Below are 56,582 nucleotides of genomic sequence, written 5' to 3'. Positions count from 1 at the left end.
GAAGCGGTTCTGCAGCCGGGGCGACTGCGGGGCGCCGGTGGGCCGCGCCCGTGGCGACCGGCCGGGCCGCACCGAGGGCTTCTGCACCAAGTGCGGTCACCCCTACTCGTTCGTGCCGAAGCTCGGTCCCGGCGACATCGTGCACGGGCAGTACGAGGTGGCGGGCTGTCTGGCGCACGGCGGGCTCGGCTGGATCTATCTGGCCATCGACCGCGCGGTGTCGGACCGCTGGGTGGTGCTCAAGGGCCTGCTGGACACCGGCGACGAGGAGGCGCTGGCGGCCGCCGTCTCCGAGCGCCGCTTCCTCGCCGAGATCGAGCACTCCAACATCGTCCGGATCTACAACTTCGTCGAGCACCTGGACCAGAGCACGGGCAGTCTCGACGGCTACATCGTCATGGAGTACGTCGGCGGCAAGTCCCTCAAGGACATCGCCAACGAGCGGCGTGCCCCGGACGGCAGGCGCGATCCGCTGCCGGTCGAGCAGGCGTGCGCGTACGGGATCGAGGCGCTGGAGGCCCTGGGGCATCTGCACAGCCGCAATCTGCTCTACTGCGACTTCAAGGTCGACAACGCCATACAGCAGCAGGACCAGCTCAAGCTCATCGACATGGGCGCGGTGCGGCGGCTGGACGACGTGGACAGCGCCATCTACGGCACGGTCGGCTACCAGGCCCCGGAGGTCGCGGAGCAGGGCCCCTCGGTCGCCTCCGACCTGTACACGGTGGCGCGCACGCTCGCGGTGCTCACCTTCGACTTCCAGGGCTATACGAACGTCTTCGTGGACAGCCTCCCGGACCCCGAGCACATCGAGGTCTTCCGGCGGTACGAGTCCTTCTACCGGCTGCTGGTGCGGGCCACCGACCCCGACCCGGGGCGCCGGTTCTCCTCCGCGCAGGAGATGGCCGACCAGCTGACCGGTGTGCTGCGGGAGGCCGTGGCGCTGCAGACCGGGCGGCCCCGGCCCGCGCTGTCGACTCTCTTCGGGCCGGAGACCCGCGTGGTGGACACGGTGTTGTTCGCCGAGCAGGGCCAGGACCCGTCCCTGCTGGGCGGGCGGGCGGCGGGCCGGGGCGCGCCGCCGAGCGGCCCCGTACCGGCGCAGGGCCCACCGGTCCTGGCGCTGCCCGCGATCGCGCCGCTGGACACCCGGGCGACCGCGCTCGCCCTGCCCGTGCCGCTGGTGGATCCGTCCGATCCCAACGCCGGGTTCCTGGCCGGGCTGCTGTCCGCCCCGCCCGCCGAGGTCGGCGCGGCGCTGCACACCGCGCCCGTCGACTCGCCCGAGCTGCGGCTGCGCCGGGTGCGCGCCCTGCTGGAGCTGGGGCAGGCGCATGAGGCGGGCGTCGCCCTGACCGGCCTTGAGGCCGCGTACCGCGACGACTGGCGGATCGTCTGGTACCGGGGGGTGCACGCGCTGGCCATCGGTGACCACGAGACGGCCGCGCTGTCGTTCGACGCCGTCTACGACGCGTTCCCCGGGGAGCCCGCGCCGAAGCTGGCGCTCGGCGTCTGCGCCGAGGTGCTGGGCCAGCTGGACAACGCGGCGGAGTACTTCCGGCTCGTGTGGGCGACCGATCCGAGCTTCGTGAGCGCCGCCTTCGGGCTGGCCCGGGTCCGGCTGTGCTCCGGGGACCGGGCGGACGCGGTGCGGGTGCTGGAGTCGGTCCCGGAGTCGTCGATCCACTACACGGCGGCCCGGGTCGCCGCGGTGCGGGCCCGGCTGCGCCAGCGCGCCGCGCGGGAGGCGCTGCTGGCCGATCTGACGGCGGCCGCCCTCCAGGTGGAGCGGCTGGGCGAGTTCGGCCTCGACGCGGTGCGGCGCGAGCGGCTGTGCACGGAAGTCCTGGGCAGTGCGCTGGATTGGGTACTGTCCGGCAGCAGCGGCGCGCCGCCGGGGCAGACCCGGCCGCCGCTGCTCGGCAGCAGCCTGGACGAGCGCGGGCTGCGGTTCGGACTCGAGCGCTCGTACCGGGTACTCGCCAGGCTCGCGCAGCGCGGCGAGGAAAGGATCGAACTGGTGGAGCGGGCCAACCGCTACCGCCCCAGGACGTGGGTGTGATCGATGTCGCAGATGCCACAGCTGCCCCAGCTGTCAGCCTGCCCGACCTGTGCAGAGCCGCTGGAGGCGGGAGACAACTACTGTGGCGGGTGCGGGGCCGAAGTGTCGGCGGCCGTGCCGTCCGCGCGGCAGGAGCCGGAGGACTACCGGCTGGCGGCCCCGGCACCGGCGCCGGTGGCCGACCCGCGGGCCGCGGCGGCCCTCGACGCCCCGTCACCGCCGGGCCCCGCGGCGCCCGGCGCGCAGCCGACCACCCCCGCCGGCGCGTCCGCCGGCCCGCACCCGCACACTCGGACGCACACCAGCACCAGCACAGGCACCAGCACAGGCACAGGCACGGCAACGAGCGCGGGCACCGGCACCGGGGCTGACCCCCGGCTGCCCGGCGGCGACAGCCGCCCCCGGTGCGCCGCGTGCCAGGAGGGCACCATCGACAGGGACGGATACTGCGAGCACTGCGGGCACGCGCAGGCGCGTGAGCGCGACCATATGGAGCGGGAATTGGCGGGCGTCGCCGCTGCCAGTGACCGCGGGCTGCGCCACCACCGCAACGAGGACGCGTTCTCCGTGGCCACGGTGGCGCTCCAGGACGGCTCACCGGCCGTCGTCGCCGTGGTCTGCGACGGGGTCTCCTCGGCCACCCGCCCCGACGAGGCGTCAGCAGCGGCCGCCCACGCGGCGGAGGTGTCGCTGCTCACCTCGCTCCCCCGCGGCGCCCACCCCCGGCAGGCCATGATCGAGGCGATCGTGGCCGCCGCCGACGCGGTCACCGCGCTCGCCGTGGAGACCGGCGCGCCGGTCCCGCACGAGGAGCCGCAGCAGCGCCATCAGAACGCTCCGGCCTGCACCATCGTCAGCGCCGTCGTCACCGGCGACCTGCTCACCGTCGGCTGGATCGGCGACAGCCGCGTCTACTGGGTGCCCGACGACCGTACGACCCAGCCCTCCCGGCTCACCGAGGACGACTCGTGGGCGGCCCAGATGGTGGCGGCGGGGCTGATGTCGGAGGCCGAGGCGTACGCGGACGAGCGGGCGCACGCCATCACCGGCTGGCTCGGGGCGGACGCCTATGAACTGGAGCCGCACGCCGCCTCGTTCAAGCCCGACCGGCCGGGGGTCGTGGTGGTGTGCACCGACGGGCTGTGGAACTACGCCGAATCGGCGGAGGAGATGGCCCGCGCGGTGCCGCCGGACGCCCGGGCCCGGCCGCTGCAGAGCGCGCGGGTTCTGGTGGGCCACGCCCTCAACGGCGGGGGCCACGACAACGTAACAGTGGCCGTGGTGCCGTTCCCCGCCGCACCGGGAGGGGCAGGATCCGCCTGACGGCCCGAGGGGGACGGGCTCCGGCCCGGGGGCGGTAGCCGCGCGCCATCACTCGCCCACGCTCTCGCGGCACGACGCGATGCCCGAACGTCCCTGTGGAGCGCCAAGGAGCGGATCAGATGGCCAATTTCTCCAAGTCCCACGCGCCGCGGTTCTCGGTCGACGTCTATCAGAACGAGTACCTCCCGGAGGGAGGCCGTGAGGTCAACGCGATCGTCACGGTCACCTCGACCGGCGGCGGGACGACCGGAGGGATGCCGATCCCCGCTCCCGTCGCCGCCCCGGGCCAGTACGCCGGGGGCGGCGGCGCGGCCGTGGTGATCATGCTGGACTGCTCCGGCTCCATGGACTATCCGCCGACGAAGATGCGGCACGCCCGGGAGGCGACCGCCGCCGCGATCGACACGGTGCGCGACGGGGTCGCCTTCGCCGTGATCGCGGGCACCCACAAGGCGGTCGAGGTCTTTCCGGGCAACGGGCGACTGGCGGCCGCTGATCCGATCACCCGCGCCGAGGCCAAGGACGCTGTGCGCGGGCTCGTCACGGGCGGCGGCACGGCGATCGGCACCTGGCTGAGGCTCGCCGACCGGCTGCTGGGCGCCGCCGATGTCTCGATCCGGCACGGCATCCTGCTCACCGACGGCCGCAACGAGCACGAGAAGCCGGAGGATTTGCGGGCCGCGCTCGACGCCTGCGCGGGCCGCTTCACCTGCGACGCCCGCGGGGTCGGCACGGACTGGGAGGTCAAGGAGGTCACCGGGATCGCCTCCGCCCTGCTCGGAACGGCCGATATCGTGGCGAATCCGGCCGAACTGTCCGCGGACTTCACGCGGATGATGGCGACGGCCATGCGGAAGGAGGTCGCGGACGTCCATCTGCGGCTGTGGACCCCGGCGGGCGCCGAGGTGCTGTATGTGAAACAGGTCGCACCCACGGTCGAGGATCTGACCGGGCGGCGCACCGAGGCCGGACCGCGCTCCGGTGACTACCCGACGGGGTCATGGGGGGACGAATCCCGCGATTACCACGTGTGTCTGCGGGTTCCGGCGGCGGAAATCGGCCAGGAAATGCTCGCGGCCCGGGTCTCCCTCGTTCTGCCGCAGCCGGATGGCCAGAGCCCGCCGCCCCCGCTGGCCCAGGGGCTCGTCCGGGCCGTGTGGACGGCCGACATGACCGCCTCCACCTCGATGAATCCGCAGGTCGCGCACTACACGGGTCAGGCCGAACTGGCACAGGTCATCCAACAGGGCATAGATGCGCGTAAGTCCGGCGATGTCGAGGGAGCGACCGCCAAGCTGGGAAGGGCCGTACAGCTGGCGAACGCCTCGGGGAACAGGGACACGGCGAAACTGCTTGCGAAGGTGGTGGACGTCGTCGATGCGGCGACAGGTACTGTGCGACTGAAAGCGAAGGTCGCGGAGGCGGACGAGATGACACTCGAAACTCGCTCGACCAAGACAGTTCGCGTCAAGAAGTAGCAGGAAAAGATCGCGTTACGGCAGAAATGCCAAGAACGGCACAAGAGGGGGATCACCGACATGCCGACTTGCCCTAACGGCCACCAATCGGCGGCCGACGACTGGTGCGAGGTGTGTGGCCACCGGATGTCGGGGACACCCATGCCCTCCGGTCCCGTCCCGCCGCCTCCGCCCCCTCCGATGCCGGGCGGCCCCGGTGGCTACGGCTACCCGGCCCCGGGCGGTCCGCCGCCCCCGCCCGGCGCGCCCCCGGGCGGGTACGGCTACCCGGCCCCGCCGCAGCCGGACGCCGGCTACCAGCCGGAGGTGTGCCCGCAGTGCCGTACGCCGCGTGAGGCGCAGGCGCCGTTCTGCGAGGAGTGCCGCTACAACTTCCTGACGCAGCAGCCCACCTCGTACGCTCCGCCGCCCCCTGGACAGGGCGGCTTCCCGCCGCCGCCCGGGCCACCGCAGCCGCACGGGCAGCCGCCGCAGGGCCCCCCGTCGCACGGGCAGCCGCCGCAGGGCCCCCCGTCGCACGGGCAGCCGCCGCAGGGCCCGCCGTCGCACGGGCAGCCGCTTCCGCCGCACGGCCAGCAGCAGCCGCCCCAGACGCACGGCGGCGACTACCAGGCCTCGCGCCCGTCCCAGATCAACCGCCCGGCCGAGCCGCTGTCCCCGTCGGACCCGAACCAGCCCTCCGGCCCGGCCTTCGGCGCCGCGGAGGACGACTGGCCGCTGGCGCCGCCGCAGGCGTCCGCGGGCGCCGCCCCGCCGCCACCGGCTCCGGCCCCGCCACAGCAGCAGGGTTACGGCTACGGCTACCCCCAGGCGCCGCAGCCGCCGGCTCCCCCGGCCCCGTCCTACGGCAACGAGGCGTACCAGGGCCCCGGCGCGCCCCCGCCGCCCGGTCCATACGGCCAGGGCGGAGGGCACACGCCCCCGCCCCCGGCCGGGCCCGCGAACTGGGTCGCGGTCGTCGCGCCGGACCGTGACTACTTCATGGCGATGATGAACCGCAGCGGCCCGGAGGCAGCCGGGCTGAACCTCCCGGCGTACTCCCCCGAGCAGCAACTGCCGCTCAGCGGCCGCCAGCAGATCACCATCGGCCGCCGCCGCCACAGCACGGGCGAGGCCCCCGACATCGACCTCGGGCGCGCGCCCGAGGACCCGGGCGTCTCGCACCAGCACGCGGTCCTCGTCCAGCAGCCGGACGGCGGCTGGGCGGTGGTCGACCAGGACTCGACGAACGGCACGACGATCAACGGCGGCGAGGAGCCGATCCAGCCGTACGTCCCGGTCCCGCTCCAGGAGGGCGACCGCGTGCACGTCGGCGCCTGGACGACGATCACCGTCCGCCGCGGCTAGTAGTCTACGGGCCGGGGCACCTCGCCCCGGCCCGATCCCGGTTGGTCAGGCATTGTCAGGTGCGCTCCGCGCCCAGCGGCCAGGCGTACGGGCCCTCCGCGTCGTCCAGCCAGGCCCACTGCCGCTCGCCCCGCACCGTCACCCCGTAGCGCTCGCGCCCCGGCCGGCCCTCGTGCTCCCACAGCGCCAGCGCCTCGACCGGCTCCAGCCGGCCCGCGGCCACGTGCAGCAGGAAGCGGAACGACTCGTCCAGCAGCGGCCACGACGGCAGCCCGTGCGTGGACACGGGGCCCGGCGTCCCGCTGCCGCGCAGCGGGACGAAGTAGGCGGGCGTGGTCAGAAAGCGGCCCTCCGCGTGCCGGGCACCGCGGACCCGCAGCAGCACCAGCCCGGTGGCCAGCGGCATCAGCACCAGCGCCCCGGGCCGGCACTGTTCGAGCCAGGCGGACGGTACGGAGGGCACCGCGCACGTCGCGATGATCCGGTCGTAGGGGGCACGGGCGGGACAGCCGCGCGCCCCGTCACCGGTGATGACCGCCGGACGGAATCCGGCCGCGGCGAGATGCCTGCGGGCGGCCTCGGTGATCTCCGGGTCGAGATCGACGGTCGTCACCCGGGCGTCGCCGAGCCGATGGGCGAGCAGCGCCGCGTTGTAGCCGCTGCCCGCGCCGATCTCCAGCACCCGGTCCCCGTCCCGCACCCGCAGCGCTTCGAGCATCCGCGCCATCAGGGACGGCTGGCTGCTGGAGGAGATCAGCTCGCCGTCGCGCACCCGCGTCGCGAGGGGCGCGTCGGTATACGCCCCGGCCAGCCAGCGGGCCCGGCGCAGCGGGTTCCGGTCGTCCCGCCACAGCCGCGTGGTGAGCGCCGCCCCGCCCTCGCCGCCCGCCACGCCCGCTTCGTAGTAATACGGCACGAAAAGATGGCGCGGCACCTCCTCGAACGCCGCCCGCCACCGCGGGTCGGTCAGCCCGCCGCCCGCCGTGATCTCCCGGACGAGCCCGGCTCGCGCCACGGCGGCCGCCTCGGCGTACGGATCGGGCCCGCCGCCCGTACGTCCGCGCCCGCCGCCGGTCTCCGTCACGCCCGCGCCGCCCATGCCTCCACTGTCCTGCGCCCGCCCCCGGCCCGCTACCTCCGGCCGCCGGGCAGGGCATGACCCACGCCCCCTTACCCGGGCCGGGCGGTCTGAGAGCATGGAGGCGTGAAAGACATTCCGCGCGGCACACTTCAGGAGCAGACCTTCTACGAGTTGGTCGGCGGCGAGCAGACCTTCCGGCGCCTGGTTCGACGCTTCTACCAGGGGGTCGCGGAGGACCCGCTGCTCCGGCCGATGTACCCCGAGGACGATCTGGGCCCGGCGGAGGAGCGGCTGGTGCTCTTCCTCATGCAGTACTGGGGCGGGCCCCGCACCTACAGCGACAACCGCGGCCATCCGCGGCTGCGCATGCGCCACGCGCCGTTCACCGTGAACCGGGCGGCCCATGACGCCTGGCTGCGCCATATGCGGGACGCGGTGGACGAGCTGGAGCTGGCGCCCGACCTGGAGCGCCAGCTGTGGAACTACCTCACCTACGCGGCCGCCTCCATGATCAACACGGAGGGCTGAGACCGCACCCCGGACGCCCGCCGGGCAGGCCCGCCGGACAGAAGCGGCCGGCGCTCTAGGCGGGCGTCACCGACAGCCCGAGCAGCCCCGACGTACGCACCGCGATCGAGCCGTACGGGGTGCGCAGCCGCAGCCAGCCGCCCGCGGCGAGCAGGGCCGGCGGCTCGTCCGCCGGGGCGAGGGCGGTGGCACCGCGGGAGCCGCTGGCGGCGGCCGCGTCCGCCCGCGCGGGACGCAGGAAGCCCAGCGACTGGGCGGCGTGCACGGCGCGCAGCGGCAGCCCGGTGTCCCCGAGGGTGCGGGACCAGATCTCGTGGCCGATGCGGTCGCGCTCCGCACGCGTACGGCGCTCCTCGGGAAGCGCCTCGTCGCGGGCCCGGAACTCGGCGACCGCGGCCGCGACCGCCCTGCGCACCTCGTCCGCGCCGGGCAGCCCGGGGACCCGGCGCCAGCCGCCGCGCGGCGGCAGCAGCCCGGCCCAGGGCGGGCCGGTGACGGCGTCGGGCACGGCGACGGTGAGCCCACGGGACGCGCCCGGCGTCGTCCGGCCGGAGCCCGCCGCGTCCAGCGCGTCGGCGAACTGCCCGGCCGAGACGGTGGTGTCCAGCGCTCCCGGCCCGCCGGGCGTCCCGGCGTCCCTGGTGACGACGGCCTCCAGCCGTGCCGTACGGATGGCCAGCACCTCGAAGGACGGCGGCCGGCCGAAGACGGCCAGCACTCCGCCGCCCGCCTGCAGGCGGACCGCCGCGGCGCGGTCGTAGTGGATCAGCCGGGCCAGGAAGGCGGCGAGATCGGCCGCCTCCCCGGCGTCGGCGAAGTGCAGCTCATGCCGGAAGGCCGTCATACCCTGACGGCCCCCTCGGCGGACTTCCCGGATGCCTTCCTGGCCGCTTGCCGGGTGCCGGGCTCGGGCTCCAGGTAGTCGGTCAGGAAGCTCTCCTCCTCGGAGGTGACCCGCCGCGGCCTGCCCGCTGCGAGGTCGAAGGGGACGATGCGGGTGGCGGCCCGCACGTACACGGTCTCCTCGTCCTTGATCTCGTAGCGGAGGGTGATGTAGGAGGCGCGGATCTCCGTCGCCCAGGTCTCGATGGTCACCGGCGCGTGCCGGTGGACGAGGGGCTTCAGATAGTCGATCTCGTGCCGGGCCACGACCACCCCGCCGGTGAACGCGTCACTTCCGTTCCCCGGCGCCAGCCGCCACATGAAGTCGACGCGCGCCTCCTCCAGATAGCGGAGGAAGACCACGTTGTTGACGTGGCCGAACGCGTCCATGTCGGACCAGCGCAGGGGGCAGGAGTAGATGTGCCGGGCCATCCCCTCAGCCCCGGGTGAGCTTCTTGTAGGTGGCGCGGTGCGGACGGGCGGCGTCCGGGCCGAGCCGCTCGATCTTGTTCTTCTCGTACGACTCGAAGTTGCCCTCGAACCAGAACCACTTGGAGTTGCCCTCGTACGCCAGGATGTGGGTGGCGACGCGGTCGAGGAACCAGCGGTCGTGGGAGACGACCACGGCGCAGCCGGGGAAGTCGAGCAGCGCGTTCTCCAGGGAGGACAGGGTCTCGACGTCGAGGTCGTTGGTCGGCTCGTCGAGGAGCAGCAGGTTGCCGCCCTGCTTGAGGGTGAGCGCGAGATTGAGGCGGTTGCGCTCACCGCCGGAGAGCACCCCGGCGGGCTTCTGCTGGTCCGGGCCCTTGAAGCCGAAGGCGGAGACGTAGGCGCGGGACGGCATTTCGACCTGGCCGACGTTGATGTAGTCGAGCTCGTCGGAGACGACCGCCCACAGCGTCTTCTTGGGGTCGATGTTGGCGCGGCTCTGGTCGACGTAGGAGATCTTGACGGTGTCGCCGACCTTGATCTTGCCCGCGTCCGCGGTCTCCAGGCCCTGGATCATCTTGAAGAGCGTGGTCTTGCCGGCGCCGTTGGGGCCGATGACGCCGACGATGCCGTTGCGCGGCAGGGTGAACGAGAGGTCGTCGATGAGGACCTTCTCACCGAACGCCTTGGAGAGGTTCTCCACCTCGACCACGACGTTGCCCAGGCGCGGGCCCGGCGGGATCTGGATCTCCTCGAAGTCCAGCTTCCGGGTCTTCTCGGCCTCGGCGGCCATCTCCTCGTAACGGGTCAGCCGGGACTTGGACTTCGCCTGGCGGCCCTTGGCGTTGGAGCGGACCCACTCCAGCTCTTCCTTGAGGCGCTTCTGGCGCTTGGCGTCCTTCTGCCCCTCGACCTTCAGTCGGGCCTGCTTCTTCTCCAGGTACGTGGAGTAGTTGCCCTCGTAGCCGATGGCGCGGCCGCGGTCGAGCTCGAGGATCCACTCGGCGACGTTGTCCAGGAAGTACCGGTCGTGGGTGATGGCCACGACGGTGCCCGCGTACTTGGCGAGGTGCTGCTCCAGCCACTGGACCGACTCGGCGTCCAGGTGGTTGGTGGGCTCGTCGAGGAGCAGCAGGTCGGGGGCCTCCAGCAGCAGCTTGCAGAGCGCGACCCGGCGCTTCTCACCACCGGAGAGGGTGGTGACCGGCGAGTCGCCGGGCGGGCAGCCGAGGGCGTCCATGGCCTGCTCCAGCTGGGCGTCCATGTCCCACGCGTTGGCGTGGTCCAGCTCCTCCTGGAGCTTGCCCATCTCCTCGAGCAGCGCGTCGCTGTAGTCGGTCGCCATCTGCTCGGCGATCTCGTTGAAGCGGTCGAGCTTGCCCTTGGTCTCCGCCACGCCGTCCTGGACGTTCTCCAGCACGGTCTTGGACTCGTCCAGCGGGGGCTCCTGGAGCAGGATGCCGACGCTGTAGCCCGGCGAGAGGAAGGCGTCGCCGTTGGACGGCTGCTCCAACCCGGCCATGATCTTCAGCACCGTCGACTTACCGGCGCCGTTGGGACCCACGACACCGATCTTCGCGCCGGGCAGAAAGCTCAGCGTGACGTCGTCGAGGATCACCTTGTCGCCGTGCGCCTTGCGCGCCTTGCGCATGGTGTAGATGAACTCAGCCAAGAGAAACCGTCCGGCAATCTGGTAGGTATCGATGTGCGGCCGCGCCGCATGGGTGCATGCGGGCTCCGCCGCGTCCAGGGCAGAGACACCCCACCCCATCTTGCCGTACGGCGGCCCCGAGGCGGAAACCCATAGTTCCGCCGTCCGGGGCGGCCGCCCCGGACGGAAGGGCCGGAACCCTGCTTTCCGGGGTCCGGCCCTCCTCACCGTCCGTCGTCGGCGGTCACCGACGGCGGGCGGTCACTCGCCCGAGGGGGCCTTCTTCTTGCGGACGAAGAGGATCGCGCCGCCGCCGGCCACGACGAGGGCTATGGCGATGCCCGCGATCAGCGGGGTGGAGCTGCTGCTGCCGGTCTCGGCGAGGTCACCGTCGGCGGTGGCGTCGACGGCGGTGGTGTCACCGCTGACGATCTCGCCGCCGCCGGCACCGCCGGCCGACGCCGGGCCCGCCTTGGTGGAGGGGAGGTCACTGTCGCTGCCCGCGGTCTTGCAGTCGAGGACGCCGGAGAAGGTCTTGCTGAATCCGTTCGGGCCCCGGACGCTGAACTTGTAGCTGCGGTCCTCGTTCACCGGAACGCTGACGGTCTTCGACTGACCGGCCCCGACCGTGTATTTCTGGTTCAGCAGCGTGAAGGTGAACGCCTCGTCGCCCTTGTTGTCCGCCGTCACGTCCACAGCGCCCTCGGCGCAGTTCTTCTCGGCGGTGACGGCCGGGACCGCGCCCTTCTCCGCCCAGTGGGCGGTGGCCGAGGCGGAGACGGTGCTCTCGCTGGAACCGGCGAGTATCTGGGTCTGGCTCTTGGTGTCGCTGGAGAACGCGCGGCCGACCGGAACCTTCGTGGCGGCCTGGGCGGTCAGCGAGGCGGAGCCGTCGGCCGCGTCGGCCGGCACGTCGACGTAGACCTCGCCGCCGTTGGCGGCGCTGGTGATCGTCTTGCCGCTCTTGTCGACGAGCCTGACGCCGGAACCGGCGGCCTCGGTGCCCGGGGTGAGGGTGACGCTTTCGGCGTTGGTGCGGACCTTGACCGGGCCCAGCCGCTCACCGGCCTTACCGGAGACGGCCGGCGGGTCGAGGCTCAGCGAGGCCTTGGGCTCGGCCAGGTTCCGCGCGCTCTTCTCCAGGTAGTCGGCGAGCTTCTCGGCCGCCGGGTCGACCGCGTCGACCTTCGCCCGGTCGGAGAAGCGCCAGATGGCGACCTGCGTACCGGCGGCCGCGGTCTTCTCGGTGAGGGCGCCGGAGCCCGCCTTCGAGGCGAGTTCGGCGAGGTCGTTCACCTGGGGGTAGGAGTTCTGCAGAATCCAGTTGATTTTGCCCGCTTCACGGTTGTTAGCCAGCGAGGTCTGACTCCAGGACTTCTCTTCGTACTTCGCCTTGCTCTGCGTCGGGTTGTGCAGATCGATGCAGTACGTCTGAATACTGCCGCCGTTGTCGACCGCCATCTCGAAAAGACCGGCGCCGACTTCCTGGTCACCCTTGTCGTGAATGACCGCCTTGTCGAAGGTCTTGAGGCCGCTCAGCGTGGCGGTGGCTCCACCGTTTCCCGGAGGCACATCGTCCGCGGTGGCGGGACCGGCACCGGCCATCGCACCCACGGCGACCAGCCCTGACGCCAAAACGGCGGCCGCAAGGCGGGCGGCGCCCCGCCTCTTCACAGAAAGCATGGTTTCCCCTCCGGGCGAGCGCCAGTCAGTTGGTGCGCCTCGCCAGCGAACTCAAAACTCAGTAACCCCCGTTGGGCACTCAGGGATCCTAGGGAGCGAAAAGCCGCACGCTCCCCCATTGGACCTGACCCCAACCGATCCGAATCGGAATTGTTATCTCCCCCACAGACCCCACATGAGCTGGGATTATCGATAAATCGCCCCTGGTCACGGCGATGTTGTCCCGGTCGGTGCGTTCACAAGGGGTTTGGCCTGGGAGACGCGCCGGAAGGCGGAGGTGCCGCGCGTGAGATCGTGCCCGACCGCCACCGCGTCGATCTCCGCGGTGATCCACCGCTTGGGGCCGCTCTCCCCCTCCACCGCGCCCGACCGCGCCTTCTCCCGCTCCTGGTCCTTCTCCCGCTCACGCACCCGCAAGGTGCCGTGGACCAGCAGCGGTTCCCCGAGCGACACCGAGGCGGCCACATTCGCCGCGAGGGTCCGCCAGGCCCAGACCGTATAGAAGCTCGTATACGCGTCCACCCACCCCTCGGTCTTCCGGTCCCAGCGGCGCACCGTCGCCGCCAGCCGGAACCGGGCCACCGCGACCCCGGCCGCCGTCTCCCAGAAATCCGGCCGCGTCGCGGCGTTCCCCACCACCGTCGTCCAGGTCTCGTTCATGCCCCGCTCCCCCCGGTCTCCCGCTCTCCCCCGGCGGCCCACCGGACCGCTGACCCCCATGCTGCCCGCGATCCGCGCCCCTCGCCGGGCCCTGTGCACAACCCCCAGGCTGTGGACAACCCGCTCCCTCGTTCCGGTGAACGGCGGCCGGACGGCGGGGCCGCCTCACCTCATCCCTCCCCCGCCGCGATCACGTACTGCGCCCGCACCTCCCGGTACCGCGCCAGCTCCGCCCCCACCGGCCCCAGCACCCGCGCCCGTCCGCAGCCCACCGCCGCGTCCCTCAGCCGCGCCTCCGCCGCCCGGCCGTACCGCCGCGCGGGTCCCCGCGCCGCCAGCCCGCAGGCCCACGCCAGCCCCGTCCCGGCCAGGGCGCCGCCCGCCACCAGTGCCGCGGGCGCCCACCACTCCGGCCCGCCGAACAGCCCCGCCACGGCCCCCACCAGCCAGACCACCCCCACCACCTGGAGCACCAGCAGCACCACCTGCGTCGCCGCCACCACCGACCACCACGCGGGCCGCATCAGGCACTGTCCGCGCCGCGCGGCCGCCACCGCCTCGTCCACCGCCTCCGGCAGCCCCCGGCCGCCCCACCCCGCCGCCTCCCGCACCGCCTGGGCCCATGGCCCGGGCAGCCCGGACGTGGCCTCGTCGGCGAGCGTGCGCACGGCCTCCTCGACCGCGGGCCGGGCCGTGACCGCCTCCATCGCCGCCGCCTTCGCCCGCGCTCCCGGGACCTCCCGCTCGTCCTCCGCCCGCCGGCGGCCACCCCGCCGCGCCCCCGACCGCCCGGCCCCCGACGAGGACGCCGAGCCCGCCGCACTCTCCGGGTCCGCCGAACCCCGCGTCCCCTCCGCCCGCCCACCGGCCGGCCTCCGGCCCCGTACCAGCCGCCCCCACGGCGTCCCGCACGTCCACCGCGCGTCCCGCAGCCAGGCCCGCTCCGCGGCCTGCCCGGCCGCCGCCGCGCCCGCCGCCTCCGCCAGCCGGTCCTCGAACTCCGCCCGCGCCCGGGCGGTGAACCCGGCCGGTGCCCCGTCCGCCACGTACTGCGGCCGCAGCCGCGCCGTCGTGCCGTCCACGTCCGCCGCCAGCCGTCGCTCCGCCGCGCCGCATTCGGCCGCGAGCCCGCCCAGCATCTCCCGCAGCTCCCCGACACCCTCCCCGGTGAGCGCGGACAGGGCGAGCACCGCCGCGCCCGGCTCCCCGTGCTCGCCGAGCGCCAGCCCGTCCTCGTCCAGCAGCCGCCGCAGATCGTCCAGCACCTGGTCGGCGGCGTCGCCCGGCAGCCGGTCCACCTGGTTGAGGACGACGAAGGTCACCTCGGCGTACCCGGCGAGCGGCCGCAGATAGCGCTCGTGCAGCACCGCGTCCGCGTACTTCTCGGGATCCACCACCCACACCACCGCGTCGACGAGCCCCAGCAGCCGGTCCACCCGGTCCCGGTGCCCCGGGGCGGCCGAGTCGTGGTCGGGCAGGTCGAGCAGGACCAGGCCGCGCAGCGCGGGATCGTACGGATAGGCCGGGCGGCGGCGGTCCGCGTGCGGGATGCCGAGCCGGTCCAGCAGCCCGTCGGCGTGATCGGTCCAGGCACACGAAATCGGCGCGGCGGTGGTCGGGCGGCGGATCCCGGCCTCGGAGAGCGGCGCTCCGGCGAGCGCGTTGAAAAGTGTCGACTTACCGCTTCCGGTGGCTCCGGCGAGGGCGACGACGGTGTGCCCGAGCGGATGCCGTCCGCGCGCGGCGGCCTCGTCCAGGACCCGCCCGGCCCCGGCGAGGGTGCGCCCGTCCAGCCGGGTGCGGGACAGCCCGACGAGCTGGCGCAGGGCGTCGAGGCGCGGCCGCAGGCTGCCCGCGGCGAAGCTGCGGGCGCCGGGCCCGAAGGGCCGCTCGAACGACGCGTACGTCTCGTAGGCCTCGTACGTCTTGTAGGTGTCGCCGGAGCCCTGGGATCCGTAGGACTCGTACGACGGCTCGCCGGACCCATACGCCTCACCGGACCCGTACGGCTCGGGCGGCCCCTCCAGCTCCTGCGGCTCGTACCCCTCAGCGGTCCGCGCCGTCTCCGGGCCGGGCGCCTCCCGTGGGGCGCGCGGGGCGCGGCGGGCGGCCCGTCGCCCGGCGCGCCGGGCGATCAGCCCGTCGTCCCAGGTCTGCCGCGCCCGCACCGCGTCCTCGGCGTCCGCGTCGTCCCCGCGCCCGCCCCCATCCCCGCCGTCGAGACCGGCAGCAGTGGCCGTCACCTCGGTCACCTCTCCTTCTGCAGTAGGGACAGCGCGGCGATCAGCTGGACCTGGTGGTCCGGGGTCGCGTCGAGGGCGTCGAGGGGCGCGAGCCGCCGGTCGCGCTCCGTCTCCAGTGCGCGCGTGACACAGCCGTCGAGCAGCCGTCCGCCGCGGTCGCCCAGCCGCAGCGCGCGGTGCGCGCCCAGCGTCTCGGCGAGCTTTTCGCCCGCCTTACGGGCTCGGCGCCCGCCCAGCAGGGAGGCCACCAGCAGGGCGGCGACCTCATCGGACGCATCGGTTCCGCCGTCGTCGGGGACGTGGGCGCGGGTCTCCTCCTCGGCCAGTTCCTCGACGCAGCGGCGCCAGCGCCGTACGGCCACGCCGATCCGTTCCCCGGCCGCGCGCGCGTCGGCCGGGGCGAGCCCGGTCCGCGCGGCGGGGTCCCGTTTCCCCGCCTCGGCGACGCGCTCGTCGGCGGCGGCCGCCGCGCTGCGCAGCAGGGTGGCGAGGGAGTCGGTGAGCGCCGTAAGAAGCTCACCGGGGGTGCTGTCGTGCGGCTGGCCGTGCCAGTGGGTGAGCGCGCTGCCCGCGAGCGCCGCGCCCGCGTCGACCTCCCGCCGCACCCGTTCGGCCGCCTCCGAGTACGCCCCCTCGACCCGCTGGACCAGCCGCACCGCCGCGGCGTGCTGGGCCGCCGCCGCACCGGCCAGCGCGGGCATCCGGGACTGGAGGGAGGCGAGGACACCGGCCGCGGTGCGGGCGGCGGCGACGGTACGCGCCTGCGGGTCCTGGGCGTGCCGGGTGAGCCAGTCGCGCAGCGCGGCGACGGCGGTGGCCGGGAGCAGGCCGCTGCCGCCGCCCGCCGACTCGGGAAGCTCGGGGATGGTGAAGCGGGGGACGTCGCCGAGCCCGGCCTCGTCGAGGAGCGCGGCGTACTGCCGGGAGACCTCGGCGGCGACCTGGTGCGGCACCCGGTCGAGCACGGTGACAAGTGTCACGTCGTACTCCTTCGCGGTCCGCAGCAGATGCCAGGGGACGGCGTCGGCGTACCGGGTGGCCGTGGTGACCAGCACCCAGATGTCGGCGGCGCAGATCAGCTCGGCGGCCAGATCGCGGTTGCGGGCGACGAGCGAGTCGATGTCGGGCGCGTCGAGCAGCGCGATCCCCCGGGCGAGCCCCGGATCGGTCTCGATCCGCAGCGCGGCGGGCCCCTCGCCCTCCCGGGCCCGTTCCTCCTCGTCGTACGGGCCCTCCGCCCGGTCGCCCTGGGCCGGTACCCATACCCTGGTGAGCTGGGGCAGCACCCGCTTCCCGGCGAACCAGGAGTGATCGTCGGGATGGCACACCAGCACCGGTGTACGTGTCGTGGGCCGCAGCACCCCGGCCTCCGTCACCCGCCGTCCGACCAGCGAATTGACCAGAGTGGACTTCCCGGCTCCGGTCGATCCCCCGATCACCGCCAGGAGAGGCGCTTCGGGGGCACGCAACCGGGGCACGAGGTAGTCGTCCAGTTGAGCAAGCAACTCGGCACGGCTGCGGCGAGCGCGGTCGGCACCGGGAAGGGGGAGCGGAAACCGTGCGGCATCAACGCGGTCGCGCAGTGCGGTCAGCGCGTCGAGCAGCCGGGGCCGTACGTCCAAGATCGCCACATGCGAAGAATGCCCGGTTTTGATGTCTTTTTGAAGCGTATGGTCATTCGTGCGCGTCAAAGAGACCCACCCGGATCACCCCAGATCGGACACGAGGTGGACGTGACGGACGGGGCTCAGGCATAACGAGTAGACAACACCCGCCGTTTGAGGCGTGAAAAACGATGCGAGTTTCGTACCTGCCTGCGATTATCGGACCGCTTCACCGAACCTCCACAACGTGCCACGGAGGTGAAGCAACCGGGGCGAGGCGCAGGGAGCCCTATCCTTGTCCCCGGCAAGGTCACGGATCCGCCGCGCCCGGCCACCGGCACCACGGCCGCACCGCGGGCCCGTCGGCACCCGGGGGCTCAGCAGTTCCAGGCCCACCACCGGCCCCCGTAGCTCAGTGGATAGAGCAGGCGCCTTCTAAGCGCTTGGCCGCAGGTTCGAGTCCTGCCGGGGGCGCAAACGGCGCCTCACCTGCGAAAACGCCGGTGAGGCTCTTCATGTGTCCGGAAGCACACCGCTCATGAGTCAAGCGCTTTGACCGCCCACGACCCAAGATCCGCGGAGAGCCCGGACATGTTCCTCCGCCCGAGCAGCGGGGTGGCGCTCACCCAGCCACCGCGCGCGGGACAGCGTTCGCAAGAGTGCATTCTCGAGGGATCGATTGTTGGGGGTGATGCCCGTGTGCCATTGTCGGGCACGTGAGTGCAAAGGACCTGCGCTACGAACGTGATCTGAAGACATCGGCGCTGACGGCCATCGCCCGCCAGCTGCAGGTGGTCCAACGGTTGGAGGACGACATACGCAGCGAGCGGAGAAAGCTCGCCGAACTCGTGTGCGCGGCCACCACCGGGACGCCCGGCAGCCCGATCCCCTACGGCCGCGTCGAACATGTCGCACGCCTTCTCGGCGTCAAACGTGACCGTATCGCCAAGATCCGCACCGTAGTCCGCGGGAGCCGGACCGGAAGGACGCAACAGCCATCCGAACCGGCAACCGTCGTGCCGTCCTCAGTCCACATCGCCACCTGACCGGTGAGCCGAAGGGAATCCCCACGCTCATGACCACCGCATCCTTCGAGGGCGGGACAGCCGTCCCGCCCATGCCCGAGCGGACTCCGAAGTCTCTGCGCGCCGCCATCGCCCAGCACGCGCCGCAACTCCTCGTGGACTTCGACCGGCACTGGCGTCGCGACATCGCCGATGCCTACGACCTCGCTCCCGTCCCCGCCTTCATGGCCCGCTGGTGGGGCGAGTACGCCCTCGCCCGTAATCCCGAACTCGAAGCCAGAGTCCACCGCCTGGAGGACGAGGCCGCCCAGGAGGGCGACTACGCGCGCGCCAAGGCGATGATCGAGGAAGCCGGGCGCATCCGCCGGGCAGCCGCGAAGGCGGAGCCCGGCCAGTGACGGACGGCTTCATGGGGCCGCCCTGGCAAGCCGACTGGACCACGGAAGCCGAGGACAGCAGGAACGCCCTCCCCGACCAGGCCCGTGCCATGGTGGATGCCGCCCGCGCCGAACTCGTGACCGTCGCAGACCCGTACTTCCGGGGCATCGACACCGACAGGGGCCTGCCCCCGGGAATGAGCGTCGAGCCCGTCCAGTCGACCCGGCCGAGCGGTGAGCACGTCCTCTACTTCGATCATGGCCGCGGCTGGCTGCGATACCACTTCACGCCCCGCGCTACCGACCCGCAGATCGTGATCGACGAATGCTTCTGGCAGTGAGTCTCCCGCTCTGGAGCCGTTGATTCGAGCAGGAGACGTTCGGTTGATCGAGTCCTTCAGCGTGTTCAGTGGCGATCGTCAAGCGCGGCAACTCCGGGTCAGCCGGCTGTCTGCGAGAGCCCGGCGAGTACGACGTCGATGGCGCGGTCCAGTGTTTCCGGGCGCGTCTGCATCGTCGCTGATGCCTGCGCAAGCCCCCGGATGAGGAGGTAGACCTCCTCGACGGTGATCGAGGGCCGGATCGCGTCGGCATCCTGCGCCCCCCGCAGGATGTCACTGACGACGGCTTTCAACCGGTCCGATGCGGCGGCTGCGTTGCCCGGAACGTGCTGGCCGCCCGTCAGGGTCGAGGCGAGGGTCAGCTTCGTGGCGCCGGTTTCGATCATCGTTCGCACTAGGGTACGGAAGGCAGTGGCGGGGTCCGTGTCGGTGGCGAGTGCGCCAGCGCGTTGGATGAGTTGGTCGAAATGTCGCAGCAGTGCTGCCTCGATCAGCTTCTCCTTGGTCGGAAAGTGGCGAAAGACTGTGGCGATGCCGACACCGGCTCGCCTGGCCACCTCTTCGGTCGACCCAGCGGCTCCTTGTGTACCGAAGACCGCCTCGGCCTCGGCCAGGATCCGTTCCCGGTTCTCCCGTGCGTCCCGTCGCATGCCCGCATCCTCCCCACTGACGCTCGACACGGACTTTAGCCGGAGCCTGGACTCCGCTACCCTTACCGAAGTCCAGGCTCCGGTTATTTCTGGGGGGAACATGCCAAGTCCGTCCGCACCGGCCGATGTCGTCCGCGCCGTCGCCGCCGGAGTCAGCCTCCTCATCACCGGCAGCCTCACGGAGCAGGAGAGGCAGGCGCACCTCGACCACCTCGCCAGCCTCTACGCCGAGCACACCGACGTCCGGCACCCGCTCGCGCCCACCGGCGACATACCGCTGCGCACGCGTACCGAAATACGGCGCCACTTCGCAGGCATACCAGTCCAGACACACGCAGTCGACCGGTTCGAGCCCGTTGGTCAGGTCCACGAGACCGCCGATCCCGAGGTGGTCGTCTTCGAGTTCAGCTATGCCGGTGCGGTGAACGGCAGCCCCTTCGCGCTGCCGTGCATCTTCGTGACGCGCGTACGCGACGGCGTCATCGTCGAATCGCGCGACTACGCGGATCATGTAGGCATGGCCCGTGCTTTCGGGCGGCTCAACGAATTGGCAACCGCATTGGCAGCCGATTCCCGATGAGATCTGCCATCGGCGCTTCTCGTCTTGACCTGGACCGCCCCACCGGTTCCATCCAATGACGGAACCGCCTCCCGGACGCGCACAGAGGCTCTGGCCAGCCCATCAGCGTCCACCTCAATCCCACCCTAGGCGCCGAAATCGCGTCATTCTTGGGCATGGTGGCGCCACCATCCCCACGGGAACAGACCAAGCGCCTTTACCGGTTTCGGTCCGTCGCGACCACGAAAAGCGCAGTTCAGCACATCGCTCAGGCTCGCACAGCTTCTAAGCGCTTGGCCGCAGGTTCGAGTCCTGCCGGGGGCGCCACTGGCTCACCGCCAGCGGGCCGCATTGCCCAGCCCGGAGCCCCGGGCTTGTGTGAACTCCTCGCGAAATGTGACTCGCCACCCGACGTCCCGGAGCCCACACGGCGCCCGGCCCGCCGCCTAGCCGGCCCTCGGGGGAGCCGTGTCGCCGAGCGAGAGCAGCAGCTTGCGCATCAGGTGCGACAGCTGCTCCTGTTCCGTCCGGTCCAGGGCGCTGAACAGGCGTTCTCCGTTGAGGACATGCCCCTCCACCGCGTTGTCCAGCAGCTCGAACCCCTCCGGGGTGAGTGAAATCACCATGCGGCGCCGGTTGGTGGGGTCGAGTTCGCGGTCGACCAGGCCGCGGTCCACCAGCCGGTCGACCCGATGGGTCAGCGCCGGAGGCTTGATCATCATGGTCGCCGCCAGGGCTTTCGGGGACAGCGCGTACGGCGGGCCGCTGCGGCGCAGGGTGGCGAGGACGTCGAATTCCCAGCGCTCCATGCCCTCCTCGGCCAGGTACTCCACCACACCCCGCTCGACCAGCCGGGTCGCCCGGAAGAGCCGCCCCATCATCCCCATGGACCATGCGTCCAGCTCGGGGCGGCATTCCGCCCACTGCTGAAGGATGCGGTCGAGCGCGTCTTCGCCCTGCTCAGGGGCCTGCTCGGGGGCTTTGTCGCGTTGCTCGTTCACCTCGCCGGCCCCGCCCCTTCGGGGCGAGTTCAACATCGAACTATTTGACATGAACCAAGCCTGCTTTCTACGGTCAGTGGCTGTCAGACAGCTCTGGGTACGCAAACGGGGGTCACTTCCAGGCGCGCCCTTGAGCACACCAACCCTCGTCCATGCCCATCGCCGGCGCCAGGCCCGGGGTGCCTTCCGGCCGAAGGCCCCGGCGGGGCCATGCCTGGGATGACCCACCGAAGACCTGAACAGACCAACTCTCGTCAGCACTGCTTGATCTCATCCGACGCCGTTCGTACCCGAAGCCATCGCCGGAAGCCATCAACAGAGACACGAGGAAGGTTTTTCATGCCTGTCGGAAACCACGCCACCCTGCCTGGGCTCCTTCGAGCACAGGCCACGTCACGACCCGACGACATCGCCGTCGTCTCCGGGGACGCCCACCTCACCTATGCCGGCCTCCTCGACCGAAGCGCCCGCTTAGCTCGTCGGCTCCAGGAGTCCGGCGTGCGGCACGACCACCGCGTGGGGCTCTTCGCCGATCCGTCCCTCGACCTCCTCGTCGGCGCGTGGGGCATCCTCAGCGCCGGCGGCGCGTACGTGCCGCTCTCCCCGGACTACCCCGAGGAGCGGCTGCGCTTCATCATCGACAACGCCCGCGCCCAGGTCATCGTCTGCCAGTCGCATCTGGCCGACCGCCTGCGCCAACTCGCCCCGGCCGACACCCGTGTGCTCACGGTGGACGACGCCCCGGCCGAGCAGTCGACCGGGCCCCCGCCGGACGCCCCGGAGGAGCCGGAGCCGGGCGGGCTCGCCTACGTCATCTACACCTCCGGGTCCACCGGCAAGCCCAAGGGGGTGATGGTCGAACACCGCAGCATCGTCGCCCAGCTCGGCTGGCTCCGGGAGTCCGGTCATCTGGGCACCGGCACCGTCATCCTCCAGAAGACCCCGATGAGTTTCGACGCCGCCCAGTGGGAGATCCTCGGCTCGGCGTGCGGCGCCCGCGTGGTGATGGGCGCCCCGGGCGTCTACCGCGACCCGGAGGGGCTGATCGAGACGATCGACCGCCACCGGGTGACCACGCTCCAGTGCGTCCCGACGCTGCTGCAGGCCCTGGTGGACACCGAGCGGCTGGGCGAGAGCACCAGCCTGAGCCGGGTGTTCAGCGGTGGTGAGGCGCTCACCAGAGCGCTGGCCGCCGAGTTCTTCGCGACGCTGCCGACCGCGCGGCTGGTGAACCTGTACGGGCCCACCGAGTGCACCATCAACTCATCGTCGTACGAGGTCGACCCGGCCACCGTGGACGACGAACCGAAGGTCATCCCCATCGGCACCCCGGTCGCCCACACCCGCTACCACGTGCTGGACGAGAACCACCGGCCCGTGCCGTACGGCGAGACCGGTGAGCTGTACGTCTCGGGTGTCCAGCTGGCCCGCGGCTATCTGCACCGGCCCGAGCTGACCGAGGAGCGCTTCCCGCACCTCGCACCGGACCCCGGGCAGGACCCGGTGCGGCTGTACCGGACCGGCGACCTGGTGTCCCAGGACCCCAACGGCACCGTCCACTTCCTCGGCCGGACCGACAGCCAGGTCAAACTGCGCGGCTACCGCGTCGAGCTGGACGAGATCGCCCGCACCATCGAGAACCACGACTGGGTCAAGCGGGCCGCCGTCCTGGTCAAGGACGACGCGCGCACCGGCTCCCAGAACCTCGTCGCCGCCGTGGAGCTGAACCCCAAGGAAGCCGCCCTGATGGACCAGGGCAGCCACGGCTCCCACCACCAGTCCAAGTCCAACAAGCTGCAGGTCAAGGCCCAGCTCTCCAACCCCGGGCTGCGTACGTCCGAACAGCTCGCCGGGCGCACCCGGGTGGACCTGCCCGGCCGCGAGGCGAGCCCGGAGCTGCGCCGGGAGGCGTTCGCCCGCAAGACCTACCGCTTCTACGAGGGCGGGGACACCAGCCGCGCCCGCGTCCTCAAGCTGCTCGACCATCGCGTCGACCCCCTCTCCTCCCGGCCGCTCGGCGATCTGTCCCTGGAGGGGCTGGGCACGATCCTGCGCTCCTTCGGGCAGTTCCACAGCGAGGAGCGGCTGCTGCCGAAGTACGCGTACGCCTCGCCCGGCGCGCTGTACGCGACCCAGATGTATCTGGAGATCGCGGGCATCGGCGAGCTGCCGGCCGGTGTCTACTACTACAACCCGCGGGACCATCAGCTCGCCCGGATCCGCACCGCCGAGGGGAGCGGATCCCCGCGGCTGAAGGTGCACTTCGTCGGCAAACGGCAGGCCATCGAGCCCGTCTACAAGAACAACATCCTCGAAGTCCTGGAGTTCGAGACGGGCCATATGGTCGGCCTGTTCGAGCAGGTGCTGCCCGCCCACGGCCTGGCCATCCATCCGGACGGGTTCCGGCCGGAGCTGATGCCACTGTTCGACGTGGCGGAGGACGACCACTACCTGGGCACCTTCGACATCCGGCAGAGCGACGGCCGCCAGCCGGAGGACCCCACCGAGATCTACCTCCAGGTCCACCCCGGGGAGGTCACCGATCTGCCGGGCGGTCTGTACCGCTACCAGGACGGCGATCTGGAGCGGATCTCCGACGAGCTGGTGGAGAAGAAGCATGTGATCGCCATCAACCAGGCGGTCTATGAGCGCTCCGGCTTCGGCATCAGCGCCGTCAGCCGGGCGGCCGAACCGTGGCTGGAGTACATCGCGCTCGGCAAGAAGCTCCACCACCTCCAGGCCAATCAGCTGGGGCTGGGCCTGATGTCCTCCGGCTACAGCTCCAAGACCGGCAACCCCCTGCCCGCCGCACGGCGGCTGGACGCCATCCTGACCGAGTGCTCGATCCCGACCGGCGCCTCCTACTTCTTCGTCGGCGGCCGGATCTCGGCCGAGCAGGAGGCGAGCGAGGGCATGGGCGAGGACATCGTCCATATGAAGGGCCCGACCGAGGTGATCCGGGACGACCTGGCCGCCTCTCTGCCGGACTACATGCTGCCCAACAAGGTCGCCGTCCTGGACGCACTGCCGCAGACGGCCAACGGCAAGATCGACGTCAAGACGCTGGCCACCTTCGAAGAGCTGTCACAGGGGCTGGAGAGCCGCCCCTTCGTGGCGCCGAGGACCGACACCGAACAGGCCCTCGCCGAGCTGTGGGGGGCGGCGCTGAAATACGAACCGGTCTCCATCGAGGACAACTTCTTCGAAGCCGGGGGCAATTCGCTCATCGCCGTGACCCTCGTCAACCGCCTCAACAAGCGGTTCGGGAACCGGCTGCCGGTTCAGGTGCTCTTCGAGGCGCCCACGGTCGGCCGGCTCGCCCGCCATCTCGACGGCACCGCCACCGGGGAGATATCCCGGTTCCTGCGGCTGCACTCCGAGGGCGCCAAGTCGCCGGTCTTCTGCTGGCCGGGCCTCGGCGGCTATCCCATGAACCTCCAGCAGCTCGCCACGGGCGCGAACCTCGACCGGCCGTTCTACGGCGTCCAGGCGCACGGCATCAATGACGGCGAAACGCCGTACCCGACGATCCGGGACATGGCCGCGGCGGATGTGGCCGAGATCCGGAGAATACAGCCGGAAGGCCCGTACACCCTGTGGGGTTATTCCTTCGGCGCCCGGGTCGCCTTCGAAACCGCATGGCAGCTGGAGGACGCGGGGGAACAGGTGGAGAACCTGTTCCTGATCTGCCCCGGAAATCCCGAGGTCCGGGAGACGGAAGGGAAACAGTACGGACGTGAGGCGACGTACCGCAATCCGGCGTACCTCACGATCCTCTACTCCGTGTTCACCGGCAGCATAAGCGGGCCGGACCGCGATCGCTGCCTTGAGACGGTCCGGAACGAGGACGAGTTCGTGGCGTTCATCCATGAACTCCTCCCGCAATTGGACGGAGCACTCATCCGCCGGATCACCCGGATCGTGGAGGCGACGTACGAATTCGAGTACAGCTTCCGCGAATTGTCCGAGCGCACACTGAACACCCCCGTGACCATCTTCAAGGCCACGGGCGACGACTATTCGTTCATCGAGGGCAGTTCGGGCTACTCCGCGACGCCTCCGACCATGGTGAAGCTGGCCGGAGACCACTACAGCGTGCTGAAGGAGAAGGGGGTCGGCGAACTCATCTCGGCGATCCACACCCGCCTCGACAGCTGAGATCCAGGGAGGAAGACATGCCCCACATCACCATCAAGCACTTTCCCCGGGACGTCGGCCAACGGCAGCGGAAGCAGCTCACCGAGGACCTCACCGCGCTGGTGACGCGGCACTTCGGGGTCCCCGAGGGCGCCGTCTCGATCGCACTGGAGCAGGTGGACCAGTCGTCCTGGAACGACGCCGTGATCGTTCCGGAAATCATAGGGCGGGGGCACCTTCTCATCAAGGCCCCGAACACCTGAGAAACGTTCCCAAGTCCCCATCTTCCCAAGGCACAAGGAGCGCGATATGACCGACTGCCTCGGACCTCGTCTCAAAGTCGGCGTGGTCCTCCCGGCCACCAACACCTCCGTCCAGCCGGAAATGGAAGCCATGCGCCCCGAAGGGGTGACCAACCACACCGGGCGCATGCAGACCGAGGACACCTCGCTCACCGGCGGAATCGACGATCTGGTCAGCAGTTACCGGGAGGCCACCCATCGGGCGATCGGCAGTCTCCTGCCGTGCAAACCCGACTGCTTCGTGGTCGCTTTCTCCCCCGAGATCTACTGGGACGGGCCCGGCTCCCAGGACGAGGTGGTGGCTTCGATGAAGTCCGCGAGCGGGGGACTTCCAGTCACCATGAGCCCGGACGCCTTCACCACGGCGCTGTCCCATTACGGTGCCCGGCGGCTCGGCGTCATCACCCCGTACGTTCCGGCCGGTGACGACTCGGTGAGCCGGTTCTTCACCGAATCCGGATATGACGTGGTGTCGATGACGGGGCTGGGATGCAGCAGCCCGGAGCGGATCGCCCATGTGCCCGAGCCGGAACTGCGCGAAGCCGTAAAGGCCGTCGACACCCCGGACGTGGAGGCGATCGTGCAGGTGGGCACCAATATGGCCATGATGCGCGTCGCGGCCGGTGCCGAGGAATGGCTCGGCAAGCCGGTCATCTCCAACAACACGGTGCTCTATTGGCGGGCGCTGCGGCAGAACGGCATCGCCGACCGCATCAGGGGATTCGGCTCCCTGGCCGCCTCGTACTAGAAACAGCCGGTCCGGAACACAGCCGGTCCGGAACATAGCCGGGCGGGGGGCCGAAACGCCTCCGCCCGGCGCCCCGATATGGAAAAACAGGAGACCTACGTGAGCACTACCGGCAGTACGCACACTGCCACGGACCCGCAGCGGGTCATCGACGACGACCGGCTCCCCATAGGGAAACTGCTGGCGCTGACCACGGCCGGGTTCCTGGCCATCATGACCGAGACGACGCCCGCGGGTCTCCTTCCGCAGATCGGCGACGGCCTCGGCGTCTCCGAAGGGCTGGCGGGACAGCTCGTCACGCTCTACGCGATCGGCTCCGTGGTGGCCGCCATCCCCGTCATCGCCGCCACCCGCAGCATGCGCCGACGGCCGCTGCTGCTCCTCGCGGTCGGCGGGCTGCTGGCCTTCAACACCGTCACGGCGCTGTCCACCAGCTACGAACTCACCCTCGCCGCCCGCTTCATCGCCGGTATGGCGGCCGGGGTCGTCTGGGGGCTGCTCGCCGGATACGGCCGACGGCTGGTCCCCGAACACCTCCAGGGCCGGGCGCTCGCCATCGTCGGGGTGGGCCAGCCGGTCGCGCTGACGCTCGGGGTCCCGCTGGGCACCTGGCTCGGGTCGCTGTTCGACTGGCGCGGGGTGTTCTGGATCATGTCCGGTGTCGCGCTGCTGCTGATGCTCTGGATCCGTGCGCTGGTCCCGGACTTCCCCGGCCAGAGCGCCACCGAGCGGCTGCCGATCCGCAAGATCTTCGTCATGCCGGGCATCAGCGCCGTGCTGGCCGTGGTGCTCCTGTGGATCCTGGCGCACAACATCCTCTACACCTACATCGCCCCCTTCCTGGAACGGTCCGGTCTCGGTGAGCGCGTCGACCTCGCGCTGCTGGTGTTCGGCGCCTCGGCCATCGTGGGGATCTGGCTCACCGGAGTCCTGGTCGACCGCAAGCTGCGCCCGGTCACCCTGCTCAGCCTGGCCGGGTTCGCGCTCGCGTCCCTGGTGCTGGGGGTCGCGGGCACGTCCGTACCGCTGGTGTTCCTCGGCATCGTCGTCTGGGGCGTGACGTTCGGCGGCGCGCCCACGCTGCTCCAGACCGCCAACGCCGACGCGGCCGGGGACGCGGCCGACGTCGCGCAGTCGATGTTCGTCACCGTCTTCAACCTCGCGGTCGCGGGCGGCGGGGTGTTCGGCGGTCTGCTCCTGGAGTCGGCCGGTGCCGGGTCCATCCCCTGGGTGCTGCTCGGACTGACCCTGCTGGCCACTGCGGTCGTCGCCGTGGCCCATCGGCACGGCTTCAAGCCCGGCCCCCGGGTCACCGACGGGTCAACGACCCGGTTGTAGAGTCCCGGGCTTGCACAACGAGCGCCACTGGCTGTGGTGCTGCGTTTGCGTCCTGCCTCACTCTCCGGTTCGGGGAGTGGGGCTGGGGCGGTTGACTGCGCCCCGCGTCGCCACAACGCCCACGCTCTCGCGCGGATGTTTGCGGGAGCTGTTCCGGTCCGCGTGACCAACGAATCCGCAGTTCCGGCATGAGGACCAGCTGGCGTGGGTGGCCCGCTGGGGCTTGCGAAGCCGTACCCGCTCGCGGATGCCCGTCAGGTCTTCCAGGGCGATCCCGCGACCGGTGCGTTCTGCCTCGGCCACCACATGTTTCGCGATCTTGTGGTTGATGTCCCGTGCCCGCCGGGCCTCCTTGCGTCGCCGCTTTTTCAGCCGGCGTTTGGCGGATGGGGTGTTCTTCTTCTGCAGCTTGGTGCGCAGCGTGCGTTCCCGGGCGCGGATGCGGTTGAGTTCACGCCCGGCCTTGATCTCGCCGTCGGAGGTGGTGGCGATGTTGACGATGCCCAGGTCGACGCCGAGGAAGTCCACCGGATCGGTGTTCGGCGCGGCTTCGGGCACGTCGTACGTGGCGTTGAGGAACCACATGCCGTCCCGGTACACGAGGTCGGACTCGCCCTTGCGGTGGAGCGTCAGGGTGGCCAGTTGCTCCGGCGCGGCGGTGAACGCCACGTCCTTCATCCGCCTGGCGGTGGTCCAGATCGAGATGCGGCGCTGATCGATCTGCCAGGACAGCATCCGGTCGTCGTAGGGCTGCGCGCCCCGCGGGCGGAAGGCGACCGGCTTCTCCACCGCCCTGCGGTACCGCTTGGAACCCGGTCTGCCCAGGTTCCCGGCCTTCAGCGAGGCCTTGAGCGTCGCGTAGGCGTCGCAGGTCTTCTTGACGACGTGCTGGGCGGCCTGCGCTCCCAGCCCCCAGCGGGCCTTGATCTGATGGTAGGTGTGCTCGCGCAGCGCGAAGTTGCTCTTGACGTCCTTCTCGAACGCCACGCCGCCGGCCCACGTGGCCGCTTCGTTGCAGGCGCGCAGGGTCGCCTCCAGCGCCGCCGCCTGCCCGGGCGTCGGCAACAGCCTGACCTGCACCACCAGCTTCACGATCAGCAAACCTACGCAGGTGTACGACTGCCCACCGCACGTTCACCATGCACCACTCGACCGAGTGAATCCGCCAGCGCGTGGGGTCCCTCGCAAGAATCTGCTGAAATCCCGTCGGCCTCCTCCGCTACGCAGGGATGCGCACATAGCGGAGGAGGCCGTTTCGCATGCGTCAGCGGCGGGAGTGGCCGAAGAGCAGCCGGTAGGCGATCAGCAGGACCAGGGAGCCGCCGATGGCGGCGCCCCAGGTGGCGGGGTCGAAGAACTGGTCGTCGATGGGGCGGTCGAGGAACTTGGCGGAGAGCCAGCCGCCGAGGAAGGAGCCGACGACGCCGATGACGGTCGTGCCGATCAGACCGCCCGGGTCACGGCCGGGGAGAAGGAACTTGGCGATGGCTCCGGCGAGAAGCCCGAGGACGATCCAGCTCACGATGCTCATGGTGCGGTTCTGGCCTTTCGATGTGCGGGGTGCAGGGCTGGGCTGCCCGTTGGGCTTCTTTACCGGGCCGTTGGGGGCAAACCTCGCGTCGGCGACGTGCGGGGCACCGCGCCCGCACCGGGCCGGTCAGGGGGCGTCCGACGCCGACTCCCCCACCAGCTCCTCCAGCACGTCCGTCATGGTCACGAAGCCGAGCACCGAGCCGTCGTCGCCGGTCACCGCCGCCAGGTGGGTACCGGCGCCGCGCATCGCCGTCAGCGTGTCGTCCAGCGGGGTGTCGGCCGGCACGCGGGTGACGGTGTGCAGTGCGCTGCGGGGGAAGGGCCGGTCGCGGTCGGTCACGCCGAGGGTGTCCTTGATGTGGAGGTACCCCAGGACCGTGCTGCCGGGGCCGGTGACCGGCAGCCGGGAGAAGCCGGAGGCGGCCGCGGTGCGCTCCAGCGCGCCGGGGGTGACCCGGTGGTCGACGGTGACCATCTCGCCGAACGGGACCAGGATGTCGCCCGCCCGCCGGGTGCCCAGCTCCAGGGCGTCGCGCAGCCGCTCGCTGCCGGAGGCGTCGAGGAGGCCCGCGTCGCTGGAGTCCCGTACCAGCCGGATGAGTTCGGCGTCGGTGTAGACCGATTCGACCTCGTCCTTGGGCTCGACCTTCAGCAGCCGCAGCAGCCCGTTGGCGAAGGCGTTGATGCCGAAGACGACGGGGCGCAGGGCGCGGGTGAGGGCCACCAGGGGCGGGCCGAGCAGGAGCGCGGTGCGCTCCGGAGCGGCGAGCGCGATGTTCTTGGGGACCATCTCGCCGATGAGCATGTGCAGATAGGTGGCCGCCGTCAGGGCGAGGACGAAGGCGATCGGATGCACCAGGGCCTCGGGGACGTGGGCCGCCGCGAACACCGGCTCCAGCAGATGGGCGATGGCCGGTTCGGCGACCGCGCCGAGGACCAGCGAGGAGATGGTGATGCCCAGCTGGGCGGTGGCCAGCAGGGCGGACAGGTGCTCCAGTGCCCACAGCACGGTGCGGGCGCGCTTCCCGCCCTCCTGGGCGCGGGGTTCGATCTGGCTGCGGCGCACGGAGATCAGGGCGAACTCGGCGCCGACGAAGAAGGCGTTGGTGAGCAGGGTGAGGGCGCCGATGGCCAGTTGCAGCAGGGTCATCGGGCGTCCTCCCTCGTGTCGGCGGACGCCGCCGCGTCGGCGGAGGCCGGGGCGGTGATCCGTATGCGGTCGGCTCGGTGGTGGTCCACCTCGAGCACGGTGAGCTGCCAGCCGTCGGTCTCGATGCCGTCTCCCGCCCGGGGGATGCGCTCCAGGGCGGTGGCCATCAGGCCCGCGACGGTTTCGTAGGGGCCCTCGGGCACGGTGAGGGCGATGGCGGACAGCTCGTCCAGCCGTACGGCGCCGTCCGCCTCCCAGACGCCGGGCCCGGCGGGCACCAGGGCGGGGGTCTCGTCGGGGTCGTGTTCGTCGCGTACGTCGCCGACGACCTCCTCGACGATGTCCTCCAGGGTGGCGACACCGGCGGTGCCGCCGTACTCGTCGATGACGACGGCCATGGTGTGCGCGCCGCGCAGCCGGTCCAGCAGCCGGTCCACCGGGAGGCTGTCGGGGACCAGCAGCGGGGCGGTGGCCAGCTCGGTGACCGGGGTGGTGGCCCGGCGGGCGGCGTCCAGCGCGAGGACGTCGCGGATGTGCACGGTGCCGACCACCTCGTCCAGGGTGTCGCGGTAGACGGGGAACCGGGACAGGCCGGTGGCCAGGGTGAGGTTGGCGGCGTCGGCGGCCGTCGCGTGCGCCTCCAGAGTCCGGACGTCCACCCGCGGGGTCATCACGTTCTCCGCGGTCAGCTCGCTCAGGTGGAGCGTACGGACGAACAGCTCGGCCGAATCGGGCTCCAGCGCGCCCTCGGCGGCCGAATGGCGGGCCAGCGCGACCAGTTCGTCCGGGGTACGGGCCGAGGCCAGCTCCTCGGCGGGCTCCAGGCCGGCGCGGCGCACCAGGCGGTTCGCGGTGTTGTTGAGGTGGTGGATCAGCGGCGCGAAGGCGGCGGTGAAGCCGCGCTGCGGGCCCGCGACCACCTTGGCCACGGCCAGCGGCCGGGAGATCGCCCAGTTCTTGGGAACCAGCTCGCCGATCACCATCAGGACGACGGTCGACATCGCCACGCCCAGCACCGAGGCCACGGACGGGGCGGCGGAGCCCAGCCCCGCGGCGCGCAGCGGGCCCTGCAGCAGGACGGCCAGCGAGGGCTCGGCGAGCATGCCGATCACCAGCGAGGTCACGGTGATGCCCAGCTGGGCGCCGGACAGCTGGAACGTCAGTCTCCGGGCGGCCTTGAGCGCGCTTCCGGCGCCCCGCTCGCCCTGCGCGGCGGCGCGCTCCAGCTCACCGCGCTCGACCGTGGTCAGTGAGAACTCCGCGGCGACGAAGACCGCACAGGCCAGGGTCAGTGCCAGGGCCAGCAGAACCAGCAGCGCTTCGGTCAGCATGCCGGGCCCCTTCCCGCGCGCTCGACGGACAACTCTTGGGCGAAATCCGGCGCGTGCGCGTCGGGATGGGGGAGGGGGGTACTTGGAGGCTCGTCCATCGCGGCGACCGCGACTCCTTCATGACTCGAGGGACTGTCGGTAAAGAAACGGCAAAGCGCGATCGAAGGTTCCCGACCGGTCGCCCGTCGCCTCTCCCTGGCAAGAGCCTCGGGGAAGTGCGGGCGACACCCGGCCACATGGCCGAATTGATCCACCCATGACATGGGCGTGGGAGTTGCTTTACCCGGCCGGAGCGTTCGGTCCGGCGAGAACAGTGAACGGCGCACAGAGAAGGAGTGAACGCCGCGATGGTGTTCAAACGACTGCCTGGTCGATTCGGTGCCGACGGGCCCACAGCGACCCCTGTACCGGCCGCCGGCCCGGTGCGCCCCGCCGGGCCGCCGCGGGGCGAGGCGCGAGAGACCCGGCTCACACCGGTGCCGACGTGCGCACCGGCGGCCCGGAAGATCGAGGCGAACTTATCGGCCAACCCGGACGGCCTGAATGGCGTCTTGAAGAACGAGAGGCATGGCGGGCTGTTCACGGAGGGGCGCACTCCCTCCGCGAAAGCGGAGGTGGAGGCATGGATCTGGCAGGTGACCGGCCCTCGCGCCGGGGCCGTCGCACCGTCGGCCGCGACCCGGAACCGGGTCGGAGGTAATGGAATTGCGCGGGTGGTGTGACGTACTTCATGCTGTCACAGATCTGACATAACAGCGCGTAGCGAGACTCCTACCTATTTAGTACGTACTGTTGTGTGTTGGTGAAGCTCATCTCGAATCAAGCGAATCCCGTGGAGCATTAGAGGTCAGTCATGCAGCCCTTCGCCCTGAACCATGCGGTCCCGGCCGATCAATCACCGGCTGTCATTCCGTACTCGTACAACGCGGCCCTGCAGTTGAATGTGCTGCCCGATGGACGCCCCGCCATCTCCGACCGGGGGGTGCTTCTGGAATGCGGCACGACGACCTCCACCGCGGGCTCCAAGACGCACTTCGACGACTGACCGACCCCACCCACCTCCCACGTCGATGACGGTACTCATCCTGACCAGCCAGGAGGATGTGACAGCGGACCTGGTGGTGGCCGAATTACGGGAGCGGAATGTCCCTCTGATCCGCTTCGACCCCGCCGACCTTCCCGGAACGGCGGGGATCTCGACCGAATTCGAACGCGGCGACTTCACCGGCTATCTGTCGACCGACGGTCGCCTGGTCAGTGTGCACAGCCTGCGGTCCATCTGGGTGCGCCGCCCGGGACAACCGGCGGCGCACGCCCCCGAGCCTTCCGAGTGGCTGAGCGCCGAGTGCGGCCAGGCCCTGTACGGAATGCTGTATTCCACCGAGGCGCGCTGGATGAACCATCCCAGTGCCGCCCTGTTGGCGCGCTCCAAACCGTGGCAGTTGCGCACCGCGCACCGCAGCGGATTCGCCGTTCCCCCGACGCTCATCACCACCTATCCGCGCGCCGCCAAGGAGTTCGCCGGGCAGTTCCAGGACATCGTGGTGAAGACCGTCTCGGGGCCCCCGCCGGTCAATCCCCCAATGGCGCTGCCCACCACCCGCATCGCCCCCGACACGGATTTCTCGGGCGTCGCGGCAGGTGCCACACTCCTTCAGCGCTACATTCCCAAAACGGCCGATATCCGGCTCACCTGCGTCGGCGGCCGTATGTTCGCCGCCCGGAAGACCACCGCTTCCGGACAGGTCGATGGGAGGTATGGTTTCTATGGCCATTTATGGGACGCGGTGGACGTTCCCCGCCGGATCGGCCAGGCCGTACGGGAATACATGACCCTCGCCGGTCTCGCCTACGGAGCTTTCGACTTCGCCGAGGACGAGGACGGCACCTGGTGGTTTCTGGAGTGCAATCAGGGCGGCCAGTTCGGGTTCATCGAGCTGGAGACCGGCCAGCCGATCGCCGCCGCCATCGCCACCTGGCTCGCCGCACCCCGCCCCGCGTGAGCGGGGGCCGCCCCTCACGTTCAGGCGGCGCCCGTCAGCACCGCGACGCCGTTCACCCGGTCGTGCGCGAGGTCGTCCAGGGCGGTGTCGGCGTGGGCGAAGGGGTAGGGGGTGACCGTGGCGCGGATGTGGTGGGCGGCGGCCGCGGTGAGGAACTCGCGGCCGTCCTCACGGGTGTTGGCGGTGACGCTGCGCAGGGTGCGTTCGTGGAACAGATGGCGCTCGTACACCAGGGCGGGGATGTCGGAGAGGTGGATTCCGGCGACGCTCAGCGTGCCGCCCGCGTCCAGCGCCTCCAGGGCCACCGGCACCAGCTCGCCCGCCGGGGCGAACAGGATCGCGGCGTCGAGCGGTTCGGGCGGCCGTTCGTCGGCGCCCCGGGCGGAGGCGGCGCCGAGTTCGAGGGCGAGGGCCCGGGCGTCGGCCGAGCGGGTCAGCACATGGACGACGGCGCCGCGCGCGATGGCGACCTGGGCGGTGAGGTGCGCGGAGCCGCCGAAGCCGTAGATGCCGAGCCGTCCGCCCGCGGGGAGGTCGGCGCGGCGCAGCGCGCGGTAGCCGATGATGCCCGCGCACAGCAGCGGGGCCAGCTCCTCGTCGGCGTACCCGGCGGGCAGCTCATAGGCGTACGCGGCCGGTACGGTGACGTACGGAGCGTAGCCGCCGTCCGCGTCCCAGCCGGTGTAGACGGACGAGGGGCACAGGTTTTCGTGGCCGCGCACGCAGAAGCGGCAGCGGCCGCAGGTGCGGCGCAGCCACGGGACGCCCACCCGGGTGCCGAGCGCGGGCCCGGCGGCCCGCTCGCCCGCCGCGATCACCTCGCCGACGGCCTCGTGCCCGGGCACGACGGGGGTGCGGTGCGGCGGCAGGTCGCCGTCGCGGACGTGGAGATCGGTACGGCACACCCCGCAGGCCCGGACCCGGACCAGCAGCTCGTCGGCCGCCGGGCGCGGAATCGGCAGCTCCACCTGGTCGATCCGGCCCGGCGTGGGAACCACCCAGGCCCGCATGGTGCCCGAAGTGTCAGCATTCGCACCCGTCACACGCCCAACGTAACGCCGTGACGGGACCGCCCGCAGTCGGGGGCCCGGTCAGGACCCGGCGGGGGCGTCCATCGCGGTGGCGAGGCTCTTCGGACGCATGTCGGTCCAGTGCTCCTCGACGTAGTCGAGGCACGCCTGGCGGTCGTCCTCGCCGTGCGCGACGGTCCAGCCCTCGGGCACCTCCGCGAAGGAGGGCCACAGGGAGTGCTGCCCTTCGTCGTTGACGAGCACCACGAAACGGCCGTCGGGGTTGTCGAACGGGTTACTCATGAGCTGTCTCCTCGGTGTCTCAACTCGTTCTCCAGCACGCCTCACGATCTTTTCCGGGCCTGACGGTACCGGCCGGGGCCGGGCAGCGTGAAGCGGTGCCCGCACCACTAGCCTGAGCCCTATGGCGGAGGGCACAAGGCGGTCGCGGTACGGCGCGTGGCACGGGCAGGGGCCGGTGGTGGGCGTGGTCGCGGTCGGCGGCGGTATCGGCGCGACCGCCCGGTACGGGGCGTCCCTGCTGTGGCCGACCCCCGCGGGCGCCTTCCCCTGGACGACGCTGCTGGTGAACGTGGTGGGCTGCGCGCTCATCGGCGTCCTCCTGGTGCTGATCGCCGAGGTGTGGACGGCCCACCGGCTGATGCGGCCCTTCCTCGGCACCGGGGTGCTGGGCGGGTTCACCACCTTCTCGACGTACGCCGTGGATTTCAGGCGGCTCGTCCTGGAAGGCCACGCCGCGAGCGGGGCCGTCTATCTGGTGGTGACGCTGCTGGCGGCGATGGCCGCGGTAGGGGGCGCGGTGGCGGGCACCCGTCGGGTCGTCGGGGTCGCGGGGGCGTACAACGGGAGCACGGGATGAACGCGAACGGGCTGAGGCTGACCGTCTTCGTAGGCGAGAACGACACCTGGCACCACAAACCGGTCTTCGCCGAAATCGTGCACCGTGCCCACCGGGCGGGGCTGGCGGGCGCGAGCGTGTTCCGCGGGGTGGAGGGCTTCGGCGCCTCGTCCCTGGTCCACACCTCCCGGCTGCTGTCGCTCGGCGAGGATCTGCCCGTCTGCGTGGTGATCATTGATACGGAGGAGCGGGTGAGGGCCTTCCTGCCCGAACTGGAGGAGATCACCGGCGACGGCCCGGTGATCCTGGACCCGGTCGAGATCGTCCGCTTCCCGGGGCGCCACCGGTGAACTGGCTCCTGGTGATCGCCGGCGGGATGGTCGGCGCCCCGCTGCGGTATCTGACCGACCGGATGGTGCAGGCCCGGCACGACTCGGTGTTCCCGTGGGGGACGTTCGTGGTGAACGTGGTGGGGTGCGCGATGCTGGGCGCGCTGACCGGGGCGGTGGCGGCCGGGGCCGCGTCGTCGCGGGTGCAGCTGCTGCTGGGGACGGGACTGTGCGGTGCGCTCACCACGTACTCGACGTTCTCGTACGAGACGCTGAAGCTGGCGGAGGACGGGGCGCGCGGTTTCGCCGTCGCCAACGTGGTGGGGAGCGTGGTGGCGGGGGTGGCGGCCGCCTTCGCGGGCGGCGCGGCGGCCACGGCGCTCTGGGCCTGACCCCACCGCACACGTCAGGGCAGCAGGCGGGTGCCGGGCGGCAGGCCCGGCAGGTCGTCGGCGTCGGCCGAGCGCAGATACTCCAGCAGCACCCGGCGCAGCTCGCGCGCGGCCCTCGGCGGGGCGACGTCCTTGCGGTGCGCGACGGCGATGGTGCGCCGCATCGCGTGGCCCGCGAAGGGCGTGACCCGCAGTCCCGAGCGCGCCGCCACCATGCCGGGGAGGACGGCGATGCCGAGGCCCGCCCGTACGAAGCCGAGCACCGCGTCCATCTCGCCGCCCTCGACCGTGAACGAAGGCTCGAAGCCCGCCGCCCGGCAGGCCGCGGTGGTGAATTCCCGCAGGTCGTAGCCGCGGCGGAACATCACCATCGGCCGGTCGCGCAGATCCTCGACCCGGATCCGGCGGGCTTTCGTGGGCGGCGGGGACGCGGGCGAGGAGGCGACCACCAGCTCCTCGCGCAGCAGCTCGGTGGCGGCGAGCGCGGGGGCCTGACCGGGCAGCGGGGTGATGATCAGGGCGAGGTCCAGCTCACCGGCGGCCAGGGTGCGGACCAGGTCCTGGGAGCCGCCCTCGTCGATGATCAGCTCGATGCCCGGGAACTCGCCGTGGAAGCGGCGCAGCACATCCGGAACGAGGCTGGCGCACAGGCTGGGCGGGGCGCCGAGCCGCACCCGGCCGCGCCGCAGCTGGGCGACCTCCTGCACCTCACGGCGCGCGGTGTCGGTGTCGGCGAGGATCTGGCGGGCCAGCGGAAGCAGCGCCTCCCCCGCGTCGGTGAGGGCGATGTGGCCGCGCGCGCGGTGGAACAGCTCGGCGCCCAGCTCTCGCTCCAGCGCCCTGATCTGCTGGGACAGCGAGGGCTGGGCGACGTGGAGCCGCTGCGCGGCGCGGGTGAAGTGGCGGGTGTCCGCGACGGCGGCGAAATACCGGAGCTGTTGCAGCTGCACGCAGCGATAATAGGCACCGTCTATGGAATCCAGCCACAGCATGTCTTGGACTAATCACCCGGCCGCTGCCTAGCGTCAAGGACATGGCACTGGCGACACGGACGGACACGGGCCACGACCGGCGGCCCGGCCAGAAGCGGAAGCCGCCGCGGAAGCCGTCCTTCATCGGCTCCGTATGGCGGTCGACCATCGGTAAGAAGGCCGTGATGGCCGTCACCGGGCTGATCATGCTGGCCTATCTGGTGGCCCACATGCTCGCCAACCTGAAGATCTTCTTCGGGCCCGGCGACCTCAACGGCTACGCGCACTGGCTGCGCACCCTCGGCCAGCCCTTCCTCCCGTACGAGGGGTTCCTGTGGCTGGCCCGGATCGGGCTGCTGGCCTCCGTCGTGCTGCACGGCGTGGCCGCGTACCAGCTCAGCCGCCGGGATCTGGCGGCCCGGCCGCGCGGTTACGCGCATCAGCGGCGGCGGGCGAGCTACGCGACCCGCACGATGCGCTGGGGCGGGGTGATCCTCGGGCTGTTCATCGTCTGGCACATCCTGGACCTGACGACGCTCACGGTGAACGAGCGCGCCGAGCCCGGCCATCCGTACGAGAACGTCGTGGCGACCTTCTCCACCTGGTACGGCAACACCGTCTACATCGTGGCGATGCTCGCCCTCGGCCTGCACATCCGGCACGGCTTCTGGAGCGCCGCCCAGACCCTCGGGGCGGGCCGGCCGCGCCGCGACCGGGCCCTCAAACTGGCAGCGAATGCCCTGGCCGCCATCCTGACCTGCGGCTTCATCGCCGTACCCGTCGGCGTGATGACTGGAGTGGTGAGCTGAGATGAACGCGTACACGGACTATGCGACCGGTGAGCCGATCGCCGACACCAAGGCCCCGGACGGACCCGTGGAGCAGCGCTGGGACCGCCGCCGCTTCGAGGCGAAGCTGGTCAACCCGGCCAACCGCCGCAAGTACACGGTCATCGTGGTCGGTACGGGGCTGGCGGGTGGGGCGGCCGGGGCGACGCTGGCCGAGCAGGGCTACCACGTGGTGCAGTTCTGCTACCAGGACTCGCCGCGCCGGGCGCACTCCATCGCCGCCCAGGGCGGGATCAACGCCGCCAAGAACTACCGCAACGACGGCGACTCCGTCCGCCGCCTCTTCTACGACACCGTCAAGGGCGGCGACTTCCGCGCCCGCGAATCGAACGTCCACCGGCTCGCCCAGGTGTCGGTGGAGATCATCGACCAGTGCGTGGCGCAGGGCGTGCCGTTCGCCCGTGAGTACGGCGGTCTGCTGGACACCCGCTCGTTCGGCGGCGTCCAGGTCTCCCGTACCTTCTACGCCCGCGGCCAGACCGGTCAGCAGCTGCTGCTCGGCGCGTATCAGGCGCTCAGCCGTCAGATCGCCGCCGGGAACGTGGAGATGCACGCGCGCACCGAGATGCTCGACCTGATCGTGGTCGGCGGGCGGGCCCGCGGCATCGTGGCCCGCGATCTGCTCACCGGCCGGATCTCCACCCACTTCGCGGACGCCGTGGTGCTGGCCTCCGGCGGCTACGGCAATGTCTTCTACCTCTCCACCAACGCCAAGAACTCCAACGCCACCGCGATCTGGCGGGCCCACCGGCGCGGCGCGTACTTCGCCAACCCCTGCTTCACCCAGATCCACCCCACGTGCATCCCGCGCTCCGGCGACCATCAGTCCAAGCTGACGCTGATGAGCGAGTCGCTGCGCAACGACGGCCGCATCTGGGTGCCGAAGGCGAAGGGCGACACGCGCCCGCCCGCCGAGATCCCCGAGGACGAGCGCGACTACTACCTGGAGCGCGTCTACCCGGCGTTCGGCAATCTGGTGCCGCGCGACATCGCCTCCCGGGCCGCGAAGAACGTATGCGACGAGGGGCGCGGGGTGGGCCCCGGCGGGCAGGGCGTCTACCTGGACTTCGCGGACGCCATCGGCCGGATGGGCCGGGCCGCGGTCGAGGAGAAGTACGGCAACCTCTTCGAGATGTACCAGCTGATCACGGCGGAGAACCCGTACGAGGTGCCGATGCGCATCTACCCCGCCATCCACTACACGATGGGCGGACTGTGGGTCGACTACGACCTGCAGACCACGGTGCCCGGGCTGTTCGCGATCGGCGAGGCCAACTTCTCCGACCACGGCGCCAACCGGCTCGGCGCCTCCGCCCTGATGCAGGGCCTGGCCGACGGCTACTTCGTCCTCCCGGCCACCATCAACGACTATCTCGCCCGCCATCCGCACGACGAGGTCGACCCGGCCCATCCGGCCGTGAACGAGGCCGTGGTGTCGGTGACCGACCGGCTGCGGCGGCTGCTGGAGAACGACGGCGATCGCACCCCCGACTCGTTCCACCGGGAGCTGGGCGAGCTGCTGTGGGACGAGTGCGGCATGGCCCGCACCGAGACCGGGCTGCGCAAGGCGCTGGACCGCATCCCGGCGCTGCGCGAGGAGTTCTGGCGGCGGATCAAGGTGCCGGGCAGTGGCGAGCAGCTGAACCAGTCGCTGGAGAAGGCGAACCGGATCGTCGACTATCTGGAACTGGCCGAGCTGATGTGCCTGGACGCGCTGCACCGCACCGAGTCCTGCGGCGGCCACTTCCGCGAGGAGAGCCAGACCCCGGACGGCGAGGCGGCCCGCGACGACGAGGCGTTCTCGTACGTGGCGGCCTGGCAGTTCCGTGGCACGGGCAACGCTCCCGTGCTGCACCGCGAGGACCTGGTCTTCGCCAACGTCCACCCCACCCAGCGGAGTTACGCATGAGGCTCACCCTGCGGATCTGGCGCCAGCGCGGCCCCGAGCAGCCGGGCGCCATGACCGCCTACGAGATCGAGGGCATCTCGCCCGAGATGTCCTTCCTGGAAATGCTCGACACGCTCAACGAGCGGCTGACCCTGCGCGGGGAGGAGCCCGTCGCGTTCGACCACGACTGCCGCGAGGGCATCTGCGGGGCGTGCGGCATGGTGATCAACGGGCAGGCGCACGGCCCGGAGCGCACCACCACCTGTCAGCTGCACATGCGGCACTTCCACGACGGCGACACCATCGACGTGGAGCCGTGGCGCGCCGCAGCCTTCCCGGTCGTCAAGGATCTGGTGGTGGACCGGTCGGCGTTCGACCGGATCATCGGATCGGGTGGTTTCATCTCCGCCCCGACCGGGAGCGCCCCGGACGCGCATGCCACGCCCGTGCCGAAGCCGGTCGCGGACACCGCGTTCGAACACGCGGAGTGCATCGGGTGCGGGGCGTGCGTGGCGGCCTGCCCCAACGGTTCGGCGATGCTGTTCACCTCGGCGAAGGTGACGCATCTGAACGTGCTGCCGCAGGGGCAGCCCGAGCGCGAGTCCCGGGTGCTGGACATGGTCGGCACGATGGACGAGGAGGGCTTCGGCGGCTGCACCAACACCGGTGAGTGCGCGGTGGCCTGCCCGAAGGGCATCCCGCTCCAGTCGATCTCGACCATGAACCGGGAGTTCCTGCGAGCGAGCCTCAAGAACGGCGGCCACGGGGCTCGTTGAGAAGCCGGGTCTCACAGGGAGAAGGGACACGCGCCCGGCAGCGGCCTCCGGCGGGGCCGTTGCCGGGCGACACGTGTGTCACGGGTGGGTGGCCAGGGCCTTCGTCCCCGGGGCGCAGGCATCGAGCAGCGCGGCCCGCTCCTCCTCGGGCAGCTTCAGCGCGTTGCCGCGCCGGCCGCTGTCGAGCAGTGCGGTCGCCGCGTCCAGCCAGGCCGGGAGCGGTTCCACACCGATGAATTCGGCGAGCCGGATCAGTTCCTTCTCCGGCTCGTCCAGCAGGGTCTCGAAGGACATCGCGGTGCGCTGGGAGGCCGGGACCTCTTCCAGCTTCGCCAGACCGTCGATGATCGTCTCGGACCACAGGGTGCCGAACGCGGCGAGCGGGATGTGGCGTTCGGTCACCAGGGCGGGGTCGTACCGCTCGGTCAGCAGCGGGGCGAGGTCGGGCGGGAGCTGGGCCGCGTGCGCCGGGGTCAGCAGGTGCGGGGAGTCCAGGCCGCAGCGGTCCGCCATCTCCCTCAGCAGCGGAATCATGCGGAAGCTGTAGTGGCGGCTCATGGAGACGGCGCAGTCCGGGCCCTCGCGGTAGAGGTGGAGGTAGCGCGCATCGGGGAAGCACCGGCGCATCTCCGGCACCCGGCCGATGGACAGGCCGGTCCGCTCCACGACGGCGCCGGGGTTGCCGAACCGGGCGGCGAGGGTGGCGAACAGGGCCCGCCAGTGGTCCGCCGGGGCGCGGGTGGGCCAGGCCGTGACCAAGGGCTCCAGCTCGTCCAGGAGGGCGTCGGGGTCATCGGTCAGATGCGGCAGGACCATGACGCTGATGGCGGGGATGCCGGTGGTCTCGGCGTCGTACCGCCGCCTGGACAGTCTGGGGTAGAGGAACTCGGGTGTCGTCGCCCCATTCTTGATCATGCTGTTGGTCACCGGATTGGGACGACGGAGATACCCCCAGAACTCCGGTCCGCTCAGGGGAGCCTCGCTCAGCAGTTCGGGGTTGGGAATGCTGGCGAACAATTCACTGATACTCAGCACGTCCGGGTGAAGATTGACGACCTGAGACATGGCCGTCGAGCCACATCGGCCGGTCCCGACGATGAACGTCAAGTTCTGGTTGACCACGCGTACTTTCCTCCCGTTCGGTCGAACTCCATTGGACACCATCGGCGCGGTCGGACCCTGCGCGGTGTCCACTTAGTTGAAACACGCACAACGGGACACCGTGGGGCGTGAGTCGAGCACGAACTCCCCCGCACCTTCGCGCAACCTTCACATCCTCGAACAACGTTACCCCAGGTCACCCCGCCTCTACCTGCGAGGGGGCGCAAACCTAGATGTACGCCCCAGCTTCACAACCCCGGGCGACAGGAACGACCGTAATCGAACGTAATCACGCGGGGCACCTCCGTCATCTTTTCGTACCAACAGCACTGCTACAGTTCCCATCCGGCAGCCCATCGGCGGGGGGTTGGGGATTGACCCGCGAGCCGTCCGGGCGGACGACCACAGCGACGCGACGACGCGGCGCGTCCACACCGCCGCAGCGGGTGCGATAAGGGAAAGGAACGGGGGCGCACCCAGCGGCAAGACATTTCCACATCGGGGGATAAAGCAATGCACGCCGTGCACCGCACGGCGCGTTGCTTTCACCACCCCTGTGCAGAAGTTGAATTCGGGGAAGGTGTTTCTTAAGTGTTGGTGGAGCGCGACCAGGAGACAGACCGGCTCATGCGGCTCCTGTTCGGCGGCGCCCGCGAAGGAAGCCGGCTCGCTGTCATCAGCGGTGCGGTGGCCTCCGGAAAGACCGCACTTCTGCACCAGGTGACGGACACGGCGGGAGCGCGTGGCGTCCGGGTGCTGAACGCGGTGGCCTCCGCCTTCGAGCAGGAATTCCCGTACGCCGTCATCGAGCAGCTCTACCAGGGCATGCCCGCCCGCCATCAGGACGACCGCCCCCGGCCGGGCCTCGGCACGCCGCACAGCCCGCACGGCCCCCACCAGGCCGACCTGCCGCTGCTCCAGGCCTTCCACCGGGACCTGGACGAACTGACCGCCGACGCACCGCTGCTGATCGCCATCGACGACGTCCAGTACGCCGATCTGCCGTCCCTGCGCGCCCTCGCCTACGGCATCCGCCGCTGCCGCTCCGAGGCGCTGTCCGTCGTGATGACCCGCGGATCGCTGACCGGGGCCGCCACCCCGGCCCTGGACGAACTGCTGCACCGGCCGAACGTGGGCCACGTACGGCTCGCCCCGCTCACCGTCGCGGGCGTCACCACCCTGCTGACCGAGGAACTGGGCCCCGCGGAGGCCGGGCGGCACGCCGCCGCGTTCCACGAACTGACCGGCGGCAACCTCCTGCTGCTGCGCGGCCTGCTGGACGACCGGTTCTCCCGGCTCACCTGCGACCCTTTCGACACCACGCCCGGCACCGGCACCCCGGCACCCGGCGAGCTGTTCCGGCAGGCGGCGCTGTCCTGCGTCTACCGCGGCGGGCCGGTCCACCACCGGGTCGCGCAGGGCACGGCCCTGCTGGGCGACGCCTCGTCCGTCCCCCTGCTGAGCAAGCTCGTCGCGGTCGAGGAGCGCCAGGTTCGGCAGGCCCTCGCGGCGCTCACCGAGGTCGGCATCCTGTACGACGCGCACTTCAGGAGCGACGAGGTGCGCACCGTCCTGCTGGACGACCTGCCCGCGGACGAACTCGGCACCCTGCACCACCGGGCCGCGCGGCTGCTGCACGAGGAGGGCGCCGACCCCATCGACGTGGCCGGTCATCTGCTCCACCACGAACCGGCCGAGCCGGTCGAGGAGTGGATCCCCGCGACGCTGCGCGACGCCGCCCGGCACGCCGTCGCCGCCGACCGCATGGAACTGGCCGTCAACTGCCTGCAGATGGCCCACCGATGTACCACCGACGAGCAGGAGACGCTGATCCTCCAGGTCACGATGGTGGAAGCCATGTGGCCGTTCAACCCGCTCTCCCAGCTGCGCCGCCTCCAGTCGCTGGCCGGGCCCGCGAGCAGCGGGCAGCTGCCGCCGGAGTACGCCATCCCGGTCCTCCTCCGGCTGCTGATGCTCGGCCGGACGGCCGAGGCCGCCGCCGCGCTCGGCCGGATCGGCCGGGACGCGCGCCCCGGCTCGGAACTCGACACCACGCTGCGCACCATCGATCTCGCGCTGGCCACCACCTTCCCCGGCTCCCCCGAGCTGCGGACCTTCGTGGAGCGGGCCGAGCCTGACGGCCCCCGGGCCGGCGAGCAGACCCCCGAGTCGCCCCGGCTCACCGCGAGCAAGGCGCTGCGGACGGTGCTGTGCCACGGCGCCTGCGACCGCGCCGTACAGGCCGTGGAGCGGGTGCTGGAGACCACCCGGCTCGGCGACACGACCATGCCGACGGTGCACGCCGCGCTGCAGGTCCTCATCTACGCGGACCGGCTCGCCGCCGCCACCACCTGGTGCGACCAGTTGATCGAGCAGTGCGAGCGGCGCGGCGCCAAGGGAATGCTGGCCGGCTTCCACGCCCTGCGGGCCCAGATCGCGCTACGGGCCGGCCGGCTGCCGGACGCGACGCGCTACGCGGAGCGGGCGCTGGAGGAGCTTCCCGCCCGCGGCTGGGGGGTCGCCGTCGGCCTGCCGCTCGCGGTGCTGGTCGACGCGCACACCGCGATGGGCCACCATGACACCGCAGCCGAGATCCTGGCGCGGCCGGTGCCGGAGGAGATGTTCCAGAGCCGGTACGGACTCCACTACCTGTACGCGCGCGCCTGCCACCAGCTGGCCACCGGGCGCCAGCACGCCGCCCTCACCGGCTTCCGGGCCTGCGGCGAGAAGATGGCCGCCTGGGGCCTGGACTCGTCCGCCATGCTGCCCTGGCGGCTCGGCGCCGCCGAGACCTGGCTGACCCTCGGCAGCCAGGACCGGGCCGCGCGGCTGGCCAAGGAGCAGCTGGAGCTGACCGGCGACACGCCCTCCCGCGCCCGCGGCGCCGCGCTGCGCCTGCTGGCCGCCACCCGGCCGGTGGGCGAGCGGCCCGCCCTGCTCCAGCAGGCCGTCTCGGTGCTCCAGGAGACCGGCGGCTGGTACGAGATGGCGCGGGCGCTGGCCGATCTCGCGGAGACCCACAAGCACCTCGGCGAACTGGACACCAGCCGGCTGATGACCCGGCGCGCGCTGCGGCTCGCCGACGGGTGCGGCGCCGAGGAGCTGTCGCGTTCACTGCAGCGCACCCCCGGCCGCTCGGCCCTGTCGGAGGCGGCCCGCACCGGCGAGGACACCACCACGTTCTCCGAACTCTCCGACGCCGAGAGCCGGGTGGCCGCCCTCGCGGCCTCGGGCTACACCAACCGGGAGATCGCCGCCAAGCTCTACATCACGATCTCCACGGTGGAGCAGCACCTCACCCGGGTCTACAGGAAGATCAACATCAGTCAGCGGCGCGATCTGCCCGCGAGCCTCGATTTCGACGTCGCCCATACCGCCTGATTCTCCAGCGATGCCCGATATTCCAGCGATACCTGATATCCCCGCGATTCCGCACGGCCCCAAGAGGTTGTTTCCATGACGTCTGCGCCCGCGTCTCCCCTGACGATGCTGGTACCGGACTTTCCCTTTTCGTACGACAGCTGGCTGACCCATCCAGCCGGTCTGGGCGCGGTGCCGAGCGAACGGCACGGCACCGAAGTCGCGGTCATCGGCGGTGGAATGTCCGGGATGACGGCGGCGTATGAACTTCTGCGCCTGGGACTGCGTCCGGTCGTCTACGAAGCGGAGCAATTGGGCGGCCGGATGCGTTCCACGCCCTTTCCCGGGAATCCGGATCATGTGGCGGAAATGGGCGCCATGCGCTTCCCCGTCTCCGCGACCGCGCTGTTCCACTACATCGGCACGCTCGGACTGGCCACCCGGCCCTTCCCCAACCCCCTGGCGCCGTCCACCCCGAGCACCTTGATCGACCTGAACGGCGGGCGCCGCCGGGCCCGTACCCCCGACGACCTGCCGTCCGTCTACCAGGAGGTCGCCGACGCCTGGGAGAAGGCGCTCCAGGAGCGGGCCGAGCTGTCCACCGTGCGGGACGCCATCCAGCGGCGGGACACCGCCACGCTGAAGGCCGTCTGGGACCGGCTGGTCAGGGAGTTCGACGACCAGTCCTTCTACGGCTTCCTCGCCACCTCCCCCACCTTCCAGTCGTTCCGCCACCGGGAGATCTTCGGCCAGGTCGGCTTCGGCACCGGCGGCTGGGACACCGACTTCCCCAACTCGGTGCTGGAGATCCTGCGCGTCGTGGTCACCGACGCCGACGACCACCAGGTCGGCATCGTCGGCGGCTCCCAGCAGCTGCCGCGCGGCCTGTGGGAGCACGCCCCGGCCGCGCCCGCCCACTGGCCGGCGGGCACCTCGCTGGCGTCGCTGCACGGCGGCCGGCCGCGACCGGCGGTCACCCGGCTGCGGCGGGCCGGGGACGGCGTCCGGGTACGGGACGAGAGCGGCGGGGAGCGCGAGTTCCCCGCGGTGGTCTTCAGCCCGCACGTCTGGACCCTGCTGAACCGGATCGACTGCGACCCGGCGCTGCTTCCCACTCCGCTGTGGACGGCGGTCGAGCGGACCCACTACATGGGCGCCTCCAAGCTGTTCGTCCTGGTCGACCGGCCGTTCTGGCGGGACACCGACCCGGCGACCGGCCAGGACGTGATGAGCATGACGCTCACCGACCGGATGCCGCGCGGGGTCTATCTGTTCGACGACGGGCCCGACCGGCCCGGGGTGATGTGCCTGTCGTACACCTGGAACGACGACTCGCTGAAGGTCGCCACCCTCTCGGCCGAGGACCGGCTGGAGCGGCTGCTGAGCCAGCTGGGCGCGATCTACCCGGACGTCGACATCCGCTCCCACATCGTCGCGGGGCCGCTGGCCGTCACCTGGGAGACCGAGCCGCGCTTCATGGGCGCGTTCAAGTCCAACCTGCCCGGCCACTACCGCTACCAGCGGCGGCTGTTCACCCAGTTCATGCAGGAGGACATGGCGCCGGAGCAGCGCGGCTTCTTCCTGTGCGGGGACGATGTCTCCTGGACGGCCGGATTCGCGGAGGGGGCGGTGACCACGGCGCTCAACGCGGTGTGGGGGGTGCTCAACCACCTGGGCGGCGCCACGCACCCGGCCAACCCGGGCCCGGGCGACCGCTTCCACGACCTGGCGCCCGTAGAGCTGCCGTACGACTAGGGGTTCGCCTGGAACGGCAAGGCGGCCGGTGCTGAGCACCGGCCCCCTTGTCGCGCTTGCCGTGCGTGCCGCTAGCCTCGCGCGATCTCTTCCAGGCGGCGCTTGTCCGGCTTGCCGTTGCGGTTGAGCGGGAAGGCGTCCAGCACCTCGACCCGGTTGGGCTGCTCGTAGACCGGCAGCACCTCGCACAGCCGCTCGCGCCAGTACTTGGCGTCCCGCCGCTCGTCGTCCTCGACGAAGAAGACCAGCTGCACATCGCCGCGGCGGCGCTCGTCGGGGAGCGGCACGATCCGGGTGGAGATCCGGGCGACGGCGGCCTTGCGCTCGACCAGCTCGGGGTAGAGCAGGTAGCCGTAGCGGTGCACCGCGAACTTCCGGCCCAGGACGAAGAGGTTGTCGTCCTCGTCGAGGTAGCCGAGGTCGCCGGTGGCGTGCCAGCCGGTCGGCATGGCGTCGATGGTGCCGTCCTCGGCGAGGTGGCCCTCCAGCGCGTCCGGGGTGTCGACCTCGATCTCACCGGCCTGTCCGGGGGCGGCCGGGACGCCGGACTCGTCGATGACGCGCAGCTTGATGCCGTCCATGGCGCGGCCGCAGGAGACCGGGTTCTCCAGGGTGGCGAAGGCGATGTTGCCCAGCTCGGTGCTGCCGTAGCTGTCCAGCAGCGGCAGTCCGAACTCGGCGACGTAGCCGTCGGAGAGCGCGCCGTCGAGCGGTGCCGCGCCCGAGCAGAACATGCGGACCTGCTCCAGCCGCGCCCGCAGCGAGGGCTTCCGCCCGACCAGGTTGAGCATGGTGCGGTAGCTGGAGGGGGTGGCGTCGAGCACGGTCGCGCCGGTCCGTCCGGCCATCTGCACGGCGCGGTCGAGGCGCTTGTAGGGGGCGATCACCAGGGAGCAGCGGGTGAGCCAGGCGATGAGCACCATGGACAGCCCGTACTGGTGGGCGAAGGGCAGCAGCGGGAGCAGGACGTCGTCCTCCCGGTGCCCCACCTGGGCGGCGTTGCGCTCCAGGTTGGTCAGGAACTTGCGGCCGGACTTGACGGCGCCCTTGGGCTCGCCGGTGGAGCCGGACGTCCACATGATGAGGCCGTCCTGCCGGTCGGCCCAGGCGTCGAAGTTCAGCTCATGCGCGCTGAGCGGGCGTCCGGCGGCCGGGGCGATCAGCTCGTAGAGGTTCACCGCACGGGCGTCGTCGTGGATCGGGGAGTCGTCGTCGACGAAGGCGATCCCGGCGCCGGTGCGCCGGGCTATCCGCCGGGTCTCGTCCGGGTGCTCCTGCTGGTCGATCAGGACGATGGAGGCGCCGAGGTGCATGAGGGCGAACAACACGCTCACGTAGGCGGCGGAGTTGCCCGCCTTGAGGATGACGCGGTCACCCGGGGCGACCCCGTGCTCGCGGATCACATCGGCGACGCGGATGGCGTCCAGCTCGAAGTCGGCAAGGGTCTGCACCGAGTCGAGCGCGTAGATCTTCGCGGTCATCGAACGTACTCTTTCCTTTTCCCTGAGGAGTGCCTGAGGAGTACGGGCAGCCGCGGGCGTGGGGTGCCTAGGCGCCCTTGTCTTCGGCGCCGATCTCCCACTCGGCGTCGACGGGGACTTGCGAGAGCAGCTGGTCGTGCACCAGGTTCACGACCTCTCTGCGGCTCGAATCGAGGTAGCCGCGGGAGCCGGGAAACACCTCGAGGTCGAACCGTCCGCTCGTGCGCCGCCGCCAGGCCCGTACGCCGCGCAGCGGGGTCTTGGGGTCGCCCTCACCGGCGAGGGCGACGATGCGGCAGCCGAGGGCCGGCGGGCCCAGGGCCATGCCCCAGTGCGCGGTCCGGCCGGATACGAACAGGGTCAGCAGCGGCGTCCCGGTCTCCCGCTCCAGGCGCTCGGCCACGCGGTACGCGAGGTCGGCCCCGGCCCGGTGGCCGAAGAAGGCGATCGGGCGGTCCATCCACTCGCCCAGCGCACCGAAGATCCGGTCGACCAGCTCCGGGGAGTCGGTCAGCCGCTCACCGTCCTCACCGTCCTCGCCGTCCTCCGCGCCGCTGTGGAGGGGGTATTGGATCGCTAGGACCTCCACGGTGGGCAGCAGGAGTTCGGACAGGGAGAGGTAGTACGCGGTGGAGTGGGCGGACTCCGGGAAGCAGATCAGCCGGAAACTGCTGGGAGTTTCCGTTTGCAATATCCGAATAAGGCCCACATCATCGGGCTTGACCTGACTCAAGGAGTACATCCCCGCGATTGCACTGAGGGGGCCGGGCACGAGTGCACGGATGGGGCGTGTCGACCATGTTCGATCGAGGCGCTGACTCCGTGAGGTTATGGCGCCGCTGTGGTGGTCACAACCCCTAGCAACCGCTATCCGGTGTACGTGTTATTTGCGGGGTACCACGGCATCCATAGGTGGCGTGGGGCACAACCGGGGACCCCCTTATGCCCCCTGACTTCTCCCCCTACCCCCTAACGTACGGGCGGGCTCCGACCGGGAGTCAAGCAGCCGTGTTAGACATGGCGAAAGCATGTTCTCCATAAGCCAATTAAATCGGTGCGACGACAGCGATGAACACAACACGTCCTATTGATTTCGCCGTCGTTGTCGACGGCTTGGTCAAGCAGTATCCGGGTCGGCCCGCCCCGGCGGTCGACGATCTCAGCTTCACCGTCAACCATGGCGAGGTCTTCGGGTTCCTCGGTCCCAACGGGGCGGGCAAGACCACCACGATCGGGATCCTGACCACCCGGGTCGCTCCCAGCGGCGGACGTGCGTTCGTACAGGGCGTCGATGTGGTGGCGAAGCCCGCGGTGGCACGGCAGTCCTTCGCCGTCGTCCCGCAGCGCAACAACCTCGACCGGTCCCTGACCATCCGTCAGAACCTCACCTTCCACGCCGGTTACCACGGTCTGTCCCGCGGCGAGCGCAACCGGCTGGCGGACGAGAGCCTGGAGTGGGTGGGCCTGGGCGACCATGCGAAGGCCCGGGCGGACCAGGTGTCCGGCGGCCAGGCGCAGCGCGTGATGATCGCGCGGGCCCTGATGCACCGCCCCCGGGTGCTGTTCCTCGACGAACCGGCCACCGGCCTGGACCCGCAGTCGCAGCTGTTCGTGCGCGACCGGGTCGCCGAACTCAAGCTGCGCGGCGTCACCGTGGTCATCACCACGCACGACATGGACGAGGCGGCCAAGCTGTGTGACCGGATCGGGATCGTGGACCACGGCAGGCTGCTCGCCCTGGACACCCCGGAGGCGCTGACGAGCAGGCTCAGCAACACCGCGCTGTCGGTCACGGTGCAGCCGCCGCCCAGCGGGCTCGACGGGGTGCTCGGCACGGTGCGCGGCCTCGGTGTGGTCGAGCGGGTCGAGGTGATCCAGCAGGACGACAAGGACCTGGTCGAGTCCATCCTCGGCGGCGGGGCCGCGGAGGGCAGCGACGGCAGCGCCCGGATGAAGGTCTACAGCGATGCCCCCTCCTCGGTGCTCCTTCCCACCTGCCTCAAGGTCCTGACCGACGCCGGCTGCGAGATCAAGGACCTGAGCGTGAGCCAGGCGAGCCTGGAAGACGTCTTCGTCGAGCTGACAGGGAAAGAGCTGCGATGACCACCTCCACACGACCCACGCCCGACGGAGAGGCGAACTCCGGCGGCAAGGCCGCGGGAGACACGTCCACCGGCCGCCAGGACGGCGAGCACCCGCGCGTCGACCGCCGACCCGGTGCGGGCACGGTGATCGACGGCACGGTGGTCTCCGAGAAGAGCGGGGGCGGCAAGCGCGGCGCCGGGAAGAGCGACATCGGCGACACCCTGACCCTGACCGTCACACCGCCCAAGCCGGGCGCGCAGGGCTCCGGCAAGCGGACCGGGCCCACAGGTCCCAACGGTCCCGCGGCCGCCGCGAAGGCACCGGCTCCGGTCCCCACGCCCGCCGCGGCCCCCGCCCCCGCTCCGGCACCCGCTCCGGCCGGGGCCGTCGCCGTACGGGAGCCCGCTCCCGCCCCGGCCACCGCCGCGTCGGCCACCGTCGCCGTGCCGGAGCAGCACTCCGGGCCCTCCACGGAGATCGTGCCCGCGAGGTCCGCGAAGGGGTCCGGCGGCCGTCACCGGCGGCGCGCCAACCGGTGGCGGACGTTCTTCTTCATCCTGTGGCGGGACGTCTTCGTCACCGGCCGCGAGATCGGTCCGTTCCTGGGCCAGGTCATCGTGGAGCCGTTCTTCATGCTGTTCGTCTTCGGCAAGGTGCTCGGCGAGATCGGCTTCACCCAGCCCGGGTTCCAGCAGGTGCTGCTGCCCGGTGTGGTGGCGCTGAACAGCTTCCTGGTGGCCCTCCAGAACACCGCGCTGCCGCTGGCCATCGACTTCTCCTGGACCAAGGAGATCGAGGACCGGCTGCTCGCCCCCATCCCGGTCTCCCTGGTCGCGGTGGAGAAGGCGGTCTTCGGCGCGATGCGCGGTCTGATCGGCTCCCTGGTCATGATCCCGATCGGTCTGGCGCTGCTGGACGACGTCTCCTGGCCGCTGTCGAAGATGCCGGAGACGCTGGGCATCCTCAGCCTCGGCGGCCTGGTCGGCGGCGCCGTCGGCCTCACCCTGGGCACCCTGGCGCCCGCGCGCCACATCTCCATCGTCTTCGCCATGACGCTCACCCCGATCATGTTCACCGGGGCCACGCAGTTCCCGTGGCGGAGCCTGGACGGCGTCCGCTGGTTCCAGGTCCTGTGCACCTTCAACCCGCTGACCTACATCACCGAGGCCATGCGCGGGCTGCTGCTGACCCCCGGGCCCAAGACACCGGAGTCGATCCCGCTGTGGATCTGCTTCTCCGCCATCGCGGCCTCCATCCTGATCTACGGGTTCATCGGCATCCGCGGCTTCAACAAGCGGGCGCAGGACTGAGCGCCGACCGTACCGAGAACGAAGGCACGACAGCATGACGGCATCCGAGCAGACGAAGAAAGTCATCGTTTTCCCGGGCATGGGACCCTCCAGCTTCGCCGAGGTGGGCAGGTTCCTCACGCTCGACCCGTTCGCCCGGAAGCGGCTGGCCGAGGCCGACGAAGCCCTCGGCTACTCGGTCTTCGACCAGCTCCGCGACTCGGAGGACGACTACTCCGAGGCGACCCAGATCGCCTTCCTGGTCAACTCGATGGCGTCGGCGGACCGGGCCGAGCAGGAGCACGGGCTCGTCCCGGACCTGTGCGTCGGGCCCAGCTTCGGGCAGAAGGCGGCCGCGGCGTACGTCGGTTCGCTCCCCTTCCCCGAGGTGGTGCGGCTCACCGCGGAGCTGGCGCGCTGTGAGCGCGCGTACTTCACGGAGGAGTACCAGGACGCGGTGACCCACACCTTCGTGCGCACCCCGCAGGAGAAGCTGACCGGGATCCTCGACGAGCTGGGCGAGCGCGGCGAGTGGTACGACTACTCCGGCTATCTCGACGACGGCTTCTTCATGGTGTCGCTGCGCGAGAAGGAGCTGGACGGCTTCAAGCAGAGCATCAGCCGGGCAGGCGGGTACTCCATGTACACCATGGTCCCGGCCGTGCACGCGCCCGCCTTCGCCGAGCTGCGGCGCCGGGCCGCGGAGGAGATCCTGCCGCGGTACGAGATCCACGACCCGAAGCTGCCCGTGGTCACCGACCAGGACGGCTCCCTGGTGACGACGGCCGATGAGCTGCGCACGATGCTGCTGGACACGTTCGACCTGCCGATCCACTGGCCCAAGGTCGTGGACGCGCTGAAGGGGGCCGGGGTGTCCACGATGTACATCACCGGCCCCGACAACCTCTTCCACCGGCTGGACCGCACCAAGTCCAACTTCGAGGTGGTGACGGTGGGCCCGGGCAAGCGGCAGCGCCCGCCGCGCAAGCGCTGACCACTCTGTACTGAGAAAGGGGCCGGGCCCCGCACCCCCTCCAGGGTGCGGGGCCCGGCCCCTTTGCGTACGCGCCCGTCAGCCGGACAGCCAGTCCCGGACGGCCCGCGCCGTCGTACCGGCGTGCTCCTCCATCATCGTGAAGTGGTTGCCCGGCACGTCGATCGCGGTGTGCGGCAGCTCCCAGTACGACCGCCAGTCGCCGTCGCGGGACCAGTCGAAGAGCCGTTCCCCGGCCCGGACCAGCAGCGTCGGCGTCTTGACCTCGGTGGGCCGCCACTCGCCGAACAGCCGGAAGTACGCGCCCATGGCCAGCAGCCGGGTGTCGTCCACCGGCACATGGCTCGCGCTCCGCTCGTCCACCCCGGCGCTCAGCCCCGGCTGGAGGCCCACGGCCGCGTCCCGGTCGTGCGAGTAGATGTCCAGCAGGACGACCGCCTCCGGGAACACCCCGGTGGACTCCAGCCGCGTGGCCACCTCGTGCGCCAGCACACCGCCCGAGGAGTGCCCCAGCAGCACGAACGGCGCCCCGTCGGTCTGCCGCAGCACCGCCTCGGCCTGCGCCTCGATCACCGCCTCCGGGTTCGCCGGAAGCCGCTCCCCGGCGACGAAACCGGGGTTGCCCAGCGCCCAGACGTCCTGCTCGCCGCGGAATCCGGCGGCGAACCGGGCGTACTGGTGCGGGCCGCCGATCGACAGGATCGAGGAGAAGCACACCACGGCGGGCCGCGTCTCACCGCGCGACAGCCGCACCAGCGCGGGCGCCTTGCGCAGCTCCGCGGCGCTGCCGAACGAGGGCCGGAACCGGGAGACGTCCATCAGCAGCCGCGTGAACTCCTCCTGCCGGCCCAGCTGTCCGGCCTCCCGCATCATCGCGCCGAACACGTCCGACGGCTCCGCGACCGACGCGTCGTCGTGCGGTGTGCTCGTACCGCCTTCGGCGGCCACCTCGGGCGCCAGGGCCTCCAGCAGCTGCCGGGCCACCTGCGCGGGCGTCGGGTGGTCGAAGAGCAGTGTCGGGGGCAGCCGCAGCCCGCTGGCGGCGTTGATCCGGTTGCGCAGTTCGACCGCGGTGAGCGAGTCGAAGCCCAGCTCCAGGAAGCCGCGGGTGGCGCCCACGGCGTCCGCGTCCGCGAAGCCGAGGACGGCGGCGGCCTGCGTACGGACCACCTCCAGCAGGACGTTCTCCCGCTCCGCCGCGCCCAGCCCGGCCAGCCGCCGCGCCAGCGACGGGCCACCGGCGTCGGCCGGTGCGCCGGAGGCGGTACGCCGCCGGGCCGGGGTGCGGACCAAGCCGCGGAACACGGCGGGCAGCGCCCCCTCGGCGGCCTGCTCCCGCAGCGGCGCGGTGTCCAGGTGGAGCGGTACGAGCACCGCCTCACCGCCGACCGCGCACGCCGCGTCGAACAGCTCCAGGCCGTCCCGCGAGGACAGCGGCGCCATCCCGGAGCGGGCCATGCGCCGCACATCCGCGTCCGCCATGTCGCCGGTCATCGCGCTGCGCTGCTCCCACAGGCCCCAGGCCAGCGAGAGCGCGGGCAGCCCGGCGGCGCGGCGGTGCGCGGCGAGGGCGTCCAGGAAGACGTTGGCGGCCGCGTAGTTGGCCTGCCCCGGCGCGCCGAAGGTGCCGGCGGCGGAGGAGAACAGCACGAACGCCGTGAGGTCGAGATCGCTCGTCAGCTCGTGCAGATGGTGCGCCGCGTCCAACTTCGGCCGGAGGACCGTGTCGATCCGGTCCGGGGTGAGCGCGGACATCAGCCCGTCGTCCAGCACACCGGCGGTGTGCACGACGGCGGTCAGCGGATGTGCCGGGTCCACCTCGGCCAGCACCCGCGCCAGCGCCTCACGGTCGGCCACGTCGCACGCCGCGACGCTCACCGTGGCTCCCTGCCCGGTGAGTTCGGCGGCCAGCTCCGGCATGCCCTCGGCCCGCTGTCCGCGGCGGCTGGCCAGCAGCAGATGCCGTACGCCGCGCTCGGCCACCAGATGGCGGGCGAGCTGCCCGCCGAGGACACCGGTGGCGCCGGTGATGAGGACCGTGCCGTCCGGGTCGAATTCCGGCAGCGTCTCCTCGGGCTTCGGATCGGTGGCGACCCTGGCCAGGCGGGGGGCGTGGAGGGCGCCCTCGCGGACGGCGAGCTGCGGCTCACCGCTCGCGACGGCCGCCACGAGCGCGTCGGCCGAGGTCTCGTCGTGGTCCAGGTCGAGCAGCAGGAACCGGTCCGGGTTCTCGGTCTGGGCGGTGCGGATCAGACCCCATACGGGCGCGTGCACCAGGCCGAACACCTCGGCGTCCGGGGACGTGGCGACCGCCCTCCGGGTGACGAACGCCAGCCGCACCCCGGCGAAGACCTCCTCCGCGAGCCACGCCTGCGCGCTCTCCAGCGCCGCGTGCGCGGCCAGCCGAGCGCCCTCCGCCAGATGGGCGCCACCGCTCCCGGCGGGGCCGGTGAGCGGGAGAAGGACCACGTCAGGCCGGGGGCCGCCCCCGGCCACCACGGCCGCCAGCTCGGCCAGGTCGGGGAAGACGGCGCATTCGGCGCCGGTGGACTCAAGCGCGGTGACGAGCCCGAAGGCGTCCGTGCCGTTGCTCGCGGCCTGCTGGCCGACCACGGCCCAGCGGGTGGCCGCGGGGGCCGCCGAGGGCGTCGGCACCGGCGCCCACTCCAGCCGGAACAGCGAGTCGTGGTACGTCACCTGGGCCGCGCGCAGCTGCTCCGGCGCGACGCGCCGCAGCACCAGGGAGTCCACCGACGCGACCGCGCCGCCGTTCTCGTCCGCGACCGTCAGGGCCACCGCGTCCGGCCCGGCCGGTGCGATCCGTACGCGCAGCGCCGTGGCGCCCGCCGCGTGGAGGGTGACACCGCTCCAGGAGAACGGCAGGCGTACGCCCTCGGCCTCCGCGCCCAGGAAGTCGCCGAGCGCCACGCCGTGCAGCGCGGAGTCCAGCAGCGCCGGGTGGAGTCCGAACAGCGCCGCGTCGGTGTGCTGCTTCCCCGGCAGGCGGAGTTCGGCGAACACCTCCTCGCCGCGCCGCCAAGCGGCCGTCAGCCCCTGGAACGCCGGACCGTAGCCGAAGCCGCCCGCCGCGAACCGCTCGTACAGGTCGTCCACGTCGAGCGCGACCGCGTCGGCGGGCGGCCAGACGGACAGGCCCTCGGCGGGCTCACCCGGTGTTCCGGCCGCGAGCACACCGCTCGCGTTACGGCTCCAGGGCCGGCCGGAAGCGTCACCCCGGTCGGCGGCGTCGGCGGCGTCGGCGGCGGGCTCCGGGCGGGAGTACACCTCCAGCGTCCGGCGCCCCTCCGCGTCGGGGGCGCCGACGGTCAACCGCAGCTGGACCCCGCCACGCTCGGGCAGGATCAGCGGCGCCTCAAGGGTCAGCTCCTCCAGCACACCGCGGCCGACCTGGTCACCGGCCCGGATCGCCAGCTCCACGAAGGCCGTTCCCGGCAGCAGCACCGTGCCGGACACGGCGTGGTCGGCGAGCCAGGGGTGGGACTGCAGGGACAGCCGCCCGGTGAGCAGCAAGCCGTCGGAGTCCGGGAGTTCGACGGCCGCGCCGAGGAGGGGATGCCCGGCGGCGCCGAGCCCGGCGGAGGCGACGTCGCCCACCGAGAGCGGCACCTCGATCCAGTAGCGCTCGTGCTGGAAGGCGTACGTGGGCAGCTCGACGCGCTGCGCGCCGGTGCCGTCGTACACCGCCTCCCAGTCGACCTGGACGCCACGGGTCCATGCCTCGCCGAGGGACGTCCAGAAGCGGTCGAAGCCGCCCTCGTCACGGCGCAGCGAACCGATCGCGGCAGCCTGACGGCCCGCGTCCTCGGCCGTCTCCTGCACGCCCATCGCCAGCACGGGGTGGGCGCTGGACTCGATGAACGCGCCGAAGCCCTCGTCGAGGAGTCGGCGTACGGCGCTCTCCAGCTCGACGGTGCGACGGAGGTTGGTGAACCAGTACTCGGCGTCCAGCTCCGGACC

General features: G+C 71.5%; 46 protein-coding genes, 1 tRNA gene and 1 pseudogene (1 of these 48 running past the window's edge). 27 read left to right on the top strand and 21 right to left on the bottom strand.

Going from position 1 to position 56,582, the window contains the following annotated elements:
• The 4 genes from ACFZCY_RS32760 to ACFZCY_RS32745 form a co-directional block, all read left to right on the top strand.
• Window positions 1–2,062, top strand: the 3' portion of a protein-coding gene (locus tag ACFZCY_RS32760) for a tetratricopeptide repeat protein (protein WP_391181450.1). It extends 422 nt beyond the left edge of the window; the window shows 2,062 of its 2,484 coding nt (coding positions 423–2,484); its start codon lies off the left edge, out of view; it ends in the stop codon at window positions 2,060–2,062.
• 3 nt (window positions 2,063–2,065) lie between these two features.
• Window positions 2,066–3,385 (top strand): protein phosphatase 2C domain-containing protein, encoded by a 1,320-nt coding sequence (locus ACFZCY_RS32755; protein WP_391181448.1) that lies wholly within the window; start codon window positions 2,066–2,068, stop codon window positions 3,383–3,385.
• Between the two features lie 119 nt (window positions 3,386–3,504).
• Entirely contained in the window at window positions 3,505–4,863 is a 1,359-nt protein-coding gene (locus tag ACFZCY_RS32750) for a VWA domain-containing protein (RefSeq protein WP_391181445.1), read from the top strand.
• Window positions 4,864–4,923: 60 nt separating this feature from the next.
• A complete protein-coding gene (locus tag ACFZCY_RS32745; RefSeq protein WP_391181443.1) occupies window positions 4,924–6,210 on the top strand; it encodes an FHA domain-containing protein in 1,287 nt (428 codons plus the stop codon).
• Window positions 6,211–6,265: 55 nt separating this feature from the next.
• Here ACFZCY_RS32745 and ACFZCY_RS32740 read toward each other — a convergent pair whose 3' ends face one another.
• On the bottom strand, window positions 6,266–7,309 hold the full coding sequence (locus ACFZCY_RS32740; RefSeq protein WP_391181441.1) for a methyltransferase domain-containing protein: 1,044 nt from the start codon (window positions 7,307–7,309) through the stop codon (window positions 6,266–6,268).
• 105 nt (window positions 7,310–7,414) lie between these two features.
• Here ACFZCY_RS32740 and ACFZCY_RS32735 point away from each other — a divergent pair, with 105 nt between their 5' ends.
• Complete coding sequence (locus ACFZCY_RS32735; RefSeq protein WP_055552793.1) at window positions 7,415–7,819, top strand: globin; 405 nt, start codon at window positions 7,415–7,417, stop codon at window positions 7,817–7,819.
• Between the two features lie 55 nt (window positions 7,820–7,874).
• Here ACFZCY_RS32735 and ACFZCY_RS32730 read toward each other — a convergent pair whose 3' ends face one another.
• The 7 genes from ACFZCY_RS32730 to ACFZCY_RS32700 all read right to left on the bottom strand — a co-directional run bounded on the left by ACFZCY_RS32730 (window position 7,875) and on the right by ACFZCY_RS32700 (window position 16,989).
• Window positions 7,875–8,663, bottom strand: coding sequence for a hypothetical protein (locus ACFZCY_RS32730; RefSeq protein WP_391181437.1), 789 nt, complete (start codon window positions 8,661–8,663; stop codon window positions 7,875–7,877).
• Window positions 8,660–9,133 (bottom strand): thioesterase family protein, encoded by a 474-nt coding sequence (locus tag ACFZCY_RS32725; RefSeq protein WP_055552789.1) that lies wholly within the window; start codon window positions 9,131–9,133, stop codon window positions 8,660–8,662. The genes ACFZCY_RS32730 and ACFZCY_RS32725 overlap by 4 nt, the downstream gene beginning before the upstream one ends.
• Before the next feature lie 4 nt (window positions 9,134–9,137).
• Window positions 9,138–10,802 (bottom strand): energy-dependent translational throttle protein EttA, encoded by a 1,665-nt coding sequence (ettA, locus tag ACFZCY_RS32720; protein WP_361481803.1) that lies wholly within the window; start codon window positions 10,800–10,802, stop codon window positions 9,138–9,140.
• Window positions 10,803–11,042: 240 nt separating this feature from the next.
• Window positions 11,043–12,464: a Cys-Gln thioester bond-forming surface protein gene (locus tag ACFZCY_RS32715; protein ID WP_391181432.1), complete on the bottom strand. Its 1,422-nt coding sequence runs from the start codon at window positions 12,462–12,464 to the stop codon at window positions 11,043–11,045.
• Between the two features lie 207 nt (window positions 12,465–12,671).
• Window positions 12,672–13,124, bottom strand: a complete 453-nt coding sequence (locus tag ACFZCY_RS32710) for a single-stranded DNA-binding protein (protein WP_391181429.1) — start codon at window positions 13,122–13,124, stop codon at window positions 12,672–12,674.
• 170 nt (window positions 13,125–13,294) lie between these two features.
• Window positions 13,295–15,376: a GTPase gene (locus tag ACFZCY_RS32705; protein WP_391181427.1), complete on the bottom strand. Its 2,082-nt coding sequence runs from the start codon at window positions 15,374–15,376 to the stop codon at window positions 13,295–13,297.
• Window positions 15,373–16,989, bottom strand: a complete 1,617-nt coding sequence (locus tag ACFZCY_RS32700) for a dynamin family protein (protein WP_391181760.1) — start codon at window positions 16,987–16,989, stop codon at window positions 15,373–15,375. Before ACFZCY_RS32700 ends, ACFZCY_RS32705 begins: the two co-directional genes overlap by 4 nt.
• Window positions 16,990–17,372: 383 nt before the next feature.
• Between ACFZCY_RS32700 and ACFZCY_RS32695 the strand changes: the two genes are divergently transcribed.
• The 4 genes from ACFZCY_RS32695 (at window position 17,373) to ACFZCY_RS32680 (ending at window position 18,714) form a co-directional block, all read left to right on the top strand.
• A tRNA-Arg gene (locus ACFZCY_RS32695) sits at window positions 17,373–17,445 on the top strand.
• Between the two features lie 242 nt (window positions 17,446–17,687).
• Window positions 17,688–18,017 carry a hypothetical protein gene (locus tag ACFZCY_RS32690; protein WP_391181425.1) on the top strand — a complete coding sequence of 110 codons (330 nt, stop codon included), beginning with the start codon at window positions 17,688–17,690 and terminating at the stop codon, window positions 18,015–18,017.
• 29 nt (window positions 18,018–18,046) lie between these two features.
• Window positions 18,047–18,394 (top strand): DUF6247 family protein, encoded by a 348-nt coding sequence (locus ACFZCY_RS32685; RefSeq protein ID WP_391181422.1) that lies wholly within the window; start codon window positions 18,047–18,049, stop codon window positions 18,392–18,394.
• A complete protein-coding gene (locus tag ACFZCY_RS32680) occupies window positions 18,391–18,714 on the top strand; it encodes a hypothetical protein (RefSeq protein WP_391181419.1) in 324 nt (107 codons plus the stop codon). Before ACFZCY_RS32685 ends, ACFZCY_RS32680 begins: the two co-directional genes overlap by 4 nt.
• Window positions 18,715–18,812: 98 nt before the next feature.
• On the opposite strand, the gene ACFZCY_RS32675 is transcribed toward ACFZCY_RS32680, so the two are convergent.
• Window positions 18,813–19,364: a TetR family transcriptional regulator gene (locus ACFZCY_RS32675; protein ID WP_391181416.1), complete on the bottom strand. Its 552-nt coding sequence runs from the start codon at window positions 19,362–19,364 to the stop codon at window positions 18,813–18,815.
• A gap of 100 nt (window positions 19,365–19,464) precedes the next feature.
• Between ACFZCY_RS32675 and ACFZCY_RS32670 the strand changes: the two genes are divergently transcribed.
• On the top strand, window positions 19,465–19,944 hold the full coding sequence (locus tag ACFZCY_RS32670) for a nuclear transport factor 2 family protein (RefSeq protein ID WP_391181414.1): 480 nt from the start codon (window positions 19,465–19,467) through the stop codon (window positions 19,942–19,944).
• A gap of 425 nt (window positions 19,945–20,369) precedes the next feature.
• Here the strand turns inward: ACFZCY_RS32670 and ACFZCY_RS32665 are convergent, their stop codons facing one another.
• Complete coding sequence (locus ACFZCY_RS32665; protein WP_391181411.1) at window positions 20,370–20,924, bottom strand: MarR family transcriptional regulator; 555 nt, start codon at window positions 20,922–20,924, stop codon at window positions 20,370–20,372.
• Between the two features lie 339 nt (window positions 20,925–21,263).
• On the opposite strand from ACFZCY_RS32665, the gene ACFZCY_RS32660 reads away from it, so the two are divergent.
• From ACFZCY_RS32660 to ACFZCY_RS32645, 4 genes are all read left to right on the top strand, one after another.
• The gene (locus ACFZCY_RS32660) at window positions 21,264–25,082 is read left to right on the top strand and encodes an amino acid adenylation domain-containing protein (protein ID WP_391181409.1); all 3,819 of its coding nucleotides are present in this window, start codon (window positions 21,264–21,266) and stop codon (window positions 25,080–25,082) included.
• Between the two features lie 17 nt (window positions 25,083–25,099).
• Window positions 25,100–25,324 (top strand): tautomerase family protein, encoded by a 225-nt coding sequence (locus ACFZCY_RS32655; protein WP_391181406.1) that lies wholly within the window; start codon window positions 25,100–25,102, stop codon window positions 25,322–25,324.
• Window positions 25,325–25,370: 46 nt separating this feature from the next.
• Window positions 25,371–26,111 carry an arylmalonate decarboxylase gene (locus tag ACFZCY_RS32650; protein ID WP_391181403.1) on the top strand — a complete coding sequence of 247 codons (741 nt, stop codon included), beginning with the start codon at window positions 25,371–25,373 and terminating at the stop codon, window positions 26,109–26,111.
• A gap of 99 nt (window positions 26,112–26,210) precedes the next feature.
• Window positions 26,211–27,449 (top strand): MFS transporter, encoded by a 1,239-nt coding sequence (locus ACFZCY_RS32645; RefSeq protein ID WP_391181400.1) that lies wholly within the window; start codon window positions 26,211–26,213, stop codon window positions 27,447–27,449.
• 5 nt (window positions 27,450–27,454) lie between these two features.
• Here the strand turns inward: ACFZCY_RS32645 and ACFZCY_RS32640 are convergent.
• From ACFZCY_RS32640 to ACFZCY_RS32625, 4 genes and pseudogenes are all read right to left on the bottom strand, one after another.
• A pseudogene (locus ACFZCY_RS32640) lies at window positions 27,455–28,541 on the bottom strand (RNA-guided endonuclease InsQ/TnpB family protein); the annotation flags it as partial.
• Between the two features lie 172 nt (window positions 28,542–28,713).
• Window positions 28,714–28,980 (bottom strand): GlsB/YeaQ/YmgE family stress response membrane protein, encoded by a 267-nt coding sequence (locus ACFZCY_RS32635; protein WP_009717868.1) that lies wholly within the window; start codon window positions 28,978–28,980, stop codon window positions 28,714–28,716.
• 126 nt (window positions 28,981–29,106) lie between these two features.
• Window positions 29,107–30,132: a CNNM domain-containing protein gene (locus ACFZCY_RS32630; protein ID WP_391181396.1), complete on the bottom strand. Its 1,026-nt coding sequence runs from the start codon at window positions 30,130–30,132 to the stop codon at window positions 29,107–29,109.
• Window positions 30,129–31,460, bottom strand: a complete 1,332-nt coding sequence (locus tag ACFZCY_RS32625) for a CNNM domain-containing protein (protein WP_391181757.1) — start codon at window positions 31,458–31,460, stop codon at window positions 30,129–30,131. The genes ACFZCY_RS32630 and ACFZCY_RS32625 overlap by 4 nt, the downstream gene beginning before the upstream one ends.
• An 856-nt stretch (window positions 31,461–32,316) precedes the next feature.
• On the opposite strand from ACFZCY_RS32625, the gene tgmA reads away from it, so the two are divergent.
• On the top strand, window positions 32,317–32,508 hold the full coding sequence (gene tgmA, locus ACFZCY_RS32620) for a putative ATP-grasp-modified RiPP (RefSeq protein WP_055552772.1): 192 nt from the start codon (window positions 32,317–32,319) through the stop codon (window positions 32,506–32,508).
• A gap of 25 nt (window positions 32,509–32,533) precedes the next feature.
• On the top strand, window positions 32,534–33,466 hold the full coding sequence (tgmB, locus tag ACFZCY_RS32615) for an ATP-grasp ribosomal peptide maturase (RefSeq protein WP_391181393.1): 933 nt from the start codon (window positions 32,534–32,536) through the stop codon (window positions 33,464–33,466).
• A 20-nt stretch (window positions 33,467–33,486) separates the two neighbouring features.
• Here tgmB and ACFZCY_RS32610 read toward each other — a convergent pair whose 3' ends face one another.
• Complete coding sequence (locus ACFZCY_RS32610; protein ID WP_391181754.1) at window positions 33,487–34,476, bottom strand: zinc-binding alcohol dehydrogenase family protein; 990 nt, start codon at window positions 34,474–34,476, stop codon at window positions 33,487–33,489.
• An 81-nt stretch (window positions 34,477–34,557) separates the two neighbouring features.
• Complete coding sequence (locus ACFZCY_RS32605) at window positions 34,558–34,779, bottom strand: MbtH family protein (RefSeq protein WP_055552767.1); 222 nt, start codon at window positions 34,777–34,779, stop codon at window positions 34,558–34,560.
• Between the two features lie 121 nt (window positions 34,780–34,900).
• Here ACFZCY_RS32605 and ACFZCY_RS32600 point away from each other — a divergent pair, with 121 nt between their 5' ends.
• Genes ACFZCY_RS32600 through crcB form a run of 3 tightly spaced genes read left to right on the top strand, consistent with a single transcriptional unit; the run spans window position 34,901 to window position 36,056 of the window.
• Window positions 34,901–35,356: a CrcB family protein gene (locus tag ACFZCY_RS32600; RefSeq protein ID WP_391181389.1), complete on the top strand. Its 456-nt coding sequence runs from the start codon at window positions 34,901–34,903 to the stop codon at window positions 35,354–35,356.
• Window positions 35,353–35,685: a DUF190 domain-containing protein gene (locus ACFZCY_RS32595; RefSeq protein WP_391181387.1), complete on the top strand. Its 333-nt coding sequence runs from the start codon at window positions 35,353–35,355 to the stop codon at window positions 35,683–35,685. The genes ACFZCY_RS32600 and ACFZCY_RS32595 overlap by 4 nt, the downstream gene beginning before the upstream one ends.
• The gene (gene crcB, locus ACFZCY_RS32590; RefSeq protein ID WP_391181384.1) at window positions 35,682–36,056 is read left to right on the top strand and encodes a fluoride efflux transporter CrcB; all 375 of its coding nucleotides are present in this window, start codon (window positions 35,682–35,684) and stop codon (window positions 36,054–36,056) included. The genes ACFZCY_RS32595 and crcB overlap by 4 nt, the downstream gene beginning before the upstream one ends.
• Window positions 36,057–36,070: 14 nt before the next feature.
• Here crcB and ACFZCY_RS32585 read toward each other — a convergent pair whose 3' ends face one another.
• Window positions 36,071–37,006, bottom strand: coding sequence for a LysR substrate-binding domain-containing protein (locus ACFZCY_RS32585; protein WP_391181381.1), 936 nt, complete (start codon window positions 37,004–37,006; stop codon window positions 36,071–36,073).
• A gap of 83 nt (window positions 37,007–37,089) precedes the next feature.
• On the opposite strand from ACFZCY_RS32585, the gene ACFZCY_RS32580 reads away from it, so the two are divergent.
• From ACFZCY_RS32580 to ACFZCY_RS32570, 3 genes are read left to right on the top strand one after another with little or no spacing between them, the layout of a single operon-like run.
• On the top strand, window positions 37,090–37,836 hold the full coding sequence (locus ACFZCY_RS32580; protein ID WP_391181378.1) for a succinate dehydrogenase cytochrome b subunit: 747 nt from the start codon (window positions 37,090–37,092) through the stop codon (window positions 37,834–37,836).
• 1 nt (window position 37,837) lies between these two features.
• Window positions 37,838–39,784 (top strand): fumarate reductase/succinate dehydrogenase flavoprotein subunit, encoded by a 1,947-nt coding sequence (locus tag ACFZCY_RS32575; RefSeq protein WP_391181375.1) that lies wholly within the window; start codon window positions 37,838–37,840, stop codon window positions 39,782–39,784.
• Window positions 39,781–40,539, top strand: a complete 759-nt coding sequence (locus ACFZCY_RS32570; RefSeq protein ID WP_391181372.1) for a succinate dehydrogenase/fumarate reductase iron-sulfur subunit — start codon at window positions 39,781–39,783, stop codon at window positions 40,537–40,539. Before ACFZCY_RS32575 ends, ACFZCY_RS32570 begins: the two co-directional genes overlap by 4 nt.
• Window positions 40,540–40,617: 78 nt before the next feature.
• On the opposite strand, the gene ACFZCY_RS32565 is transcribed toward ACFZCY_RS32570, so the two are convergent.
• A complete protein-coding gene (locus tag ACFZCY_RS32565; RefSeq protein ID WP_391181369.1) occupies window positions 40,618–41,604 on the bottom strand; it encodes a sulfotransferase in 987 nt (328 codons plus the stop codon).
• 627 nt (window positions 41,605–42,231) lie between these two features.
• Here ACFZCY_RS32565 and ACFZCY_RS32560 point away from each other — a divergent pair.
• On the top strand, window positions 42,232–45,021 hold the full coding sequence (locus tag ACFZCY_RS32560) for an AAA family ATPase (RefSeq protein WP_391181366.1): 2,790 nt from the start codon (window positions 42,232–42,234) through the stop codon (window positions 45,019–45,021).
• 75 nt (window positions 45,022–45,096) lie between these two features.
• A complete protein-coding gene (locus ACFZCY_RS32555) occupies window positions 45,097–46,755 on the top strand; it encodes an FAD-dependent oxidoreductase (protein ID WP_391181363.1) in 1,659 nt (552 codons plus the stop codon).
• Window positions 46,756–46,826: 71 nt separating this feature from the next.
• On the opposite strand, the gene ACFZCY_RS32550 is transcribed toward ACFZCY_RS32555, so the two are convergent.
• The gene (locus tag ACFZCY_RS32550; RefSeq protein WP_391181361.1) at window positions 46,827–48,236 is read right to left on the bottom strand and encodes an AMP-binding protein; all 1,410 of its coding nucleotides are present in this window, start codon (window positions 48,234–48,236) and stop codon (window positions 46,827–46,829) included.
• 67 nt (window positions 48,237–48,303) lie between these two features.
• Entirely contained in the window at window positions 48,304–48,927 is a 624-nt protein-coding gene (locus tag ACFZCY_RS32545; RefSeq protein ID WP_391181359.1) for a thioesterase domain-containing protein, read from the bottom strand.
• 377 nt (window positions 48,928–49,304) lie between these two features.
• On the opposite strand from ACFZCY_RS32545, the gene ACFZCY_RS32540 reads away from it, so the two are divergent.
• Genes ACFZCY_RS32540 through ACFZCY_RS32530 form a run of 3 tightly spaced genes read left to right on the top strand, consistent with a single transcriptional unit; the run spans window position 49,305 to window position 52,604 of the window.
• Window positions 49,305–50,339, top strand: a complete 1,035-nt coding sequence (locus ACFZCY_RS32540; protein WP_391181357.1) for an ATP-binding cassette domain-containing protein — start codon at window positions 49,305–49,307, stop codon at window positions 50,337–50,339.
• Entirely contained in the window at window positions 50,336–51,631 is a 1,296-nt protein-coding gene (locus ACFZCY_RS32535) for an ABC transporter permease (protein ID WP_391181354.1), read from the top strand. Before ACFZCY_RS32540 ends, ACFZCY_RS32535 begins: the two co-directional genes overlap by 4 nt.
• 34 nt (window positions 51,632–51,665) lie before the next feature.
• A complete protein-coding gene (locus ACFZCY_RS32530) occupies window positions 51,666–52,604 on the top strand; it encodes an ACP S-malonyltransferase (protein WP_391181351.1) in 939 nt (312 codons plus the stop codon).
• Between the two features lie 78 nt (window positions 52,605–52,682).
• On the opposite strand, the gene ACFZCY_RS32525 is transcribed toward ACFZCY_RS32530, so the two are convergent.
• A partial coding sequence (locus tag ACFZCY_RS32525) for an SDR family NAD(P)-dependent oxidoreductase (RefSeq protein WP_391181348.1) occupies window positions 52,683–56,582 on the bottom strand: 3,900 nt, incomplete at its 5' end.

It is taken from the genome of Streptomyces sp. NPDC007983 (assembly GCF_042958345.1).
Taxonomy (GTDB): Bacteria; Actinomycetota; Actinomycetes; order Streptomycetales; family Streptomycetaceae; genus Streptomyces.
This window is presented reverse-complemented; position numbering and strand designations above follow the sequence as displayed.

What these genes read in the sequence shown, in the direction of transcription:
- ACFZCY_RS32670 (WP_391181414.1), top strand. Translation starts at nt 19,465, where the DNA reads ATGCCAAGTCCGTCCGCACCGGCCGATGTCGTCCGCGCCGTCGCCGCC.
- ACFZCY_RS32580 (WP_391181378.1), top strand. Translation starts at nt 37,090, where the DNA reads ATGGCACTGGCGACACGGACGGACACGGGCCACGACCGGCGGCCCGGC.
- ACFZCY_RS32570 (WP_391181372.1), top strand. Translation starts at nt 39,781, where the DNA reads ATGAGGCTCACCCTGCGGATCTGGCGCCAGCGCGGCCCCGAGCAGCCG.
- ACFZCY_RS32725 (WP_055552789.1), bottom strand. Translation starts at nt 9,133, where the DNA reads ATGGCCCGGCACATCTACTCCTGCCCCCTGCGCTGGTCCGACATGGAC.
- ACFZCY_RS32540 (WP_391181357.1), top strand. Translation starts at nt 49,305, where the DNA reads ATGAACACAACACGTCCTATTGATTTCGCCGTCGTTGTCGACGGCTTG.
- ACFZCY_RS32685 (WP_391181422.1), top strand. Translation starts at nt 18,047, where the DNA reads ATGACCACCGCATCCTTCGAGGGCGGGACAGCCGTCCCGCCCATGCCC.
- ACFZCY_RS32730 (WP_391181437.1), bottom strand. Translation starts at nt 8,663, where the DNA reads ATGACGGCCTTCCGGCATGAGCTGCACTTCGCCGACGCCGGGGAGGCG.
- ACFZCY_RS32655 (WP_391181406.1), top strand. Translation starts at nt 25,100, where the DNA reads ATGCCCCACATCACCATCAAGCACTTTCCCCGGGACGTCGGCCAACGG.
- ACFZCY_RS32530 (WP_391181351.1), top strand. Translation starts at nt 51,666, where the DNA reads ATGACGGCATCCGAGCAGACGAAGAAAGTCATCGTTTTCCCGGGCATG.
- ACFZCY_RS32595 (WP_391181387.1), top strand. Translation starts at nt 35,353, where the DNA reads ATGAACGCGAACGGGCTGAGGCTGACCGTCTTCGTAGGCGAGAACGAC.
- ACFZCY_RS32535 (WP_391181354.1), top strand. Translation starts at nt 50,336, where the DNA reads ATGACCACCTCCACACGACCCACGCCCGACGGAGAGGCGAACTCCGGC.
- ACFZCY_RS32565 (WP_391181369.1), bottom strand. Translation starts at nt 41,604, where the DNA reads ATGTCTCAGGTCGTCAATCTTCACCCGGACGTGCTGAGTATCAGTGAA.
- ACFZCY_RS32610 (WP_391181754.1), bottom strand. Translation starts at nt 34,476, where the DNA reads ATGCGGGCCTGGGTGGTTCCCACGCCGGGCCGGATCGACCAGGTGGAG.
- ACFZCY_RS32755 (WP_391181448.1), top strand. Translation starts at nt 2,066, where the DNA reads ATGTCGCAGATGCCACAGCTGCCCCAGCTGTCAGCCTGCCCGACCTGT.
- ACFZCY_RS32550 (WP_391181361.1), bottom strand. Translation starts at nt 48,236, where the DNA reads ATGACCGCGAAGATCTACGCGCTCGACTCGGTGCAGACCCTTGCCGAC.
- ACFZCY_RS32605 (WP_055552767.1), bottom strand. Translation starts at nt 34,779, where the DNA reads ATGAGTAACCCGTTCGACAACCCCGACGGCCGTTTCGTGGTGCTCGTC.
- tgmB (WP_391181393.1), top strand. Translation starts at nt 32,534, where the DNA reads ATGACGGTACTCATCCTGACCAGCCAGGAGGATGTGACAGCGGACCTG.
- ACFZCY_RS32555 (WP_391181363.1), top strand. Translation starts at nt 45,097, where the DNA reads ATGACGTCTGCGCCCGCGTCTCCCCTGACGATGCTGGTACCGGACTTT.
- ACFZCY_RS32600 (WP_391181389.1), top strand. Translation starts at nt 34,901, where the DNA reads ATGGCGGAGGGCACAAGGCGGTCGCGGTACGGCGCGTGGCACGGGCAG.
- ACFZCY_RS32575 (WP_391181375.1), top strand. Translation starts at nt 37,838, where the DNA reads ATGAACGCGTACACGGACTATGCGACCGGTGAGCCGATCGCCGACACC.
- ACFZCY_RS32635 (WP_009717868.1), bottom strand. Translation starts at nt 28,980, where the DNA reads ATGAGCATCGTGAGCTGGATCGTCCTCGGGCTTCTCGCCGGAGCCATC.
- ACFZCY_RS32715 (WP_391181432.1), bottom strand. Translation starts at nt 12,464, where the DNA reads ATGCTTTCTGTGAAGAGGCGGGGCGCCGCCCGCCTTGCGGCCGCCGTT.
- ACFZCY_RS32630 (WP_391181396.1), bottom strand. Translation starts at nt 30,132, where the DNA reads ATGACCCTGCTGCAACTGGCCATCGGCGCCCTCACCCTGCTCACCAAC.
- ACFZCY_RS32740 (WP_391181441.1), bottom strand. Translation starts at nt 7,309, where the DNA reads ATGGGCGGCGCGGGCGTGACGGAGACCGGCGGCGGGCGCGGACGTACG.
- tgmA (WP_055552772.1), top strand. Translation starts at nt 32,317, where the DNA reads ATGCAGCCCTTCGCCCTGAACCATGCGGTCCCGGCCGATCAATCACCG.
- ACFZCY_RS32745 (WP_391181443.1), top strand. Translation starts at nt 4,924, where the DNA reads ATGCCGACTTGCCCTAACGGCCACCAATCGGCGGCCGACGACTGGTGC.
- ACFZCY_RS32675 (WP_391181416.1), bottom strand. Translation starts at nt 19,364, where the DNA reads ATGCGACGGGACGCACGGGAGAACCGGGAACGGATCCTGGCCGAGGCC.
- ACFZCY_RS32750 (WP_391181445.1), top strand. Translation starts at nt 3,505, where the DNA reads ATGGCCAATTTCTCCAAGTCCCACGCGCCGCGGTTCTCGGTCGACGTC.
- ACFZCY_RS32650 (WP_391181403.1), top strand. Translation starts at nt 25,371, where the DNA reads ATGACCGACTGCCTCGGACCTCGTCTCAAAGTCGGCGTGGTCCTCCCG.
- ACFZCY_RS32660 (WP_391181409.1), top strand. Translation starts at nt 21,264, where the DNA reads ATGCCTGTCGGAAACCACGCCACCCTGCCTGGGCTCCTTCGAGCACAG.
- ACFZCY_RS32710 (WP_391181429.1), bottom strand. Translation starts at nt 13,124, where the DNA reads ATGAACGAGACCTGGACGACGGTGGTGGGGAACGCCGCGACGCGGCCG.